Below are 57671 nucleotides of genomic sequence, written 5' to 3' on the forward strand. Positions count from 1 at the left end.
CCAATCGTGAGGCCGTCGCCGGCCGCGCGCGCCGCGTAATTAACACATTCACTACCCCTCGGCCAATTCGATTCATTCAATAATTATTTGACGGATCGATAACAATATCCCGGCCATCCCGATTCCTCCGCGAATTCCCCGAAATTATCGCGAGATATGCAAGCCGCAATGGCCAAATCGCGAAATGCCAATTGATTGATACGCAATTTCCAACAATTCAAATCCCTCGATCGCGGCAATCGGAGGACATCCCTGTCTGCGTCAGGCCACAAAAGAGAATTTCATTTTTGCCGTTTTAATCGGGCTCGGTAGTCTCCTGCCATTCCGGATCACGCACACAAGCCAATGCGCAAGGAGATGACAATGAAACGCACGACCCTCTCGCTGATTTCCGTCGCGTCATTCGCGGCGATACCCGTCGCGCACGCGCAGTCGAGCGTCACGCTGTATGGCGTGATCGACACGTCGATCACCTACGTGAACCATGCGCAGGGCAAGGACAACGCGTGGATGCTCGGCAACAGCAGCGCGGGCAACCTGGCCGGCAGCCGCTGGGGCGTGAAAGGCACCGAGGATCTCGGCGGCGGGCTGAAAGCGCTGTTCCAGCTCGAGAACGGTTTCGACCCGAGCAACGGCCGGATGGGCCAGGGCGGCCGCCTGTTCGGCCGGCAGGCGTTCGTCGGCCTGACGAGCGACCGCTACGGCACACTCACGTTCGGCCGCCAGTACGATCCGCTCGTCGATCTCGTGCAGGGCATCACCGCCGACAACTATCTGGGCAGCGTGTTCGCGACGGCGGGCGACGTCGACAACTACGACAACAGCTTCCGCGTCGACAACGCGGTGAAGTACACGTCGGCCGTCTATTCGGGCCTGCAGTTCTCGGCGATGTACTCGTTCGGCGGCATCGCCGGCAGCACCGGCGCCGCGAATTCGTATTCGGCCGCCGTGTCGTACAACAACGGGCCGTTCAGCGTCGCGGGCGGCTACTTCCACACGACCAACAGCCCCGCGTCGAACACGCAGCGCACCGGCTGGACCAGCTCGTCGGACGGCACGTTCGACGGCCCGGTCAACAGCGGCTATGCGAGCGCGCATTCGATCGGCATCGCGCGCATCGCGGGCCAGTACGTCGCCGGCCCGTTCACGGTCGGCCTCGGCTACAGCAACGCGCAGTACCGCCGCGATGGCAGCTCGGTGTTCGGCTCGAACGAGCACTACAACACGGGGCAAGGCTTCGTGAACTACCAGGCAACCAACGCGCTGCTGGTCGGCGTCGGCTACAGCTATACGCGCTCGGGCGGCGACACGTCGGCCACCTATCACCAGGTATCGGCCGGCGCGGACTACACCCTCTCGAAGCGCACCGACGTCTACCTGACCGCCGCGTACCAGCACGCCAGCGGCCAGACCGGCGACGGCCAGGGCGGCTCGATGGCCGCACAGGCGTCGATCGGTTCGTACGGCTATGCGGGCACGAGCTCGCAGACGATGGTCAACCTCGGCCTGCGTCACCGCTTCTGATGCGAGACGGCCGGCTGCGCGCCGCGCGGCCGGTCGAATCCGCTTTCATCGATACGGCGGCTCCGGCCGCCGTTGTTTTTGAGTCGCCCTTCCATCGCCCTTTTCAACCCGGATAGCGACTGCCGCGCGATTTCCATCCGGTTCGATTCAGCACCGATTTTCGCGAGTCAATGACGCGACGCGTCAGTATTCCGGCAGCGCCACTACGCTGGCATTCGCGCGGAAATTCGGCCATTTTTACCGACAATGCTTCGCCGAAGCGCGTGATTGGACACGATAAACATGCGTGGCGAACGCATGGGCAAATGCAAAGGAAAGTTCGACGTGAGCCATTTGCGTGCGCGCTATGGCACACTTCGCGTCTGCGTAATTTCCTTGCACCGGGCGGCCGGATTCCGCCCCATCCTGCCATGCCGCGTCAGACAACCCGTTCGATCAGCCGAGAAACGCCGAAAATCGCCGCGACGATTGCGCTGTCGTGCGCGCTCGCCGGCGTCGCGCGGGCCGATTGCCTCGACGACGCGGCCGCGTTCCAGCACGTGAGCGTCAGCCTGATGCGCGGCATCGCGCAGGTCGAGTCGGGCATGAATCCGAGCGCCGTCAACACCAACACGAACGGCACGGTCGACATCGGCCTGATGCAGATCAACAGCACCTGGCTGCCGACGCTCGCGCGCGAAGGCATCACGCGGGAGAGCCTGTTCGATGCCTGCACGAACGCGTATGTCGGCGCGTGGATCCTGTCGCAGAACATTCGCCAGCTCGGCGCCAACTGGAACGCGATCGGCGCGTACAACTCCGCCTCGCCCGACAAGCGCCTCGCGTATGCGCGCAAGGTCTATGATGCAATCCGGACCATGCCGGATTCGCCGGATACTCCCATGCCCATCCTTCCCCCATCCTTTACGCCGCCGCAACAGGCCCAGGCGTACAACCCGTTCGCGAGCCTGAGCGTGTCCGCCCCGCAGCAGGTCACGCGTCCGCGCACGATTTCGTCGGCTCCGCCGCCTCCGCCGCCGCAAGGCGGCCCCGCCGGCCCGGCCGGCTCGTACAACTTCGGATGGACGGTCACGGGGGCGGACCAGGCGAAGCCGACCCAGGTCTTCGACGACGGCGCGCGGATCTACGTGCAGTTCAGCGACATGAAGCACGTGCCGGCGATCTTCACCGAGACGTCGTCCGGGCGCGTGCTGATGTCGTGGGAGCTGCAGTTTCCGTATGCCGTCCTGACGCGTCCCGCGCAAACGTTAATCTTCCAGCTCGGGCCGTTCGAGGCGCGCGCGCAGCGTAGCGCGGGCAATGGCGCCGGGATGACGGCGCAGGCCGGGACGGGGGGCGCGGCTGCGGCCGCCGGATCGAAAAAGTCGGCGAATACAGCGACGAGTACGGCAGCCAATCCGGCCGCAGCGACCGCGACCGCGGCAAAACGCACGGCGTCGGCCGATGCGCTGTGGTACGTGAATACGCCTTCGACGTCGGGAACCGCGGCGGCCTCGCCATCGACCGCGAACATGCCGGCCACGCTGCCGACCGCGATCACGTCGAACACGCCGCCGCCCGCGCCGGCCCAGGTGCCGGCTGCAGCCGCTCAGCCGTCGCGCGCCAGCGCGGATGCGCTGTGGTACATCTCGAAGTAGCGCACCGCCGATCGCGCGCGTCGCGCGGCGATCATTACGCCACGGTCGGCGGCAGCTTGGGCGCGTTCATGTCGTCCACCCGGTTCGGATAGCGCGACGTCGACGGCGCGCGCTCGTGTACCCGCACGCACGCCGCCACCGGCCCCCCCCTCACCCGCGCCGCACCCAGATCACCTTGCCGTCGCGAATGCCGAGATTGCGGCGTTCCTGCCGGTAATCCATCGTGCCCGGCAATGACGTGCCGTCACGCTCGAGCACGCGCCACAGGCAGCCGTCCAGTTGCGCCGCCGCATCGGCCTCGGTCTTGCCGACCAGCGCGTCGTCCGGCCCCGCGTCCGCCTTGCAGGCCTGCGACGTGCGTGCCGGCTCGCCATTCATCACCATGCCGCCCGCGGTCGCATTCTTCGTTTTCATGTCCGTGCATCCCGCAAACGTTGCGCCCGCAACCAGCGCCATCATCACCGCGATCGTCTTCTTCATCGGATACTCCCTGTTGCGCCCGGTGGAACCTGTGCGGGGTTCCCGCCGACCGGGCGTTGCATGCATGTTCGGTCCGCGCGCCCGGGCCACGCCGATTTCGCATGTCCGAGCCGCGGGTTCGGCCTGCCGCCGAAGCCGCCTGCATGTTACCGCACGCCGTGCGGCGTGACGGCACGTGCAGGCCGGCTGCGCCACACGATGCGTGCCGCGACGATTCGCTCAGAACTTGTAGGTCGCGCCCGCGATGGCGTAGTAGTTGCTGCGCGACTGGACGATCGGGCTGTCGCCGTAGCGGCCGAGCAGCCGCGTCACACCGCCGGTCGCGAGCACCGACCAGTGCTGCGACAGCGTCCAGTTCCACGCGAGCGCCATCGACGCGCTGTCGATCCCGCCGCGCGTCGAATACGGGCGGAACCGGCTCGTCATCGACTGCGCATCGGTCACGCCGTAGAACGTCTGCGTGTAGCGCCCCGAGCCCGCGTGCACGGTGCCCGTCACGATGATCTCGTGCTGCGCGGTCTTGAACACCGGCACCGCGAGATCCATGTGCCCCGACACGCCGCGCGACGTGTGCGTCACGGGTGTGTCGATCGTGACGCTCAGTTCCGCCGCGTTGAACAGCGTCACGCCCGCGCGCACGCCGACCAGCACCGAGCCCGGAACCCGGCCCATGCCCTTCAGGTAGTCGGAGCCCGGCATGTCGAGGCGGTTCTCGTCGGCTCGACCCACGTCGTAGCTCACCGCCGCCGACACGAACGCGCCGTGCGGCAAGTCCAGCCGGTAACCGGCGCCCTGGGTGCTGTCGATGAAGAAGCCATTGCCGAACTTCGCGGCAAACCCCGGCGCGACGACGCCGCGAGACTGGTTGCTGCCCGGGTAGCGCGGCGCGATACCGCCACCCAGCGACAGCGAATACTGGTTTTCCGCGTGGGCGGCGGCGGCAAGGGTCAGGCCGGCGAGCGGCAAGCAATAGCGGTAGCGGCGGAGCATTGGGCGCACAATATTGAGATATGAGTGACGGAGCCCGCAGTCTAGGTGTCGCCCCGCGCCGAGACTGTCCTGAATATTCGGGGAATCTGTGCTCAATTGTGTTCGATTGTTCGAGATTGTCGCCCCGCTCCCCCGGCCTTCGATGCGCCGGATAGAATTCGCGTGCCGCGCCGCGCACCGGCCTGCCCGGGTGTGAAACGGCGCGTGCACATTGACGAGACCATGAACGAAGATCCGCTCAAATACCGCGTACTGCTGATCGAGGACGACGACCGCCTGGCGCAGCTCGTCCGCGAATACCTCGACGGTTATGAATTCACGGTGACGGTCGTCCGGCGCGGCGACCTCGCCGTCGCCGCGGTGCGCGAGCACCAGCCGGCCCTCGTGATACTCGACCTGATGCTGCCGAACCTCGACGGCATGGAAGTCTGCCGGCGCATCCGCGCGTTCACCAACGTCCCCGTGCTGATCCTGACCGCGCGCCTGGATGTCTACGACCAGGTCGCGGGCCTCGAGACGGGCGCCGACGACTACGTGACGAAGCCGATCGAACCGCGCGTGCTGGTCGCCCGCGCCCGCGCGCTGCTGCGCCGCGCGCAGCCGGCCGTCGCGGAAGCGCCGGTGGCCGCGCCCGAGGCGCTCGTGTTCGGCGAACTGGCGATCTCGCCGCCGAACCGCACCGTCACGTGGCGCGGCGAGCCGGTCGACCTGAAGACCGCCGAATTCAACCTGCTGCTGATCCTCGCGCGCGCGGCCGGCACCGTGCTGAGCCGCGACGACATCCTGAAGCAGCTGCGCGGAATCGAGTTCGACGGACTCGACCGCTCGGTCGATTCCGGCATCTCGAAGCTGCGCCGCCGCTTCGAGGATGCGTCGTCGGAGCCGCACAAGATCAAGACGATCTGGGGCCGCGGCTACCTGTTCAGCCCTTCCGCGTGGGACGAATAAATGCTCCGCCCATTGATTCGGCTGTACCTCGTCGTGATCCTGTTCGTCGCGGCGTCGATCATCTTCATCCAGCTGTCGTTCGACCGGATCTTCTACGATCGCAGCGCGCAGGCGGAGCGCGACGCGTTGACGACCTACGCGTTCGTGCTGAACGACTACCTCGAACGCCATCCGGGCGAGCAGCGCAAGGTGGCGCTGCGCGAGCTCGCGAAGCACGGCAACGAACGGTTCGACTTCATGCCGATGGCCACCGCCCGCGCGCAATTGAGCGGCGAGCCGCTGCGCGATCTCGACGCCGGCCTGATCGCGATCAGCTACGACGCGAAGGATTACTACATGCCGCTCGCGGATGGTTCGGTGCTGCATGCGCGGCCGATCGAAGCATTCAGCCTCGACATCAGGATCTATGCGTACATGCTGCTGGCGCTCAGCACGCTGTTCGCGGTGGTGCTGTGGATTCACTATCACTGGCGCGACCTGCGCAGGCTGCAGGAAGCCGCCCGCGCATTCGGCGCCGGTACGCTGTCGACGCGCGTGAAACTGTCCGGCAAGTCGAACATCTACGAGCTGTCGCAGCAGTTCAACGACATGGCCGAGCGCATCGAGGCGTCGATCAAGCAGCAGCGGGAAATGATGCACGGCATCTCGCACGAACTGAAGACGCCGCTCGCGCGGCTCGAATTCGGGCTCGCGCTGCTCGCCGAGCCTGACGAAACGGCCCGGATGCGCGAACGCCGCGACGCGCTGCGGCGCGACGTGCGCGAACTCGACGAGCTCGTCACGGAGCTGCTGACGATCGGCCGGCTCGAACAGGGTGCCAGCCAGCTCGCGCCGATGGAAGTCGTCGTCGACGCGCTGCTCGACAGCGTCGCCGGCAACGTCGCGAACGACATCGTCGATCGCGGCATCACGCTCGACGTGTCGGCCCTCGACGCGCCCGCGACCCACGTATGCGACCCGAAGCTGGTCGCCCGCGCGTTGCTGAACCTGATCCGCAACGGCGCGCGTTATGCGTCGCGCACGGTGCTGCTCGCCGCCGAGCGCAACGCGTCCGGCGCGCTCGTGTTGAGCGTCGACGACGATGGCCCCGGCATTCCGGCCGCCGAACGCGCCCGCGTGTTCGAACCGTTCCAGCGGCTCGACTCCAGCCGCGACCGGCAGACCGGCGGCTTCGGGCTCGGGCTCGCGATCGTGCGGCGCGTCGCGCAGGTGCACGGCGGTGACGTGCGGCTCGAGGATTCACCGCTCGGCGGCGCACGCTTCGTGATCACGCTGCCCGCGCTGTCGCTGCCGGACAACCTGTTCGACTTGCCGGAGCCCCTCGCGCATGCCGACGCGTTCGGCGGCAGCACCGGCATGGCCCTCCCCCGGCAATGACGCGCGCGGCGGGCGGCGCCCCGGCGGCCCTCGCCTGACCTGCGCGCCGCTCAGCGGCGGCGCAGCAGCGCGACGAAGAACAGGCTGCCGAACATCGCGGTCACGATCCCGATCGGCAGATCCTCCGGCGCCGCGAGCGTGCGGGCGGCCACATCGGCCCAGACGAGCAGAATCGCGCCCGTCAGCGCGGCTACCGGCAGCAGCCTGCCATGCTCGGCGCCGACGACGCGACGGCACAGATGCGGCGTCACGAGCCCGACGAAGCCGATCGCTCCGCTCACCGCCACCATCGCGCCCGTCGCGAACGACGCGACGACGAACACCTCGCGCCGCATCCGCCCGCTCGGCACGCCGAGCGCAGCCGCGGCCACATCGCCCGACATCAGCGCATTCAGTTCGCGCCGGCGCGCGTACAACGCGCCGCCGGCGAGCGCCGCGCATACGGCCGGCACCGGCAGCAGATCCCAGCGCGCCAGCCCGACGCCGCCCAGCATCCAGAACAGCACGGAGGACGCCGCGCGCTGGTCGCCGAGATACAGCAGCAAGTTGCCGAACGCGGCCATCATGAACGACACCGAGACGCCCGCGAGCAGCAGCCGGTCCGATTCGAGCCGGCCGCGCCGGTAAGCGAGCGCGACGACGCAGGCGGTCGCCGCGAGCGCGCCCGCGAACGCGGCAGCCGACAGCGTGAACGGGCCGAACGCCGCACCGGCCATCACGGTGACCGCGACGGCGCCGAGCATCGCCCCCGCGCTCACGCCGAGCAGGTGCGGATCGGCCAGGCGGTTCGCGGTCGCGGCCTGCAGCGCCACGCCGACCGCCGCCAGCGTCGCGCCGACGAGCGCGGCCAGCAGCGCGCGCGGCATCCGGATCAGCCAGACGATGCTGTCGTCGCCCGCCCCCGCCGCAGCCACGCCGGCCTCGCCGAACGCCGACACGATATGCGTGGCGACGATCCGCACCGCCGCCGGCATCGCGATCGGCGCCGGCCCGAACGCGGCCGACGCGACGATCGACACGATCAGCAGCAGCGCCAGCGCCGGCAGCACCGCGCGCATGGCAGGCCGCGCTGCACGCACGTGCATGCTCATCGCGCCGGCCCGGCGAACGCGGCCGGATACAGCGCGCGCGCCAGCGTCTCGACGGCCGCGACGTTCTCGGGGCCCGGCGTGGCCGCATCGTACGGAATCACGATGAAGCGCCGGTCGCGGATCGCGGCCACGCGCGCGAGCGACGGCTGGCTCAGCAGGAATTGCTGCTTCTGCGCGGCCGTCACGGCCGAATAGTCGACGATCACGATCACCTGCGGATCGCGCGCGACCACGCTTTCCCAGCTCACCTGCGTCCAGCTGCGCGGCAGGTCGGCCATCACGTTGCGCGCGCCGGCCGCCGCCAGCAGCGCGGTCGGCATCGCGAGCCCGCCGGCCGTCATCGGCTTGTCGGTGCCGCTGTCGTAGACGAACACGCGCAGCGGCTCCGGATGCCCGATCGTGCGCGACACCGCCGCGAGACGCGTGCGCATCGACGCGACGATCTGCGCGGCGCGCGCGTCGACGCCGAAGATCCGGCCGAGATTGTTCAGGTCGCGGAACACGTCGTCGAACGACGCGGCCGCCTGCTTCATCACGTGCGAACACGATTCGGTCAGCTCGTACGCACGGATGCCGAACGGCGCGAGCGTCGCGGGCGTCACCGGGCCGCCGACATGCATCCCGTAGTTCCAGCCCGCAAGATAGAAGTCGGCGCGCGCGGCCGCCAGCACCTCGAGCGACGGATACTGGCTCGCCAGTTCGGGCACGCCGCGCAGCGCATCGCGCACGCGTGCGGTGCCCGTCTTCCAGCCGCCGATCCCGGTGTAGCCGACGAGCCGGTCCTTCAGGCCGAGCACGAGCATCATCTCGGTCAGGTTCACGTCGTTGCTCACCACGCGCGTCGGCGCGCGCTCGAACGTCACGTCGCGATCGCAGCTGCGCACGGTGACGGGATAGGCGCCCGCCTGAGCGGCCGCGCAGCCAAGCACGGTCGCGGCAACCAGCCGGCGGGATAGAGATGACAACGTGGGGGACAAGACAGGAAACGGCATGGCAGTCATTCCGGATGAAGCGGCGTGATGCGCGGCCGGCCCGTGACGGGATGGCGATCGACGAGCGCGGCGACGCCGAACACGTCGCGCAGCAACGCTTCGGTCAGCACGTCGGCCGGCACGCCCGATGCGACGACCCGGCCGTGCGCGAGCACGTGGAGCCGGTCGCAATACGCGGCCGCGAGATTGAGGTCGTGAATCGTGGCGAGCGTCGCGATGCCGAGGCGCCGCACGCGCGCGAGCAATTCGAGCTGATGGCGCAGGTCGAGATGGTTGGTCGGTTCGTCGAGCAGCAACAGTTCGGGCTGCTGAGCGAGTGCGCGGGCCAGCAGCGCGCGCTGCTTCTCGCCGCCCGACAGCGACGCGAAGCGTTGCGCACGGCGCTCGACGAGACCGACGTCGTGCAGCGCGGAGTCGACGATCCGGCGATCGTCCGCCGTCTCCGCATCGAGCGGCCGCTGGTGCGGCGTGCGCCCCATGCCGACCAGTTCGTCGACCGTCAGCCCGAAATCGTCCGGCGCCTCCTGCTGCAGCACCGCGATGCGCTGCGCGACCGCGCGCGGCCGCATGCGCCACACGTCCTGCGCATCGAGCGCGACACGGCCGGTGTCGGGCCGCGCGTAACGGAACACGCAGCGCAGCAGGCTCGTCTTGCCGCTGCCGTTCGGGCCGACCAGCCCGACGAACTCGCCTTCGGCCACGCTCAGCGTGACGGAATCGAGCACGGTAATCGCGCCGCCGGGAGACCAGCTCACGCGTTCGATGTCGAGCATGTGCATCACGGGACGCGCGCCGTGCCGCATCAGAAGCGCATCGTCGCGACGAACTCCGCCGAGCGCGACGGGCCGAGCAGCCATTGCTCGCCGCCGTTCGACGTCGTCACCGCATACGTGCGGTTCGCGAGGTTGCGCAGGACCAGCGCCAGCTCGGTGCGCGACGTCGGCTGCCAGCGCAGCGACGCGTCGAACACCGTGTATGACGGCACCTGCACGCGGTTCGCGTCGTCGCCGTAGGTCGCGCCGACGTAGCGCACGCCCGCGTTCGCCTGCCAGCGCTCGGCAAACGCCCAGCCGAGCCACAGGTTCGCCGTCTGCTGCGGCACGTTGGCCGGCGCATTGCCGGCGCGCGACACCGTCGTGCTGCCGACCTTCTGGTTGAACGCGTCATAGCGTGCGCGCAGCAGCGCGACGTTCGCATCGACCGTCCAGCCGTGCGGCAGCCGCGCGCCGCCCGTCAGCTCGATGCCGCGCGACGATTGACGACCGACCTGCTGGCGCAGCGCGGGATTGAACGGGTCGGTGGTGAGCAGGTTGCGCTTCGTGATGTCGTACACGGCGACCGTCCAGTATGCGCGGCCGTCGAGCAGCGTCTGCTTGACGCCGGCTTCCCACTGTTCGCCGGTCGCGAGCCGGTAGCTCGCCTGCGACGCGGACAGCGTCACGAGCGAGCCGAGGCCCTCCGCGCCCGTCGTGTACTGCGCATATGCGCTGAGCGTCGGCGCGACCTCGAACACGAAGCCGGTGCGCCAGCCGACGTTCGCGAAACGCTTGTCGAAGCCCGCGCCGGTCGCTGCCTGCTCGCGGTTGAACGCGATGTGGTCGTAGCGCAGCCCGCTCACCCACGCGAGCCGCGGCAGCACCTCGAGCCGGTTCTCGGCGAACACCGCGGCCTGCCGTGCGCGCGTGCTGAACTGCGGCACCGTCGGGTCGGGGCTCGTGAACACGCCGGGGTCGAAGCCGTGCGCGGGCACCGTCGACTCGCCGCCGTACGGCGAATTGTTGGTGCCGCTGAACGTGATCTGGCTGAATTCCGTGCCGACGACGAAGCGGTTCGCGCGGCCGAACAGCGTGCCGTCGAAGCGTGCGCTCAGCCGATCGCCGATCTGCCGCTGGTGGTGGCCGATGTCGAGATAGTCGCTGCGCGTGACGCGCCCCGTCGCGGCATCGAGCACATACGATTCGGCGTTGCGCCAGTGGCGATTCGACGTCAGGTAATAGAGCTGGTTGTCGATCGTCACGCCGGCCATCGGCCGGTAGGTCGCCGACAGGCGCGTCCACTGGTCGTAATAGGAAATCGACGCGTCGGCGACGTTGTAGTTGCGCTTGCGCAGCGACGGATCGAGCACGCCGTTCGGCGCCGGCACGCCATAGTAGGTCGCCGGCATCTGGCGGCCGTAGTCGAAGTCGAGCGTCAGCGTGAGCGTCGGGCTCACATCGAACTTCAGCGCGCCGCCGACGGCCGTCGTATGCGTATCGGCCCGCTCCGCGAGACCGTTCGCGCGCGCATCGCTTGCATGGAAGCGATACGACAGCCGCGGGCCGAGCGCCCCCGTCGTACCGAACGCGGCGTGCTTCCCACCATCCAGGCCGACACCGACCTGCAGCGTCGTCTCGCGCGTGCGCTGCGGTCGCTTCGACACCACGTTCACCACGCCGCCGATCGCCCCTTCGCCGTACAGCACCGACGCCGGGCCGCGCAGCACCTCGATGCGCTCGACCGACCACGTATCGAACGGGAACGTGATCGTGCCGGCAGCCGGCATCAGCCGCACGCCGTCGAGCAGCGTCATCACCGATTCCTGCCCGCTGAAACCGCGCACGCTCAACGCGGTGCCGCCGGTGCCGGGCGCCATCGCGCTCGAGAAACCCGCGGTGCGTGTCACCGCGTCGAGCACCGTGCGATCGCCGCGTGCGTCGATCGTGCCGGCCGTGACCGTCTCGACGCTCGCGGGCGTGTCGAGGCTCGCGAGCCCGAGCCGCGAGCCGGTTTCGAGCGGTTGCGTCAGCGGGTCGGCCGGTGCGGATGGCGCGCTGACGTTGATCGCCGGCAGTGCATGCCGTTCGTCCGGTGCGGGTGCGGCCGCTTCGGCGGCCCACGCACCGGAGCTCGCCATCGCGCAGCCCAGCAGGGTCGTGCAGCCGCGGGCCGCGCGAACGCGCCAGGCGTCGGCGTTCCGGCGCGACGCGGCGTGGTGCCGCTCCCCGCGCGCCGGGGTGTGTCTGGTTTTCGTCACGTCGTATCGATCTTCGGAGGGTGGCGTCGCACGCGGCCGTGCCAGGCAGCCCGGCCCGTCGGTGGCGCAAACCTCGGATGATACAATATATCATCTCGATTCGTCAGGATTTCGTCAGGTTGTCCCGGCCGGGTGCGCGGCCGGGCCGTACGCCGCGCCTACAACGGAAAACTGAACTGCACCCACAGCTTGTCGCCCTGCGGCCGGTTGCGCACCGCGAACTCGTGCTGGTACTTCACGACCACGCCCGACGCCGGCCCCCACATGACACGCAGTTGCGGGCCGATCGCGACCGATTGCCCGCGAAAGCCGTCCGACGCGACCTTGACGCCGTCCTGCGTATCGTCGGTGAACTGCTTCAGGACCGTGCCCTGCACGCCGAGCTGCACGCGCCGGTCGATCGCATAGCCGATCAGGTAGTCGAGCACGGCGACCGCCCCCGAATGGTAGCGCGTCGCATGGTTCGGCGAATTCAGCTCCAGCAGCGTGGTCGTCGAGATCTCCCAGTCGCGGCCCGGAAGCCAGGTCGTGCTGACGTACGGCAGGAACGCAACCGTGTTCAGCCCGGTGTTCGCGATCCGGTTCGCCGCATACGCACCGGTCGGCACCGCGAACGACGGCGAGAAGAACGCGAAGAAGGTCTTCGATGCGTTCGCGTAGTTGATCATGAACGGCTCGAGGATCGCGTCGCCGAGCGACGTGCGGTTTCCCGTCCCGCCCGGCGTCGACAGATGCAAATGCACGATCGGCACGATCGCGCTGCTCGACAGCGAGAACGGCCCGAGCGTCGCGCCCCAGGTGTGAACGACGCGCGGCGTTTCCGCGACGACGCTCAGGTGGAACCCCGGCACCGCATTGCCGCCATCCGGCCCGTCGAACCGGTTCGACGCGTAGTAAAGCGAATAGTTGAAGTACTGCGTGTTGCCGGGCGGCGGAAGCAGCCCGTTCAGCACCGTGTTGACGCCGAACGGATAGCTGATCTGCCCGTTCTCCGTGGCCGACGCCGGAACCTGAATGGCTCCGGCGATCAGGAGTGCCAACGGCACTCGTCGCAAGGTGAATCTCATGTCGTCTCCAGACCGGATTGTTATCGTGTCATCGCGAGCCGGGCATCGCAGGCCCGGGGAGACGCAATGTAAAGCGCACGACAGCGGCGAAAAAGACGACGTTCGGGAGAACAGTTCTCCGTCACACGGAGAAATACGCGACGGTGCAGCGCCGGCCTGCGATCAGCGGCCGACTGCCTTCCATTTGCGCGCGAGCCCGAGGCGTTCGAAGCGCTCGATCAGGAACTCGGTGAACACGCGGATCTTCGCCGGCTGATGGCGGCGGCTCTGGTACGCGATGTTGACGGTGAGCGCCGGCAGTTGCCAGTCGGTGAGCACCGGCACCAGCTTCCCCGCGACGATATCGTCGTGAATGATGTAGAGCGGCTGGATCAGGATGCCGAGCCCGGCAAGTGCCGCGGCGCGGATCACCTGCCCTTCGTTCGCATCGAGCACGCTCTTGATCGTGACTGACTGCTTCTTCGCGCCGTGGCGGAAATGCAGCACGTACGGATCGTTCGCAAGGTTGTAGACCAGCAGCCGGTGGTCGCACAGCGCATCGGGCGTCGCCGGCGCGCCGTGCTTCGCCAGATACCCGGGCGACGCGGCCAGCACGCGCCGCGTCTCGGCGAGCTTGCGCACGGTGATGCCCGAATCCGCTTCATGCTCGCGCGTGCGGATCGCCACGTCGATGCCGGCCTCGATGAAATCCGGATAGCGGTTCGCCGCGACGATCTGCACGTTCAGGTTCGGGTAGCGCCGATGGAACTCGGGCAACGCGGGCGCGATATAGATCGACGCGAACGATACCGATGCGGTCACGCGCAGCGTGCCGGCCGGATTGACGCTCGCTTCGTTGACCGCCGCATCGGCCTCCGACAGTTCCATCAGGATCGCGACACAACGCCGGTGGTATTCATGCCCGGCGTCGGTCAGCCACAGGCGGCGCGTGGTGCGCTCGACGAGCCGCGCCCCCAGCCGCTCCTCCAGCGCGTTCAGGCAGCGGCTCGCCGCCGCGCTCGACATCCCGAGCCGCTCGGCGGCCTTCGACAGGCTGCCCAGCTCGGCGACCTGCACGAAAAATTCGATCTGCGTCCACTTGTCCATGCGTTCGATTCTTCCACCTGGCGGAGAACAAAACTCCTCCAAACCCTCTTTTTTACGATCCGGGGAGGAATTAATGTTACGTCAACGCGCTATCCAACGACATCAGGAGACACCCCCTATGCGCAATCTCAACGAAGACACCATCACACAGGCCGTGATCGCGTCGCTGGGCGGCTGTCGCGACGAGCGGTTGCGCACGGTGATGACCAGCCTCGTCCAGCATCTGCACTCGTTTGCCCGGGAGACGAAGCTCACCGAGGCCGAATGGCAAGCCGCGATCGGCTTCCTGACGGCCGTGGGCCACATCACCGACGACAAGCGCCAGGAGTTCATCCTGCTGTCCGACGTGCTCGGGCTGTCGACCCTCGTCACCGCGCAGAATCACGCGAAGCCGGCCGGCTGCACGGAGGCGACCGTATTCGGTCCGTTCTACGTCGAAGGCAGCCGCGACTTCGGGATGTTCGACGACATCGCGAACGGCGCCTGCGGCGAGCCGTGCTTCGTGTCGGGCCACGTGCGCGGCATCGACGGCCTGCCGATCGCGCACGCCTCGCTGGAAGTCTGGCAAGCCGACGAGGACGGCCACTACGACGTGCAGCTTCCGGCCGACGACGGCTCGGTCACGCACCGCGCGCGCGGCCGGCTGCGCACCGATGCCGACGGTCGCTACGCATTCCGCTCGATCCTCGCCGAGCCGTATCCGATTCCGCACGACGGCCCCGTCGGCGCGATGCTCGACGCGCTCGGCCGTCATCCGTGGCGGCCCGCGCACCTGCACTTCATGATCGAGGCGCGCTGCTACGAAACGCTGATCACGCACGTGTTCCGCGACGGCGACCGCTATCTCGACTCCGATGCGGTGTTCGGCGTACGGTCGACGCTCGTCGCCGACTGGGTCCGGCACGCGCCCGGCATCGCGCCGGACGGCTCGCGCATGGACACGCCGTTCTACACGCTCGAGTACGACTTCGTGCTCAATCCCGCGGAGCGCGCCGCATGATCCGCCACGTCGTGATGTGGAACGTCGCCGGCGCGACCGAACCCGAGCGCGCGGCGGCACGCACCACCGTCAAGACCGCCTTCGAAAGCCTGCGCGGCCGGATTCCGGGCATGACGCACCTCGAAGTCGGCGCGGATTTCAGCGCGGCCGACCACGCGTGCGACCTGATTCTCGTCGCCGATTTCGAATCGCGCGCAGCACTCGACGCATACGCGACGCATCCTGAACACACACGTGTACGCGACGCACTGACGGGCCTGCGCATCGCGCGCCATCAGGTCGACTACGCAACGGAGTAACAACGACATGAACTTCATCTACCAGGCCCGCCCCGCCCGCGTGATCTTCGGCGCAGGCAGCCTCGAGCATCTCGAACGCGAAGTGCTGGAACTGGGCGCGCAACGCGCGATCGTGCTCTGCACGCCGGAGCAGCGCGACCTCGCGCAACGCCTCGTCGAGCGGCTCGGTGTGCGCGCGGCCGGGCTGTACGATCGCGCGACGATGCACGTGCCGATCGAGATCGCCCGCGATGCGCAGGCGTTCGCCAGGTCGTGCGATGCGGATTGCGCGATCGCGATCGGCGGCGGTTCGACGATCGGCCTCGGCAAGGCGATCGCGCTCGAAAGCAGCCTGCCGATCCTCGCGATTCCGACGACGTACGCCGGCAGCGAGATGACGCCGATCTACGGCCTGACCGAAGGCGGCCTCAAGCGCACGGGCTCCGACGCTCGCGTGTTGCCGAAAACGGTGATCTACGATCCCGCGCTCACCGTCACGCTGCCCGTCGAGCTGTCCGTGACGAGCGGCCTCAACGCGATCGCGCACGCGGCGGAAGGCCTCTACGCGAACAACGCGAATCCGGTGATGAGTCTCATGGCCGAAGAAGGCATTCGCGCGCTCGCGCGCGGCCTGCCCGGCGTGCGGCGCGACCCTGCCGATCTCGCCGCGCGCAGCGACGCGCTCTACGGCGCGTGGCTGTGCGGCATGGTGCTCGGCAACGTCGGCATGGCGCTGCACCACAAGCTCTGTCACACGCTCGGCGGCAGCTTCAACCTGCCGCACGCGCCGACCCACACGGTCGTGCTGCCGCATGCGCTCGCGTACAACGCCGCGCACGCGCCGGACGCGATGCGGCGGATCGCCCGCGCGATCGGCACCAACGACGCCGCACGCGGCCTCTACGCGCTGGCGCTCGACAACGGCGCGCCGGTCGCGCTGAAGGCGATCGGCATGCAGGAAGCCGACCTCGATCGCGCCGCCGATCTCGCGGCCGCCAATCCGTACTGGAACCCGCGCCCGATCGAACGTGACGGCCTGCGCGCGCTGCTGCAGGACGCGTTCGACGGCAACCTGCCCGGCTCGACCGCGCGCTGAGCCGGCTACACGACAAACCAACAAAAGACACCGTCATGGAGACACCCCGCATGAACACCGAATCAAGCGCGCACGGCGACAGCACCGTCGAACACTGCGACGTCGCCATCGTCGGCTACGGCCCGACCGGCCTCGTCGCCGCCTCGATGCTGGGCCGCGCCGGCCATCGCGTGATCGTCGTCGAACGCTGGCCGACGCCCTACGGCCTGCCGCGCCTCACGCACATCGACGGCGAAACCGCGCGCATCGTGCAGGCGAGTGCCGATGTCGATCACGCGCTGCGCAACGCGAAGGCCGTCGACACCTACCATTACCGCGATGCGAACGGCGACCTGCTGCTCGAACTGAACTGGGCCGGCCGCGCGTGCGGCTACCCCGCGCACATCTCGATCTACCAGCCCGACATCGAGGACGCGATCGATGCGCGCGCCAGCACGTTCAGGAACGTGACGATCCTGCGCGGCTGGGAAGTCGACACGCTGCTGCAGGACGACGACGGCGTGACGCTGACCGCGCATCCGTCGCGCGGCAGCCAGGACGCGCAATGGACCGGCAAGCCGCGCGCGATTCGCGCCCGCTACGTGATCGGTGCCGACGGCGCGAACAGCTTCGTGCGCCGCACGCTCGGCATCGACCGGTCGGATTTCGGCTACAACGAGCGCTGGCTCAATCTCGATTCGGAGAACCAGCGCGATCTCGGCGACGGCTGTGCGCGCACGACGATCTACTGCGATCCGGCACGCGCGTACATGCACATGCCGATCGGCACGAAGCGCACGCGGTTCGAGCTGCGCGTGCTGCCGGACGAATCGACCGCCGAATGGGAAACGGAAGAAGCCGGCTGGAAGTGGCTCAACGACCACTACGGCTACGGCCCGGACGACCTGAAGCTGCTGCGCCATGTCGTCTACACGTTCGAGACGCGCATGGCCGAACGCTGGCGCGCCGGCCGCGTGCTGCTCGCGGGCGATGCCGCGCACACGATGATGCCGTACATGGGACAAGGCGCGTGCTCTGGCATGCGCGACGGCATCAACCTCGCGTGGAAGCTCGACCTGGTGCTGACCGGGCGCGCGTCCGACGACCTGCTCGACACGTTCGAAGCCGAGCGTCGCCCGCACGTGACCGCGATCACGCAGATGTCGCTGTTCCTCGGGCAGGTGGTCAACGAGGACGACCCGCGCAAGGTCGCCGAGCGCGACGCGGCCTTCCGCTCCGGCAACATGCCGCCGATGCCGCCGTTCCCGAAGCTCGAGCACGGCATCGTGCACGACGAAGCCGACGGCACGCGCGTGCCGACGACCGGCGCGCCCGCACCGCAGGGGCGCGTGCGCCGCGGCGCGGCCGAGGGCCGCTTCGACGACGTGGTCGGCCGCGGATTCCAGCTCGTCGCGCGTGAACACCCTTCCCGCTACCTCGACGACGCGCAGCGTGCGTTCCTTGCGCGGCTCGGCTGTCGCGTGGCCGTGCTGTCCGACGACGTGAGCGCACCGGATGCCGTGGTCGACCTCGACGGCGAACAGCACGCGTTCATGCACGCGCACGGGATCGGCGCGTATCTCGCGCGGCCGGATTTCATCGTATTCGGCTCGGTGGCCGACCTGCGCGACCTCGGCACGCTCGTCGATGCGCTCCGCGACAAGCTGTACTGGTCCGCCGCGTCGGCCGAGCCGTCCGCCGCTTCGGCGGCTTCGGCGGCCGTCACCCACGCATCGTGAAGGAGGGTTGCGCATGACGACCGAACTGTCACCGTTCGCGCTGTCCCTGCAACGCGCGATGCCCGTCACGCGCCTGCTCGACTGCGGGATGGACCATGCGGACGCAATGGCACTGCACGCGCGCACGTCCGCGGGCGAACCGTGGGACATCGCGGCCGAAGCGCTGGCCGACGCGCAGCTCGCGCGCGCCGCGCAAGCGGCGGAAGCCGGCCACCGGGTCACGGCCGCCGACGCGCAGGCGATGGCCATCGCGAACCTGCTGTTTGCGCAGATGGCGTTCAACCACGACGTGCCGCGCAAACGCGCGCTCTATGCGCGGCTGGTCGACGCGTCGCACGGTCTCGCGCGCTGGTCCGACAAGCGCATCGAGCGCGTGGAAGTGCCGTTCGGCGATGCGCACCTGATCGGCTGGCTGGTCCGGCCGCCGACCGACCGCGTACGCGGCGCCGTCATCCTGTTCGGCGGCCAGAGCGGCTGGGGCTTCGCTTACTGGCCGATCGCGCGCGCGCTCGCGGCGCGCGGCGTCGCCACGCTGCTTGCCGAAGGGCCCGGCCAGGGCGAGACGCGGCTCGAACAGCGGATCTTCGTCGACGTCGACATGCGCGCCGCGTACCGGCGCTTCGTCGATGCGGTCGCCGACCGCGTGCCCGGGCCGATCGGTATCTGGGGAAACAGCATCGGCGGGTTGTGGGCGGCCGCGACCGCCGCGAGCGACCAACGGATCGCCGCCTGCTGCGTGAACGGTGCACTCGCGGCGCCGACGCTGCTGCCGTTCCGCACGTTCGTCGAACAGGCTGCGGCCATGCTCGGCAACGACGATCCCGATGCGGTCACGGCAAACTTCGCGCGGATGCGCTTCTCGTCCGAACGCGACCGCATCACGTGCCCGCTGCTGGTGCTGCACGGCGGCGACGACCCGCTGATCCGGCTCGACGATCAGCAGCCGTTTCTCGATGCGGCGACGTCCGGCGATGCGACGCTCAGGGTCTGGCCGGACGGCGAGCACACGATCTACAACCATGCGTCCGAGCGAACCGCGTTCGTCTGCGACTGGTTCGTCGAGCGGTTCGCGCGGGCGTGACGACGCCAGGCAGTGGGTCGGGAACCGGGCGGCCCGGCGGCCCGACTCAACCGCCGAGCTTGAACGACGGCAACTGCTGCGCGAGCCGCGCGCCCATTTCCGCGCCGAGTGCCTGCAGCGCATTGAACGGCCGGATCATGACTTCGAACTCGACGATCCGCCCTTCTTCGTCGAAGCGGATCATGTCGATCCCCTTCAGCGCCTTGTCGCCGATGGCCGCACTGAACTCCAGCACCACGCTGTTGCCGTCGTCGGTGACGAACTGGCGGTGATAGGTGAAATCCTCGAGGATCGTGATCACCGTGCGCAGCGCCAGCAACAGCGCGGGCGCCGGCCCGTACGGCTTGAACGCCATCGGCGAACGGAACACGGCGTCCGGATGGACGATCGACTCCAGTGCGCCAAAATCCTTGCGTTCGACCATCGCGTGCCACGTGTCGAGCGATTGCGCGACAGCGGGTTGAAGGTGCAGCGGTGCGTTCGTCATCGAAGGCTCCTGTATCGTCGGGCGGAAAAGAAACGAATCGGTCTGAAATCTCAAAGGGTCGCGCCCAGCGTCGTGCCCTGGTGAATCGCGCGCTTCGCGTCGAGCTCGGCCGCTTCGTACGCGCCGCCGATCACGTGCACCTTGCGCCCGGCGGCCTCCAGTTGCTCCGCCAGTTCGCGCAACGGCTCCTGCCCCGCGCAGATCACGACGTGGTCCACCGGCAGCGTCTGCTCGACGCCGTCGATCGTCACGTGCAATCCTGCGTCGTCGATACGCCGGTACGTCACCGCCGACGACATCCCGACACCACGCGCCTTCAGCGCCGTGCGGTGGATCCATCCGGTGGTCTTGCCGAGCCCGTCGCCGACCTTCGATGCCTTGCGCTGCAGCAGATGGATTTGCCGTGCCGCCGGCTCGGGGTGCGCATGACGCAAGCCGCCTGCGTTCGCGTACGACGGGTCGACACCCCACTCGGCGAAGAAGCGGTCCGCATCGACGTGCCCGGCGCCCGCACGATGCACGAGATATTCCGCGACGTCGAAGCCGATCCCGCCGGCACCGACGATCGCAACATTGCGGCCCACCGCCTTGCCGTCGCGCAGCACGTCGAGATAGCCGAGCGCCTTGGCGTGCCCGACACCATCGATCGGCGGTGTGCGCGGCACGATGCCCGTCGCGATCACCACTTCGTCGAATTCGCGTTGCAGCAGCAGCTCGGCGGTCGCGCGCGTATTGAGGTGGAGCGTCACGCCGCGCAATTCGAGCTGCCGGCGGAAATAGCGCAGCGTCTCGTTGAACTCTTCCTTGCCGGGCACCTTCTTCGCGATGTTGAACTGGCCGCCGATCTCGGCGCCGGCTTCGTACAGCGTCACCGCATGCCCGCGCTCGGCCGCGGTGACCGCGAAGCCGAGGCCCGCCGGCCCGGCGCCGACCACGGCGATCCGCTTGCGCTGCTGCGCGGGGCGAATCACGAGCTCGGTTTCATGGCACGCGCGCGGATTCACGAGGCACGACGTGATCCGGCCGCTGAACGTATGGTCGAGGCAGGCCTGGTTGCAGCCGATGCACGTGTTGATTTCGTCCGCGCGCCCTTCCCGTGCCTTGCGGACGAACTCGGCATCGGCGAGAAACGGCCGCGCCATCGACACCATGTCGCAATAGCCGTCGGCCAGCAGTTGCTCCACGACGTCCGGCGTGTTGATCCGGTTGGTCGCGACGAGCGGGATGCCGACCTTGCCCATCAACTGCCGCGTGACCCAGGCGTACGCGGCGCGCGGCACCTTCGTCGCGATGGTCGGAATGCGCGCCTCGTGCCAGCCGATGCCCGTGTTGATGATCGTCGCACCGGCCGCTTCGATCGCCTGCGCGAGCCGGATCACTTCGTCGAGCGTCGAGCCGCCTTCGACGAGATCGAGCATCGACAACCGGTAGATGATGATGAAGTTCGTGCCGACCCGCTCGCGCACGCGCCGCACGATCTCGACCGGGAACCGGATGCGGTTCTCGTACGCGCCGCCCCATGCGTCGTCGCGATGGTTCGTGCGCGACGCGATGAATTCGTTGATCAGGTAGCCTTCGGATCCCATGATCTCGACGCCGTCGTAACCCGCATGCTGCGCGAGCGCCGCACATCGGACGAAATCGGCGATCGTCTCGTCGACTTCATCGCTCGTCAACGCATGCGGCGTGAACGGGTTGATCGGCGCCTTCAGCGCGCTCGGCGCGGCAAGCGCCGGGTGATACGCGTAGCGCCCGAAATGCAGGATCTGCAGCGCGATCTTGCCGCCCTCCGCATGCACCGCGCGCGTCACGACACGATGACGCTCGGCTTCCGCTTCGGTCGTCAGCATCGCGCCGCCGGGCGCCGGACGGCCCCGCTCGTTCGGCGCGAAACCGCCCGTGACGATCAGGCCGGCCTCGCCGCGCGCCCGCTCCGCATAGAACGCCGCCATCCGCTCGAAGCCGTTCGGCGCTTCCTCGAGGCCCACGTGCATCGACCCCATCAGCACGCGGTTCCTGAGTGACGTGAAGCCGAGCTCGAGCGGGGTCGTCAAATGCGGATAACGCGATGTCATGGGGTGTCTCCAATTTTTATGCAACAAGTTGCACAGATAGTAGTCGACCGCTTTCGTTTATGCAACCCGTTGCATAAACGCATCCGTCATCTTGTACTGTGGCCCCGATATGGCAAGATGCGGTTCATTCCGCGGCCTCCTTCGATCCGACATGTCCCTGCCCCACGCCCTCCTCACCGCGCTCGCCGAACGCCCCGGTTCAGGCTCCGAACTCGCGGACCGTTTCGATCGCTCGATCGGCTATTTCTGGCAGGCGACGCATCAACAGATCTATCGCGAGCTGGGACGTCTCGAGGAAACGGGCTGGATCGAATCGCTGCCGGCCGAATCGGGGCGCGGCCGCAAGCGCGCGTACCGGATCCTGCCGGCCGGCAAGAAGGAGTTGCGCCGCTGGATCGCCGAACCGGAAGACCCGACGCCGCTGCGTGAAGCGTTGATGGTGCGCCTGCGCGCGGAAGCGGTGCTCGGCCCGGCCGGCCTCGAGGACGAAATCAGGCGGCGCATCGCGTTGCACCAGGAGAAGCTCGACCTGTATCTGCAGATCGAGGCACGCGATTTTTCGGAAAGCGCCGATTCGCGCACGAAGCGCCTTCAGCACCTGGTCCTGCAGGCCGGCATCGCGAACGAGCGGTTCTGGGTCGAATTCTCGCAGCACGCGCTCGACGTGCTGCGCTTGCCGAAAGACTGAACGACTGACGGAGGAAGGGACGATGACGCAGAAAACCGTGCTCTGCTACGGCGATTCGAACACGCATGGCACCCGCCCGATGACGCGTGCCGGCGTACTGGAGCGGTTCGCACGCGAAGAACGCTGGACCGGCGTGCTGGCGCACACGCTCGGCACGAGCTGGCGGGTCATCGAAGAAGGGTTGCCCGCGCGGACGACCGTGCATGACGATCCGATCGAAGGCCGGCACAAGAACGGATTGTCGTATCTGCGCGCGTGCGTCGAAAGTCACTTGCCCGTCGATGTCGTCGTGCTGATGCTCGGGACCAACGATCTGAAGACACGCTTCTCGGTCACGCCCGCCGACATCGCGACGTCGGTCGGCGTGCTGCTTGCCGAGATCGCCGCGTGCGGTGCGGGCCCGTCCGGTGCGTCACCGACGCTCGTGCTGATGGCGCCTGCGCCGATCGTCGAGGTCGGCTTCCTCGGCGAGATCTTCGCGGGCGGCGCAGCGAAGTCGCGGCAGCTCGCGAAGCGGTACGAACAGGTGGCAAGCGACGCCGGTGCGCACTTTCTCGATGCCGGCGCGATCATCGAGGTGAGCCCGGTGGATGGCGTTCACTTCGCGGCCGATCAGCATCGTGCGCTCGGGCAGCGGGTCGCCGCCCTTCTGCAGCAGATCGCGTAACGCGCACGAGCGCCGAACCGCAGCCGCGCGGCGTGTGCCGGAACACGGCACGCCGCGCGCGGAAAGCCGGTCACGCGTCCGGCAGGATCACCACCTTGCCCTTCACCTGCCGGTTGGCCATCCGCGCGATCGCATCGGCCGCATCGGCCAGCGACACACGCTCGGTGATCGCGGGTCGTACCTTGCCGGCCGCGAACCATTCGGCCAGCAGGCGCATGTTCGCGACATGCTGCTTCGGATCGCGGCGCACCGCATCGCCCCAGAACACGCCCAGAATGTCGCGCTCCTTGAGCAGCGCCAGGTTCAGCGCGAGCTTCGGAATCTCGCCGGCCGCGAAGCCGACCACGAGGAACCGGCCGCGCCACGCGGTCGCGCGCAACGCCGCTTCGCTGTAGGCACCGCCCACCGGATCGTAGACGACGTCCGCACCGCGCCCGCCGGTCAACTCGTCCACGCGGCGGCGCAGGTCTTCGGTCGCATAGTCGATCGTCTCGTCGGCGCCCGCTTCACGGCACAGCGCCAGCTTGTCCGCGCTCGACGCCGCCGCGATCACGCGCGCGCCGAGCGCCTTCGCGATCTCGATCGCGGCGAGGCCAACGCCGCCCGCCGCGCCCAGGACGAGCAACGTCTCGCCTGCTTGCAGCCGCGCGCGCTGCTGCAACGCGTGCAGCGACGTGCCGTACGCAAGCACGAGCGCCGCGCCCTGCTCGAATGTCATGCCCGGCGGCAGCGCGGCGATCTGGTGCACGTCGGCCACGCACTGCTGCGCAAAGCCGCCGTGCCCGGTGAACGCGACCACCGCATCCCCCGGCTGCCACGCGGTCACGCCGTCGCCCACCGCGTCGATCACGCCGGCAAATTCCGCGCCCGGCGAAAACGGCAGCGCCGGCTTCACCTGGTACAACCCCTGGACGATCAGCGCGTCGGGGAAATTGAGCGACGCGGCCTTCACCCGAACCCGGACCTGCCCCGCGGCCGGCTCGGGAATCGCCACGTCCTCGATGCGCAAGCTGTCGATCGGGCCGAATGCGGTACACAACAGGGCTTTCATGTTCGTCTCTCTCCTTGTGCGGCGTGGCCGCGCATCGAGTCATCCCGCGGGGCGCGCCCGCATGGCCGGTTCACGACGAATCCGCAACGGCCGACGTAATCGGCATCCGCGACATCGTCTGCATCCCGGAATGTCGGTGAAGCAATGATCAGAACCACGCGTCGCGCATGTCGAGCGTCGTCGTGTCGACGCTCGCGAGCAGATCGAGCTGCGCATCCACTTTCGGCAATTCCCAGTTGAAGAAATAGCGGGCCGCCGCACGCTTGCCGTCGTGGAAATCGTCGGCGAGCCCGTGCGCGGCGAGCGTCACGTCGAGCCACAGCCACGCGACGACGAGATGGCCGAACGCTTCCAGGTAGACGCTCGCATTCGCGAGCCGCGCCTGCGGATCGCCGATCGCACCGAGTTGCCGCGTGACGTCGACCAGCCGCGCCCAGCGCCGCGCCAGCGCATCGGCCCGCTCGCGCAGGTCGGCATCGAGCGTCCGCGCGCGTTCGACGGTCGCGCCGATCCGCGCATCGAGCGCGTGCAGCGACGCGCCATCGTCCTGTGCGACCTTGCGGCCCAGCAGGTCGAGCGCCTGGATCCCGTGCGTACCTTCGTGGATCGGGTTGAGACGATTGTCGCGATAGAGCCGCTCGACCGCGTAATCGCGCGTGTAGCCATAGCCGCCGTGCACCTGGATCGCGAGGTCGTTCGCCGCGAGACACCACTGCGACGGCCAGCTTTTCGCGATCGGCGTCAGGATGTCGAGCAGGCGCGTGGCATCGGCGCGCACGTCCGCATCGTCGTGCGCGCGTGCTTCGTCGACCCGCTTCGCGCAATACAGGATCAGCGCGAGACCGCCTTCGACATACGCCTTCTGCGCGAGCAGCATGCGCCGCACGTCCGGATGGTCGACGATCGGCGCCTGCGGCGCGGCGGCATCCTTGCCTGCCGGCCCGAGCGGGCGCCCTTGCGGCCGGTTGCGCGCATAGTCGAGCGCGTGCAGATAACCCGTGTAGCCGAGTGCCACCGCGCCCGCGCCGACACCGATGCGCGCTTCGTTCATCATGTGGAACATGTAGGCGAGGCCGTGATTCGGCTGGCCGACCAGATAGCCGATCGCGCCTGCGCGCCCTTGCGGGCGGTAGCGCGTGCCTTCGCCGAAATTCAGCAGGCAGTTGGTGGTGCCGCGGTAACCCATCTTGTGGTTCAGTCCGGCGAGCACCACGTCGTTGTGCTCGCCCTGCGTCACGCCGTCGGCGCCCGGCAGGTACTTGGGCACGATGAACAGCGAGATGCCGCGCGTGCCGGGCAGCAGCCGGCCGTGTTCGTCGGGAATCTTCGCGAGCACGAGGTGGACGATGTTCTCCGTCAGCTCGTGTTCGCCACCCGAGATCCACATCTTGTTGCCGGTCAGCCGGTAGCGCGGGCCGAGCGGCGAGTCGCCTTCGAAATCCGCGCGCGTCGCGATGTCGGACAGCGACGAACCGGCCTGCGGCTCGGACAGGCACATGGTGCCGAGATAGCGCCCTTCCAGCTCCGGGCGCGCAAATGCGTCGATCTGCGCGGGGCTGCCGTGCGCGACGAGCAGGTTCGCGTTGGCGGCGGTCAGGAACGGATAGGCGGACGTGGCGATGTTCGCGGCCTGGAAGAACAGGAACGATGCGGCTTCGACCAGCTTCGGCAAGCGCATGCCGCCGAGCGCTTCGTCGTGGCCCGCGGCGATCAGCCCGGCGTCCGCGAACGCGCGCACGGCCGGTTCGACGTCGGGGATCAGCGTCACGCGCTCGCCGTCGAACTGCGGCTCCTCGCGATCGCCACGCGCCGCGTGCGGCGCGAACAGGTCTTCGGCAATCCGCACGCTGGTGTCGAGCACCGCGTCGAACGTCTCGCGACTGTGCTCGGCGTAGCGCGGCAACGCGACGAGCGCTTCCGCGTCGAGCCAGTCATACAGCAGGAACGCGAGATCGCGTCGCGACATCAACAAGCTCATCGTGCTGCCTCCCGGGGCCGGCTTCGTCAGCCGAATGAAGGATTCCGTGACGGAAAGTGCTGGCAGGAATTTAGCACGGTCGTTCTAAAACGACAACGATGGATGCGCTAGTCCGCGTAACCGGGATTGCGCCGATCGAGCCGGCGCAGCAAGCCGGGCCAGACGAGCGCCCCGGCGCCCATCCCGCGCGTCACCGCGGCGATCTGCTGCTTGATGCCGTCGAGAATCGGCTGGCCGATCGGCAACAACGCCGAACCGCCCGCCTGCGCGCGGACCTGGATCATGCAGGCCGCTTCGAAGAAGTACATCGCGACGAACGCGTCTGCCGGCGTCGCGCCGACGGTCAGCAGGCCGTGGTTGCGCAGCATCAGGTTCGTGTTGGCGCCGAGGTCGTGCACGAGGCGCGCCTTCTCGCCTTCGTTGAGCGCAATGCCCTCGTAGTCGTGATACCCGAGCGACGCCAGCACGCCGAGCGACTGCTGCGACAGCGGCAGCAAGCCCCCTTCCTGCGCCGACACGGCGACGCCGTTGATCGAATGCGTATGCATCACGCACAGTGCGTCGTCGCGGGCCGCATGCACCGCGCTGTGAATGGTGAAGCCGGCCGGGTTGATCTCGTCAGGTGATTCGGACACCTTGCGTCCGTCGAGATCGACCTTCACCAGCGACGATGCCGTGATCTCGTCGAACATCATCCCGTACGGGTTGATCAGGAAGTGGTGCTCCGGGCCGGGCACGCGCGCGGAAATATGGGTGAATACGAGATCGTCCCAGCCGAACAGCGCGGTGAGGCGATAGGCCGCCGCGAGGTTGACTCGCGCGTCCCATTCGGCGGGGGAAACCGACTGCTTCACACTGACTTCGGAAGAGGCCACGTCACGCTCCTTGCTCAGGGGTCGATGTGCACCGGGCCGCACGATGCGTGCCCGGCGTGGGGAATATCGTGCGTCAGCCCGCGTGCGGCTTCGCGAGCTGATCGGCAACCGGCAGGCTGCGGATGCGCGTGCCGGTCGCCGCGAAGATCGCATTGGTCAGCGCCGGCGCGACGGGCGGCAGCCCCGGTTCGCCCACGCCGCCGAGCGGCGTCGCGAAATCGTCCGGCGCGACGAGATGCACGCGGATTTCGCGCGGCGCCTCGTTCATGCGCAGCACCTGGAAGCCGTTGAAGTTGCTCTGCTCCGGATGGCCGTCCTTGAACGTGATCTCGCCGTGCAGCGCGATGCCGAGCCCCATCACCACCGCGCCCTCGAGTTGCGAGCGTACCCGCTCCGGATTGACCTGCGGCCCGCAGTCGATCGCGATGTCGACTCGCGGCACCGTGATCTTGCCGTCGGCATCGACCTGCACCTCGCACACCGCCGCCGTGTACGACACGAAGCTGCGATGCGCGGCGATCCCGAGCCCATGCCCCTTCGGCAGCTTGCGCCCCCAGCCGGCGCCGCGCGCGACCGTCTCGACCACGCGCCGCAGCCGGCCGGTATCGATCGGATACAGCGCCGGATCCTCGCCGTAGTTCGCGTTTTTCACCGTGATGTGCGGCTCGAAACGCCGCGCGGGCCCGATCAGTTCGAGCAGGAAATCCTTCGGGTCGCGACCGGCCGCATGCGCCAGCTCCGACACGAAGCTCTGGATGCCGAACGCATGCGGGATGTTGTAGACCGAGCGGAACCAGCCGATCCGCGTGTGCGCTTCCGCGGCCGGATTCTCGATCCGTACGTTCGGAATCGCGAACGGCAGGTCCGCGATCCCTTGTGCGAGTTCCCCCGGCTGCTCATGCACGACACCGGCCCTGAACGTCGACTGGATCGACGGCGCGACCGTGCGATGCTGCCACGCGACCACTTTCCCCGACGCATCGATCCCGCCGTCGAACGCCTCGAGCGACACCGCATGGAAATAGTCGTGCGCGATGTCGTCCTCGCGCGTGAACGTCAGCTTGACGGGCGCGCCGACCGCCTTCGACAGCAACGCCGCCTCCACCACGTAGTCGGGCTTCGACTTGCGGCCGAAACCGCCGCCGAGCAGCGTTACGTTGACCGTCACGCGCTCCGTCGGCAACCCGAGCGCCTTCGCGACCTCGTCGCGCGTGGTCTGCGGCGCCTGCGTGCAGGTCCACACGTCGCAGCGGCCGTCGGCCACGCGCGCGACGGCCGCGGGCGGCTCCATCGTCGCGTGCGCGAGATGCGGGATGTAGTACGTCGCCCGCACGCGCTTCGCGGCGCCTGCCAGCGCCGCCGCCGCGTCGCCGTCGTTGCGGATCACGTCGCCCGGCTGCGCGGCGGCCGCTTCGAGCGTCTTGCGATACACGGCCGAATCGTAGTTCGCGTTGGGCCCGTGTTTCCAGTCGATCTTCAGTTGCGCGCGCGCCTGGATCGCCGTCCACGTATCGCGCGCGACGACGGCTACGCCGCCGAGCGGCTGGAAACCGGACGGCAGCGGTGTCGGCGCAAGCTGCACCACCTTGACGACACCCGGCAGCTTCTCCGCCGCCGATGCGTCGAACGACGCCACCGTATCACCGTAGGCCGGCGGTCGCGCGACGACCGCATACAGCATCCCGTCGAGCCGCGTGTCGATCCCGTAGTGCGCGCGGCCGCCGACGATGTCGCGCCCGTCGATCAGCGCCGTTTCGCCCTTGCCGATATAGCGGAATTCGGCCGGCGCCTTCAGCGCCACCGTGGCAGGATCGGGCGCCGACAGCGCGGCCGCCTTCGCCGCCAGTTCGCCGAAGCCGAGCTTGCGCCCGCTCTGCGTGTCGACGACCTCATGCACCGTCGCCTTGACCTGACGCGCATCGACGCCCCACGCCGCGGCTGCCGCCTGTTCGAGCATCGTGCGCGCGGCCGCACCCGCGCGGCGCAGCGCGGCGAAGCTTTGGCGCAGGCTGCGTGATCCGTCGGTGTTCTGGTTGCCGTAGCGCGGCTCGTCGCCCACGGCCTGCGCGACCTTCACGCGCGCCCAGTCGGCGCCCAGCTCGTCCGCCACCACGAGCGCGACGCTCGTGCGCACGCCCTGCCCCATCTCGGAGCGGATGCAGGTCACGGTGACCGTGCCGTCCGGCGCGATCGCGACGAACAGGTGCGGATCGTCGCGCAACCCGTGCGGCATCCCGGCGCCGCCATACTGCGGATTCGCGCTGACGGGCGGCTGCACCGGTGTCGCCGCGTGGACGAGCGACGGCACGCCGAACGCGAGCAGCAGCCCGCCGGATGCGAAGCCGAGCAGCCACGCGCGACGGCTTTCGTTATGGACGGAGAGTTCAGGCGCGCTCATGCGGCACCTCCGCGGCGTACGGCCAGGCGGATCGCCGCACGAATGCGCGTGTAGGTGCCGCAGCGGCAGATGTTGCCGGACATCGCATCGTCGATGTCGGCGTCGGTCGGATGGGGATTCGTCTTCAGCAGCGACGCGGCCTGCATGATCTGCCCGGACTGACAGTAGCCGCACTGCGCGACGTTCAGTTCCTGCCAGGCCTGCTGGAGCGGATGATCGACGTCCGTCGACAGTCCCTCGATGGTCGTCACGCGCTTGCCGGACGCGGCGGCGACCGGGGTGATGCACGAGCGGATCGCGACGCCGTCGAGGTGCACGGTGCATGCGCCGCACAGCGCCATGCCGCAGCCGAACTTGGTGCCGGTATCGCCGAGGACATCGCGCAGATACCAGAGCAACGGCATGTCGGGATTGCCGTCGAAGTGCTGCTCGCTACCGTTGACGGTCAGCGTGATCATCGTTCACCTCCTGGTCGAGGCGCCCGCGTCGCACCACGGGTGCCGGGTGGGGATTCGAACGGTGCCGAGCCGGCACCGCCTGGTGGACTGCTTCGCCGGAAGAACCGGCGCTCGATGTGTTTCCCGGTGCTGCGGGCTGCCGAGGGCTGCCGCGCGTACGATTCCGCTCGAGGGCGGGTGCCCGCGGGTCCCGATTCTGCCCCACGCAAACCGTCACGCCGGCAACGCGAACCTGTCGAGGCTGCCAGAAACGGCGCGCCGGATCGCCGTTACCCGCGCGCGACGTTCGGCCCGGACGGGCGGATTCGTATGGGGATTGAGCCGAGCTCCGACTTTAACCGATGTGCGACGGTTTTGCGCCGGCACGCCGGATGCAGCGCCTCGCGCGCGTCGATCGCTTCCGCTATCCGACAAGCACCACCGGCTTGCGCAGGAACTGCCGCGTTTTGAACCCGGCGGGAAAATGCGTTCCGGGTCGCACACATGCAAGGATCCGGCGGGCCTGGCGGCCGGACCGGATCCTTGTGCGACGGCAGCGAACGATACGGAAGACGCTATCGCGTGCTCCCGCTCACGGCGACCGCAACGCCTGCAACCCCAGCGTGAGCGCATTGAACGGCATTTCCGCGGCCCCCAGCGAAAAGCTCGTCGTCTTCGTCGTCACGCCCGGCGTGCGCATCAGCGCGTGAACGATCCGCTCGCTCGCGTGACCGTCGCCATACGGATTGCTCGCGCGCGACATTTCCTCGTAGGCGCTCTCGCTGTCGAACAAGCGCGATGCCTCCCAGATGATCCGCTCCTGGTCGGTGCCGACGAGTCGTGCGGTGCCCGCCTGGATCGCTTCGGGCCGCTCGGTCGTCTCGCGCGTGACGAGCACCGGCTTGCCGAGCGCCGGCCCTTCTTCCTGAATGCCCCCCGAATCGGTGATGATGAAGTGCGCGCGGGACATCAGGAATACGAACGACAGGTATTCCTGCGGCTCGATCAGGTAGATGTTCGGCACACCGCCGAGCCGCGCACGCGCCGGTTCACGCACGTTCGGGTTCATGTGCAGCGGATAGACGAACTGCGCGTCGCGATAGCGGCCCGCGAGCGTACAGAGCGCTTCGCAGAATTGCTTGAACGGCTCGCCGAAACTCTCGCGGCGATGGCCGGTGATCAGCACGACACGCCGCGACGGCTCGAGAAACGGAAAATACGCGGCGACCTTGTCCGACAGCGTGGACGTTCGGTCCAGCATGCGTTTGACCTCGTGCAACGCATCGATCACGGTATTGCCGGTCAGCGAGACGCCGCTACCCGGCACGCCCTCGCTGAGCAGGTTGTCACGCGCCTGCCCGGTCGGCGCGAAATGCCACGACGACACTGCGTCGGTCACGCGGCGATTCAGCTCCTCCGGCCACGGCGACCAGATGTCGCCGCTGCGCAGCCCGGCCTCCACGTGCCCGACCGGCAGATAGCGGTAAAACGCCGCGAGGCTGACCGCGAGCGTGGTCGTCGTATCGCCGTGCACCAGCACGACGTCCGGACGCAGATCGTCGAAGACCATGCCGATCGATTGAAGAATGCCGGTCGTCACGTCGGTCAGCGTCTGGCTTTGCCGCATCAGATTGAGATCGTAGTCGGGCTTGATGTCGAACAGCGTCAGCACCTGGTCGAGCATTTCACGATGCTGCGCGGTCACGCACACCCGGGCGTCGACATCCGCTTGCGCCTTCAGCGCGCGCACCAGCGGTGCCATCTTGATGGCCTCCGGCCGAGTCCCGAACACAAGCAAAATCTTCTTCATCGTTATCCTCGTTTAGCCACTTCGCGCGGACGACCCTGCACGTGGCGCGAAGCATGTATCCGGACGGCGCTTCCCGTACTCGCACGCGGTCAGCACGCGGCGGTGCCGAGGGGCGAGCGCGCCGTCTTGTCCGTGCGGTCCCGGCCGCGCGAATCGTCGTTCTACCGGCGTCTCGTTGCACTGATCAGTCACGTCATGAGTCGTTCCTCGCTGTGTCGAGCACCACGCCTGTCCGTCACGTCGCTTCCACACCAGCAATATTCAAACCAGCCGCACTACAGCCGGGCCCGGTTCGCGCGACGCGCGCCGCACATACGCGTTGCGCAACGGAATGTTTCACAACTGCTACGGGACGTCTCATCTCCGGGTAGGCGCGACAACGATAAACAGCCGGCCGACCGCACGATCCGTCTGACGACGTCGTCCGATGAATCACGACTGCATGTCCGATACCCGTCATGTATCGATCCGCCTGGATCTTTCGAAACGCTTTACGTCGTCTCGATTCGGCACTTTTGTCTGTGCAGCGCCCGGCGTGCACGCGACCGCCGGCCAAGGTCGCGTGCGCACGATTAATCGGGCATGCAGTGTCGCTTGCGTCGCACGAATGGACGTGCGGGAAACGTTGCGAATGTGTAACGCGGATCCGGAGCAGTCGGATACATCGGAGTTCGGTCCATTCCGCACGGACGACGGCGATCGCCGTTTCGATCTTCGGGGCAACGCGTGCGCGGCGAACGATGCACGCCAGTGCCTCTCGCGAAGCTGCATCGAGCAAGGAGGATGCGACTCGTCACACAAACCGCCGGCCGTGCGACGTACGCGGGACAGGCCGCAGACTGCCTGCGGCCGAACGGCATGCGCCTACGCTGATTCGTCAGTGAATCAAAACACGTCGCCGCGACCGCGACTGCGCGCGCACCTCGCGCCCGGCCCCTTGCGGCACGGGGCATCGCGACCCATGGCTCACGCCTTGCTTAATGTCGGACAGGTGCGTCCCGAAGCACTCGCACGGCAGCAGCAGACAGACGGGGACGCCAATGCAACGAAGCCGGGAGGCGACGCGACGCGTCCGCCGGGGCGAACGACATCCGCCCTCGCGCGACGAACAGGCGGCCGCGTCCCATTGACAACCGCGCGATCCCCGGGCGCCTTCAGCTCTCATCGGTCGTCGTCGCGGACATCGGGGACCAGGACATGAAGAAAACGCGGATGGCGTCGCTCTGCGAGCAAGGCATTCTGCTGCTGATCGTGCTTGCCTTCTCGCTGGCCGTGCGCGACACCGCATCGCAGGCGATCGCCGAACCGGCGCGGATCATCGTGCCTGCCGCAAACGCCGCAGTCGCCGTCGAGCGCACGGCCCTCGACAGCGTGCCGTTCGCCGTCGCCGTACCGGCATCGCACGATGCGGACGTGTCGCTCGAGCCGCCGCCCGCCGGTACGCCAGGTTTCACGTTCGACCCCGACCTGCTGCTGATGCCCTGCGTCGCGTACCTGTGGCTCTTCATGCTGTTGACGTGCGTCTACGCCGGACGGCATTACGTGTTCAGCATCGACCGCCTGTTCAAGCCGCAATGCGCGCCCTACCGAACGATTACCCATGGCGAATGGCCGCGGCTCACGGTGTTCGTCGCCGCCCACAACGAAGAAGCCGTCGTCGTCGATTGCCTGATGGCGCTGCTGGCGACGACCTACCCGCGCGACAGGCTGACGATCATTCCGGTCAACGACCGGTCGACCGACAACACCCGCGCGCTGATCGACGAGGTCCAGGCACTTGCGCCCGACCTCATCCAGCCCTTTCACCGTGAGTCGGGCAAGCCGGGCAAGGCGGCCGCGCTGAAGGATGCGCTGCACTTCATCCGCGGCGACATCATGGTGGTATTCGACGCCGACTACCTGCCGCGCCCGGGGCTGCTGAAGGAACTCGTCGCGCCGTTCTTCGATCCGGAAGTCGGCGCGGTGATGGGCCGCGTCGTGCCGCAGAACGCCGACAGCAACCTGCTCGCGCGGCTGCTCGACCTCGAGCGCGCGGGCGGCTACCAGGTCAACCAGCAAGCCCGCAACAACCTCAGCCTGGTGCCGCAGTATGGCGGCACGGTCGGCGGCATCCGCAAGGGCGCGCTCGACGCGGTAGGCGGGTGGCGCGACGACACGCTCGCCGAGGACACCGACATGACCTATCGCCTGCTGCTGAGCGACTGGCGCACGGTCTACCTGAACCACGCCGAATGCTATGAGGAAGTGCCGGAGCACTGGGCCGTGCGGGCCCGGCAATTGACGCGCTGGGCGAAAGGCCACAACCAGACGTTGCTGCGCTATCTGGTCCCGGTGCTGCGCAATCCGCTGATCTCGCGGCGCTGCCGTCTCGACGGCGCGCTGCTGCTCGGCGTGTTCGTGATGCCCGCGCTCCTCGCCGTCGCATGGAGCGCGGCGCTCGCGCTCTACCTGTTCAACGGCGTCAACTCGACCGCGCTCGGCCTGATCGTGTCGCTGTTCGCGCTGTTTTCGTTCAGCACCTTCGGCAACTTCGGCGTGTTCTTCGAGATCGTCGTCGCGGCCCGGCTCGACGGCCGCGCGACGCGGTTGCGCCTCGTGCCGATCAACGTCGTCGGCTTCTGCGTGACGATCGCGGCCGTCGTCTCCGCGCTATGGGGGCTCACGCTCGACGCCGCATTCCGCCGCGAACTGAAATGGGACAAGACCGAGCGTTTCCGCCGGCAACTGAAACCGGAGCGATGAGCGATGGCGACCTTCAATGTGATGGTGCCGGTGGCCGGTGTGCTCAGCCTGCCGTTCCTGCCGATGCTGCATGAACTGATCCGGCGCAGCGACGTCGCGGCGCTGCCGATCGGCGACGGTCCGTTCGTCGATCAGGCATTGCTCGCCACGCGATGGCACGATGCGCTGCGGGCGGACGCGGCCGGCGAACCGCCGGCCGATCCGTCCGCCGCACCACCCTGGCAAACACTCGGGCTGACCGTACAGCACGCCGACATGATTCACGTCGCACACGACGAGCATCGCGACGACGTGCTCCATGCCGATCGCGCGATCACGCTCGACGACGGCGCCCGAGCGGCGTATGCGTTCGCCGGTGAACGCATCGACGTTCATGCCGGCGCGACGATCGGTGCGCTTGCGCACGCGCCGCGGATCGACATCGACATCGACGGCGCGGTGCTGCGTGGCGTAGTGGTCGGCGGCACCGTGCACCTGCATGGCGCCGGCGGCTTCGCATGCCTGTACGGCGAACCGATCGTCTTCGGTGCCGCGTCGGGCACACGCGCTGCCGACATGCCTGTCGCACCACGCCGCGCGATCTCGCTCACGCGCCACTTCGCGACGCTGCCGCATCGCTTCCTGCACGGCCGCTACCTGCTGCATTGCGATGTTCGCCTGCCCGCGCACACGGTCGTGCAAGGCAACCTCGTCGTCGACGGCACGCTCGTGCTCGGGGAAGGCTGCGTGCTGCGCGGCAGCGTCAAGGCGCATCGCGTCGAACTCGAACGTCATGCGTTGCTGCACGGCGCCGTGTTCGCGCGCGACGACGTGCTGCTCGCCGATGCGAGCTGCATCGACGGCGTCGTGTCGGCCGGCGGCCTGCTCCGGCTGACCGGTGCGCGCATCGGGGTCGCCGGCCATCCTGTCAGCGCGTGTGCGCGCGATGTCTCGGTCGCCGGTCATGCATGCGTGCATGGCGACCTCGTCGCGTGGCGCAGCGGCTGGTTCCACGCATCCCGTTAAGGAGCGCCTTCATGTCCGATCGCCCCTGCCATCGCGGCCCGCGCGCGCCGGTTGCCACCCTCGCGGTGCTGTGCGGCGTCGCCTTCGGTGCGCCACCGGTAATGGCTGCCCTGCCGGATGACGCCGCCGCGCCGCCCGTGCAGGCGCCCGACGTTCCGACCGTCATCACGCCGCGGCCGCGCGACGAATCCACGTTCGTGCGCGTCAGCGCCGACGGCCTGCCGGACGGCGTGCCGCTCGCCGAGTTTACGCCCGACGATACGAACCGCCCGCCGCTGCCCGACGCAATCGTCACGCATGCCCAGGCGCCGAAAGAATCGCATACCGAACTGTCGCTCGGCTATTCGAGCGCGCACTTGACGCACGGTTACGGCGACTGGTACGGCGTGCATCTGCGTGGCGTCTATCAGGACGGCGGGCGCACCGTGCTCGGCGAACTCGCTCAGCTTCATCGCTTCGGCGAGAACACGCAACTCGGCGCCCTGACCTACGTGCAGGATATCGGCCCCGACTGGTTCGGCGGTGTCGGCTTCGCCGGCACCACGTCAGGGACGATCCTGCCGAGCGCACGCGTCGACCTGTCGATCAATCGCAAGTTATTGTCGGATCGTTCGCTGGTCGTGTCGCTGGGCGCCGGTTACGCATGGAACCGCAGTGGCCATCGCGATCAGCTTTATCACGCCGGCGTGATCTGGTACGCGCTGCCGAAATGGATCTTCGAGGCCGGCACGAACTACACGGTCGATTCGCCCGGATCGGTGAAGGCGCCCGCCTATTACGGCGCCGTCACCTACGGCGAAGTCGGCAAGAGCGTGATCGTGCTGCGCGGCGGGTTCGGCCGCGAGGCCTATCAGGTCACCGGTTCCGGCTCGCAGATCGCCGATTTCCGCAGCCACGAGATCGACGCGAAATGGCGCTACTGGTTCACGCGCAAGTGGGGAACGCAGCTCGAGTTCGACTACTACCACAACCCGTACTACTCGCGGATCGGCGGCGAGCTGAGCGTGTTCTATCGCTGGTAACCGGGCGCGCGACATGCAGACGCGTCCCGTCCGTCCTCCCGCCGACCGTTCGCTGCGAATCCACGCGTATCCGCAGCGCTGGCTGCTGTCGATCGTACTGCTGACGCCCGCGCTGTATGCGTTGCTGTGGGTCGGCCTGCCGCTCGCCTGGCGCTACTGGCGCGCGGTGATGGCCTGGGGCGCGCAGCAGATCGATCCTGCGCTCCACGTGATCGTGATCGGTTATCCGCCCGACGCGCCGCGCGTGCCGCTGCTGTCGATCAACGTCGCCGCGCGCATGCCGGGCGACGTGCTGCTGGCCGCCACCGCGGCACTCTGCGCGATCGGCTTCGCCACCTCCTTCATGCGACACAAGCACTGGCTGCCTGTTGCATATCTGTTACGTATCGCGAGCTTCACCCAGTTGCTGATTTGCGCGTACTTCTGGCTCGCGCCCGGCACGTTTCCCTATGTCCCGTTGCTGCATCTGCGCGACATGTTCGTGCTGCACGGCGCGGCGATCGCGATGATCCCGCTGGTGATGGCGGCGTTGTACTACCCGCTCGATTTCTCGCTGCTGCAGAAGGCTTGTGCGTCGGTGCTGGTACTCGGCTACTTCATCGTCGCGCTGCCGTTCGTGATGCTGCTGCACGCGATGATCATCCATCACGGCACGTTGCTGTTCCTGCCGTTCTGCTATTTCCTGCTCGGCGGACCGCTGCTGATCGGCCTGCTGGTCACGCTCTACACCTACTGCGCGAGCTGGCCCGGCGCGCTGACGAACGGCGCCGATTCTGTCTGCTGATTTCGCGCGCAAACGCGCCGTATCAGCGATGAAACGAATCCATCGCGTTTGCCGCCGTGCCGCGCGACTCGCGTTACATGAAGCCAACAGGACCGGGCCTCCGCAGCGAATGGCACGTTGTTCGCTTCACTCAATGTGTCGCATCGGGTCCTTTCGTCAATGACGACAGCGCGGCGCATCGACGTGCCCCGTTGTTCCAGCTGCCATCGACAGGTACCACTCGATGTTCGACGCACCGGACAGCCGCACACACCTATGGGGCAGGACTGGTCGACCTGGCGGCACGCGCATCACGGCTGCCGCGCGCCCCATTCCTTGAGCGAGGAGTACACCATGTTGGCAAAGTCAGGCAAGTTCTTGCGGATCCTGTTCGCGTTGTTCGCGCTCGCGTTCGCATTCAGTCCGGGCGGCGTTCAGGCGGCCACCAACCAGCTCATCCTGCTGGTGCCGAATACGCTGACGTTGCCCGATCCGCGCGTGTCCGCATGGCTCGACACCGCGCAAGAGGAAGGGCTGCAGATCACGGTGATGACCGACAGCCAGTTCATGACGGCCGGTGCATCGTTGTCGCAGTATCCCGGCCTGATCCTGCCCGATCAGGTGCATACGACAGCCGACGACACGCTCGTCACGGCGATCCAGAACTATGCGCTGAACGGCGGCAAGGTGATGCTCGTCTACGATTTCGGCGTGCTGAATTCCGCCGGCTTCTACGTGAGCCCGAAATCCCGCTTCAGCAACATGGTCGGAGTGGACTACGTACTGTATGACCAATTGGGCGGCAACATGATCGGCCTCGGCAACGTGACCGGCATGAGCAGCTGGCTGCGCACGCTCCAGGTGCCTCCCGGCAAGTCGATGGCATGGACCACGACGGCTTCTACCACGACGACCGCCAGCGTCATGGCGGCGGCGACCACCAGCGGCTCGAAGACGAACAACTCGTCGAAGCCGGCTACCGGTACCGCGCTCTACCTGTCCGGTAGCCCGTCGAACCCGGGCGGCCTCGCCAACTACAACCACGGCGCATGGTTCCAGTACGACACGCCGCCGGCAGGCAGCGGCCTGTTGAACCAGACGGCGCCGAAGCTGACCGGCGTCGCGAACGGCAAGCAGGTGAAGTCCGGTACGTATAGCGCCAACTCGCTCGTCAGCACGACGACCGGCAAGGCAGCCACCATGCTCGCGTCGACCACGGCGACGACCACCGACACGCTCGAAGGCATCTCCGGCTATGTGTACGGCTTCCTCACCTATCCGAGCTTCGTCACGCAGGGGACGTACACCGGCACGACGATCCTGACCTCGCCGACGTTCGGGCTGGTGTCCGGCTACAACACGTACGGCAACGGCGGCGTGCTGTTTGTCAACCTGCCGCTCGCCTACCTCGACGGCCAGACCGATGGCATGCTGATCCACGGCTACCTGCATTATTTCGGCACGCAGATGCTGAACCTGCCGTCGCTGTCGCCGCTGCCGAAGGCAATGGCCGGGCTGGTGTTCAACTGGCACTTCTGCGCAGGCGACCAGATCCAGCCCGCGCTCCAGCTGAAGAACCTCGGCGTGTGGAACAACGGGCCGTTCTCGCTCGTGATCACGGCCGGCCCCGATGAAGCGACGTTCGGCGACGGAAACGGCATCAACCTTGCCAACAACCCCACCGCGCTGAATCTCGTGAAGTATTTCCTGAGCAAGGGCCATCACGTCGGCAGCCACGGTGGCTGGATTCACGACTACTGGGGGGCGAACGCGAGCGAAACGAACGCGAGCACGTTCACGCAGTACCTGGTGATGAACCATCAGGCCGTTCAGGCAGCCACGGGCCAACCCGATGTCGAGTACGCAGCGCCGGAAGGCAACACGCCGACCTGGTCGGTCAACTGGCTCGAAAGCAACGGCTTCAACGGCTACTACTTCACCGGCCACACCGGCTCGGCACCGACCCGCGCATACCGCAACGGCGCGCTGCTGAACCCGGGCCTGTGGGCTTACCCCGTGATGCCGTTCGGCAAGTACGCGACGTTCGAGGAGTTCCAGCAGTATGCGGTGCCGACGAGCGACGTGAACAACTGGTATGCAGCCCTGATGAACTTCGTCGTCGCGAACCGTACGAGCCGACTGATCTATGCGCACCCGCTCGGCGCGTCGTCCTATACGTCGACGTTGAACGCGATCTTCTCGCAAGCGAATACGCTGAAGCTGCTCGGCCAGTTCAAGTGGTACACGATGAGCGACATCACGATCTTCGATCGGGCACGCCTGAACGTTACGTGGTCAGCCACCGACACGGGCAGCGGCTGGTCATTTGCCGCCAGCCACCCAACGAGTCTGGCGAACATGACGTGGCTGCTGCCGAAGAAGGCCTACGCACTGCCGTTGATCACGCAAGGCAGCGGCAGCATCGTCATCACCGATGCGACGTACTGGCTCGTCACCGCGAACGGCGGCACCAGCCTCAAGTTCACCAGCGCCAAGGTGAACTGACCCGCAACGTCGACACACTCGCCGGCGCGCGACGCGGCCAACGCCGCGCCCGGCGAGCATTGCGCACGAACACCGCGCAGGAGCCCCCGATCATGAACCGGCCCGCGCTTTCCCCGGCCGCACGCGCCCGCGTGGCGGCCACCGCCCGGCTATGCCGCCTGTGGTGCGTTGCCTGCTGTGTCGCGGCATTCGGCTTCGCGCTGCACGCGGGCGCCGCCGAGCTCCAGCTCAACGGACTCTACCAGCGCCCCGACGGCGCGATTACCGTGCGCCTGAACGGCGCCGGCGTCGATCCGTATTTCGCGGCGAAGGCGCTGCTCGCCGCCACCGATGCCGGGCTCGACACCCACCAGGCCGCACTCGCGTGGATCGCGTGGCTGTTGCCGCGTCAGCGCCCCGACGGCGGCTTCGATCGCTACTGCCTGAAGAGCGGCCAGTACAGTGCTTGCGCGGAAGCCGACGCCGACGACGCGATGATGGCCACCTGGATCGAGCTGCTCTCCCGCTTCGCGCCGCCCGACGGCATGCCCGCCGCATGGGAACTCAGCCTGAACCGCGCGGGCGCGCATCTGGACACGCTGCTCAGCAAGCCCACCGGCGTCTATCAGATCTCGTCGACACTGCACGTCGCGCTGCTGATGGATAACGTCGAGGTCCACAGCGCATTCCAGGCGCTCGCCGCGTACTACGTCCGGCATGCCGACACCGCGCACGCGAGCCCGTGGCGCCAGCGCGCCGACCGGCTCTCGTCCGCGATCCTGAAGGTGTTCTGGCGCGGCACGCAATCCGGCTTTCGCGCGAGCACGCAGCGCATCAGCGACGCGACCTTCTATCCGGCGAAGGTCGCGCAGATCTTCCCGCTCCTGTCGGGGATTCAGGTTCCCGATCAATCGAACGAGGCCATCTATGCGCAGTGGATGCAGAAATACGGCAAGACGTGGCTGCAACTGGCCGGCAGCGATTATCCATGGGGCTTGATTGCGCTGGTCGCATTCAAGATGAACGACTGGAACACGGTCGCCTGCTGGCATGCGCGATCGGGCCCGTACCGGCATGGTGCGCACTGGAACGTACTGGAGGAATCGCTTTATCTCGCATTCGAAAGCAGGATGGCCGACCCCGTCGCGCCCGCTCAATGCGGCTTCACGACGGCGGAGGCAACGGAGACTGCGTCGCGCTGACACGGCGTGCATCCGATCCGGCAAAAATGTCAGGGAAGGAGGCGTGTCATGTGTGGCATCGTCGGCGCGGTCGCGCAACGGGACATCGTCCCGATTCTGATTGAAGGTTTGCGCCGCCTTGAATATCGCGGCTACGATTCATGCGGGGTCGCGACGGTCGTCAACGGCCAGCCGCGCCGGGAGCGCAGCATGTCGCGCGTCGCCGATCTCGACGCCCACGTGCGCAGCGCCGGCCTGACCGGCAGCACCGGTATCGCGCACACGCGCTGGGCGACCCATGGCGCGCCGGCAACCTGCAACGCGCATCCGATCTTCTCGCGCGACGAAATCGCGCTCGTGCATAACGGCATCATCGAAAACCACGAAACGTTGCGCAAGCAACTTTCCGACGCGCACTACGAATTCGACGGCCAGACCGACACCGAGGTCGTCGCGCACCTGATCCACAGCCAGTACCGCGGCGATCTGCTCGCCGCCGTCCGTGCAGCGACTTCACAGCTTCATGGCGCGTACGCGATCGCCGTGTTCAGCAAGCACGAGACGCAGCGGCTGATCGGCGCGAAAGTCGGCTCACCGCTCGTCGTCGGCGTGAAGGACGGCGAATGCTTTCTCGCCTCCGACGCACTCGCGCTCGCCGGCATCACCGACCGCTTCATCTTTCTCGAGGAAGGCGACATCGTCGAACTGACGCCGGGCGGCGTGCGCGTACTCGATCGTGGCGGCGCACCGGTCGAGCGCGCGGTACAAACCATTTCCTCCGCGCAGGCCGCGGTCGAACTCGGGCCGTACCGGCATTTCATGCAGAAGGAGATTTTCGAGCAACCGGAGGCCGTGGCCGCGACCATCCCGGACGCGGGGCTGTTCGATCCGGCCGTATTCGGCCCCGACGCCGCGCGGGCGTTCGAGCAGATCGACAACGTGCTGATTCTCGCGTGCGGCACGAGCCACTATTCCGGCCTGACCGCGCGCCGCTGGCTCGAAACGATCGCGCGTGTGCCCGCGCAGGTCGAGATCGCGAGCGAATACCGTTACAGCGACGCACTCGCGATGCCGAACACGCTGGTGGTGAGCGTGTCGCAATCCGGCGAGACCGCCGACACGCTCGCCGCGCTCAAGTACGCACAGGCGTTGGGCCATATCGACACATTGGCGATCTGCAACGTGCCGACCAGCGCGATGATGCGGCAGACCGGCCTGCGCTTCCTGACGCGGGCAGGCCCGGAAATCGGCGTCGCGTCGACCAAGGCGTTCACGACGCAGCTCGTCGCGCTGTTCATTCTCGCCGTCACGCTCGGACGGCTGCGCGGCTACGTCGACGATGCGCAGCTCGCGCGCTACACGATGCAATTACGGCGGCTGCCGGGTGCGCTCCAGGATGTGCTCGGGCTCGAACCGCAGATCGCGCGCTGGGCGGCGGAATTCTCGCAGCACGAAAACGCGCTGTTTCTCGGGCGCGGGCTGCACTACCCGATCGCGCTCGAAGGCGCGCTGAAGCTGAAGGAGATTTCGTATATCCACGCGGAGGCGTATCCCGCGGGCGAGTTGAAGCATGGGCCGCTCGCGCTCGTGACGCATACGATGCCCGTTGCCACGATCGCGCCGAACGACGCGTTGCTCGAGAAGCTGAAGTCGAACATGCAGGAAGTGCGGGCGCGCGGCGGGCAGCTTTACGTGTTCGCCGATGCCGATACGCGGATCGACAACAGCGAAGGCGTGTCGGTACTGCGGATGCCGGATTACTACGGGCTGTTGTCGCCGATCCTGCATGTGGTGCCGTTACAGCTGCTTGCGTATCACGCGGCGTGTTTGCGTGGCGCGGATATCGACAAGCCGAGGAATCTAGCGAAATCGGTGACGGTGGAGTGAGGGGGTTGGGTAACCTGGGGCGGACTGGTGAGGGTCTTCTAGGGATCAAACTGGCCCGCCCTACACGATTCGAACGTGTGACCTACGGCTTAGAAGGCCGTTGCTCTATCCAACTGAGCTAAGGGCGGTCGGGGAGAAAAGACACGGCCGGCGCGGGCTGCGTTTGACACAAAGCTTCAAGCGGCAGCAAAACCACCAACCTCGAAGCCCCGAAGCAAAACGGGCCCGGCATGAAGCCGAGCCCGAAATTATACCCGATCATCGCGCCACATCACGCGAGATCGGCCTTCGCAGCATCAAACCGGCTGCGGATGCAGCATGAACCAGCCAAGGCAGAACACACCGGCGATCACGCAATACACGCCGAACGAAGCCAGCCGGCCACGCCCTTCGAAGTAACGCATCAGGAACCGCACGCTCAGATACGCGGCGATCGCCGTCAGCACGCCGCCGAGCAGCGCATCGGCGAGCTGGTCGCGCGCATGGAACAGCTTCGGCAGCTCGAGCACCCCCGCCGCGAAAATGATCGGCGTACCGAGCAGGAACGAGAATTCCGCGGCCTTCTCCGCCGTCAGCCCCGCGGCGTTGCCGGCGATCATCGTCAGCCCGCTGCGCGAGAAGCCCGGAATCAGCGCGCCGATCTGCGCGAGGCCCACGAAGAACGCCTGCTTGAACGTCATCTTCTCCGGAGCCTGATGCGCGCGGCTGCGCTGGATGCGATCGCCGAGCCACAGCAGCACGCCGTTCACGATCAGCGCGACCGCGACGATCCGCAGGTCGTGGAACACGCGTTCGATGCGCTTCTCGAGGAGCAGCCCGACGATGCCGGTCGGGATCGTACCGATGATGAGCGCCCACATCAGGTGCCCGTCGTCGTTCTTGCGGCCGCCGAGCTGCGCGAAGAAGCCGCGGATCAACGCGATCCAGCGCGCGCGGAAATACCACAGCAGCGCCAGCGCGGTGCCGAGGTGCAGCGCGACGAGGAACGGCAGCAGTTGCGGTGCGTGCTTGTCGATGTGCATGCCGAACAGCGCCGGCACGAGCAGCGTATGGCCAAGGCTGCTGACGGGGAAGAGTTCGGTGACGCCCTGCAGGACGCTCAGGAATACCAGAAACCAGAGACTCACGCGTCGGTCCTTTTAGTGAAAATCAAGCGGAAAGAGAAGTGGACGACGCGATGCGCGTCCGTAAAAACGCGCCCCGATTATGCCGAGCCCGGATTACTGCGCCAAGGCATTTGGCTGGATATTGCGGCAATGCACACAAACGCTTGCAATTTGTAAGCACCCAGAAAGCAAAAAGCCCGCCATTTGCATGGCGGGCCTTTCGACTTCGGCAGGAATTGCCGTCAGCGGCCGAGCTGATAGAAAAATAATACCGTGCTGCCGGTGAACATGCCGAACAGTGCGATACCCATTGCCATTGCCAGATCCATGGCCCCCTCCACGAAGTGTCATGACCCGGCAACATCACCGGTTTAGAGCCATTATCCCGACCGATGGCAGTCTTAAAAACTCGCGATTTCCCGAGAAGGGTTTTCCCCGAGCCGCCACGGCCCGATAATGGAGCGCGCCACTCCCGTCCACCCGCCTAACCCGATTCGCCATGCCGACCTTCCAGCAACACGACATTCACGAACTTCACGCCGGCCCGTCGCTCGTCCGGGTCGCTCCGCAATTCGGCGGCCGCCTGCTGTCATGGGATGTCGACGGCGAACCGGTGATCTTCTGGCCGGACACGGCCGACTGGAGCAACCTCGCACGCGTGCGCGGCGGCAACCCGCTGCTGTTCCCGTTCCTCGGCCGACACCGCGTCGACGGCGAACTCGGCCGCTGGCGCGATGCCGCCGGCGTGGTGCGCGACCTGCCGATGCACGGGTTCGCGCGCGACCTGCCGTTCGCCGCGCAACCGTCGGCCGATGGCGCCGCGCTGTCGATGACGCTCGACGCGACCGACGCGCTGCGCGCCAGTTACCCGTTCGACTTCCGGTTCGAAACGACCTACCGGCTGGCCGACTCGCACACGCTCGAAGTCGCGCTGACGACGACCAATCGCGGCGACACGCCGCTGCCCTACTACGCCGGCCACCATTTCTATTTCGCGCTGCCGCACGGCGAACGCGCCGACACCACGCTCGAGCTCCCGCCCACGCATCGTTGCGCGCAGCGGGCCGACGGTTCGATCAGCACGCCCGAACCGGGCGAAGCCCGTTATCACCTCGACAACCCGGACATCCTCGACCGCTTCCACTGCCTCGACAGCGTGCCGGCCACGCCGGTGCGCATCGTGATGCCGGGCCGCCGCCGCACGATCGAGATCGCGCTCGACGTGCCGGGCTCGATCCCGTGGTACGCGGTGACGACCTGGACCGAGAAGCCGGATTCGGACTTCTATTGCGTCGAACCGTGGCTCGGCCTGCCGGATGCGATCCACAACGGCCTCGGGCTGCGCCTGCTCGCGCCGGGCGCGACCGAAACGGCCACGCTGCGGATTCGCGCCCTTCCGCTCGCCGGCTGATACGCAGGCTTGATACGCAGGCTGAAACGCCATCAGGCAACGCGTGGAACCGGTGCGCCGCAGTCCCGATAACGGCCCAAACTGCGGTGCGCGGGTCGAACCCGTTAAAATCGGACGTTTTGTGTTGCCTGCCGCGTCACGCGCGGCAGGGTTTTGCGAGGTTCAATGTTCGGAACAACAACGAAGCGACTCTTCGCAGCCGCCTGCGCCGCCCTGCTCGTCGCATGCGGCTCCGCGCCCGTCGGCCCCGGGTTCTATCGCGTCGAGCGCGGCGATACGCTCTACAAGATCGCGCGCGACAACCGCACGTCGGTATCGAACATCGTGCGCTGGAACCAGATGACGAACCCCGATGCGATCGAAGTCGGCCAGGTGCTGCGCGTCGTGCCGCCGCCCGGCACGACCACCGCCTCGACGCCGTCGACCACCGGCACCGGCAGTGCCGGCCGGGCCCGCCCCGCGCCGTCCGCTCCGGTCGAATCGGCCGTCAAGCCGGCCACGAGTATCGCGCTGATCTGGCCGGCCGCCGGCAATGTGGTCCGCACGTTCGACGGCTCGAAATCGAAGGGCATCGACATCGCGAACTCGCCGGGCACGCCGGTGGTCGCGGCTGCGCCGGGTGTGGTGGTCTATGCGGGTAACGGGCTGCGCGGCTACGGCAACCTGATCATCCTCAAGCACAACGCCGATTACCTGACCGCCTACGCGCACAACCGCGCGCTGCTGGTGAAGGAAGGCCAGTCGGTCACGCAAGGGCAATCGATCGCCGAGATGGGCAACAGCGACAGCGATCGGGTCGCGCTGCATTTCGAGTTGCGCTACGGCGGCCGATCGATCGACCCGTCACGCTACCTGCCGGCGCGCTGAGCACCCGATGGACGACACGCGATGCCGGCACGCATCGCGTGTCGTCGCGGTGAAAACCGGGAAAGGTGATGTCAGCGCTTGCGCAGACGTCCGGTGAACCGGCCGGACAACGGATCGACGTGACGGGCAAACGCTACCAGTACGCCGATTCCGATCAGGCTGAACCCCGCAGCTATCAGAAGCAAATCCATGGTCACACACTGATTTTTTCGTGATCTTATGCGTCATTGTGGAATCGTGCACTGAGCCGAGGCTATTGGACGAGTACGAAGATTCCCTACCCTCGGACGCCATTGTGGATTCGTTTGCGTGAAATCCTGATGTAAGCCGCTCGCGTGAAGCCACGTTCGTCCCCAGGAGACACCTCGATGCTGCCCGCCGCCGACCACTACGACGACCTGCTCTCCCGCTTCGCGTGGGACGTTCCGGCGCGTTACAACATCGGCGTGGACGTCTGCGACAAGTGGGCGGACGGCAGCGGACGCCTCGCGCTGATCCATGAAACCGCACGAGGCGACGTTTTCCGCATCACGTTCGACGACCTGAGGAATGCCTCTAACCGGCTCGCGAACAGCTTTGCGCGCGCCGGCCTTCGGCGCGGCGACCGGATCGGCATCTTTCTCGCGCAGGGCCCCGAAACGGCCGTCGCGCACCTCGCCGCGTACAAGCTCGGCGCCATTGCGGTGCCGCTCTTCACGCTGTTCGGCGTCGATGCGCTCGAATACCGGCTCGCGAACAGCGAGGCGGCTGCGCTCGTCACCGATGCGGCCGGCTACGCGAAAATCGCGCCGCTGCGCGCCCGGCTGCCCGCACTGCATACCGTCTACTGCATCGGCGACGATGCGCCCGATCAGCCCGATCAGCCGGGCGTGCTGCGCTACGACGCGGCGCTCGCCGCCGAAACACCCGACTTCGTGCCGGCCGATACGGCCGCCGACGATCCGGCGGTCATCATCTATACGTCCGGCACGACGGGCAAACCGAAAGGCGCGCTGCACGCGCATCGCGTGCTGCTGGGCCACCTGCCGGGCGTCGAGATGTCGCAGCAGTGTTTCCCGCGCGACGCGGGCCTGTTCTGGACGCCCGCTGACTGGGCATGGATCGGCGGCCTGCTCGACGTGCTGCTGCCGTCATGGCATCACGGCGTGCCCGTGCTTGCGCGCCGCTTCGAGAAATTCGACGGCGACGCGGCGTTCGCGCTGATGGCGCGGCACGGTGTCACCCACGCATTCCTGCCGCCCACCGCGCTGAAGCTGATGCGCACCGTCGCGGCACCGCGCGAACGCTACGCGCTGTCGCTGAAATCCGTCGCGAGCGGCGGGGAATCGCTCGGCACCGAGCTGACGGCCTGGGGGCGCGACGCGCTCGGCGTGACGATCAACGAGTTCTACGGGCAGACCGAGTGCAACATGGTGCTGTCGTCGTGCGCCGCGCTGTTCGATGCGCAGCCCGGCGCGATCGGCAAGGCGGTGCCCGGCCATGCGGTCGCGATCGTCGACGCGGACGGCACGCCGCTGCCGCCCGGCGTCGAAGGGCGCATCGCGGTGCGCCGCCCCGACCCGGTGATGTTCCTCGAATACTGGCGCAACGCCGACGCGACGCGCGACAAATTCGCCGGCGACTACCTGCTCACCGGCGACACCGGCATGATCGACGCCGACGGCTTCGTGCGCTTCGTCGGCCGCGACGACGACGTGATCACGAGCGCCGGCTACCGGATCGGCCCGGGCCCGATCGAGGACTGCCTGCTCACGCATCCGGCGGTGCGGATGGCGGCCGTCGTCGGCGTGCCCGACGCGACGCGCACCGAGATCGTCAAGGCGTTCGTGGTGCTGAATCCCGGCCACGCCGGCGACGAGGCGCTCGTGCAGACGCTGCAGGCACATGTGCGCACGCGCCTTGCCGCGCACGAGTATCCGCGCGCGATCGCGTTCGTCGACAGCCTGCCGATGACCGCGACCGGCAAGATCGTGCGCCGCGCGCTGCGCGACGCGTAGGCCGGCCGCCCTCCGGGCCGCCGGCCCGGCCGGATGGTTTATAGTGGCGCCACTACGCAGTCTTTCCTAGAAAACGATGTCCTCTGATCACCACTCCGGCGCGGGCGCGTCGCACAGCCCGCTCTACGCCAAACTCCTCGGCGAAACCGCCAAGATCGACTGGTGCGATCTCGAACGCTTCTTTGCGCAGGGCAAGCTGCTGTCCGTCGCACGCGACCTCGATCTCGTCAGCGTCGCGGAAGCCGTTGCCGACGACGATGCCGAGCAGGTCACGCGCTGGCTGTCGTCGGGCCTCGTCGCGCGCATGCCGGCCGAAACCGCTGCCGATTACGCGGCGCGCAACCCGGAGCTGTGGGCGGTCGTCGTCTCGCCTTGGGTCTGCGTGCAGGAACGCGCCTGACGCGTCCGCCATGTCCGAAGCCGCGTTACCGCACGGGGCCGGCACGGCCGCCGTCACGCACCGGCGTGTCCTCGCGCTCGCGTTCCCGATCGTCCTCGCGAACCTGACCCAGCCGATCCTCGGTGCCGTCGACACGGCCGTCGCGGGCCACCTCGACGGCACGCCGTACCTGGGCGGCGTCGCACTCGGCGGGCTGTTCTTCAATTTCGTGTTCTGGGGGTTCGGTTTCCTGCGGATGGGGACGACGGGCCTCGTCGCGCAGGCGCATGGCGCCGGCGACGCCGCCGGGATCCGCCTGAACCTGCTGCGCGCGTTGATCGTCGCGTTCGCACTCGGCGCCGCGGTACTGGCGCTGCAGGTGCCGCTGCTGTCATGTGCGCTGTCCGCGCTCGGCGGCAGCGATGCCGTCCGCACCACGGCGCTTGCCTACAGCCACGCGCGAATCTGGAGCGCCCCGTTCGCGCTCGCGAACTACGTCGTGCTCGGCTACCTGCTCGGCATGCAGCGCGTGCGGCTCGCGCTCGTCGCGCAGGTGTTCATCAATGCGGTGAACATCGGCGCCGTGCTGCTCTACGTGTATGGCTTCGGCTGGGGTATCGCCGGCATCGGCGCCGCGACGGCCACCGCGGACGCATGCGGTTTCGCGCTCGGCGCATGGATGCTGTGGCGGCTGCGGCCGCGCGGCCTTGCGCCGATCGCGGTACGTGCACTCGCCGACCGCGTCGCGCTCAAGCGGCTGATCGTGCTCAATCGCGACATCTTCCTGCGCACGCTGTGCCTGCTCGGCGCATTCGGCTGGTTCGCGCACCTCGGTGCAAAACAGGGCGATGCGACGCTCGCGGCAAACGCGCTGCTGCTGAATTTCCAGACGTTCATGGCGTACGGCCTCGACGGCTTCGCGCATGCGGCCGAAGCGCTCGTCGGGGCTGCGGCCGGCGCACGCGACCGCCGCGCTTTCCGGCAGGCCGTACGCGTCACGCTGTTCTGGTCGGCGCTCGGCGCGCTGCTGTTCGCACTCGTGTACTGGGCCGCCGGCGGCTGGATCGTCGCGCGCCTGACCGACCAGGCCGAGATCCGCGAAATGGCGCTGCGCTACCTGCCGTGGGCCGCGCTTTCTCCGATCGTGTCGGTCTGGGGGTTCCTGCTCGACGGCGTGTTCATCGGCGCCACGCAGACGCAATCGCTGATGCGTGCGATGGTCGCGTCGTTCTCGATCTTCGTCGTGGCCACGCTCGCCGCCGTCGGCACGTTCGGCAATCACGGCCTCTGGTTCGCGCTGCTGCTGTTCATGGCCGCACGCGGCGCGACGCTGGCGCGCTACCTGCCGGCGCTGTTGCGGCACATCGGCGCCGACGCGCCCGCGGCCCGCGCCTGACGGCGGGCCGACCCGGCCGTTATTGCGTGGGTTTCGGCGGCGGCGCGTCGAGCATCGACGGCGGCGTCATGTCGGTGGGCACGCCGTGATAGTCGGCCGGATCTTCCGGCGGATGGCCGCGACGGGCCTGATGCGGATCGCTGGTGCAGCCGGCGAGCAAAGATGCGGCCAGCACGGCCAGCATGAAACGGTTCATCGGGTAGGGCTCCGGAAAGCGGCGCGCCCATCGCACGCCGGGACCGCGCCGAGTCTAGCGGAAATCTCGGTTCGGAGTCGCGCCGCGCATGTCCTACTATGTACGCATGGCGCTGTGCCGTGGAAAGGAGGCTGCCATGTCGTCTGAAGAAATCGCCGGCCTGATCGGGCTGTTCGTCGGTCTGATGGTGCTCGTCGCCCTGTCGTTCTTCGAGTCGCGCGAATACAAGCGCAGCCATGAAGGCGAAGGGATGATCCACCACTGGATGGCCGAACACCACCTGCTCGACTGGCGGCGCAAGCATTAAGCGCGCCGCTGGCGTCCGGCTCATACCCGGGCCGTTCACGAACGTGCCGCGCCCCGGCACGCGGTTGAGTGCATATCGCCGGAATTAACAGGGTCCGGTTCACACACGTTGATCAGATGGACAAACGCCGTCGCGCGGCGCGTGCCACGCGACGGCGTTCGCTTGCGCGCGCCCGGGCGAGCGGGCGCGACGCGATTCCGACGGCTCAGCCCAGGAAGTGGCGGGCGTAGCGCGCGTTGATGTCGGACAGGCGGAACAGCGTCAGGAAATCCGCGCAGTTGAAGTCGGGATCCCAGGCCGGCGCACCGCAGATCTTCGCGCCGAGACGCAGGTAACCCTTGATCAGCGGCGGCGGCGCCACGACGGTGCCCGTCTGCAGTTCGTCGACCGGCAGGGCCGTGTGCGGGAACGCGCGATATTCCGGCGCCGTCAGCGAGCCTGCCGACAGCGACTGGTACAGATTCGCCGCGTAGTGGCCGCCGTCGGCCATCGACACGCTCGCGCAGCCGAGCATCGTCTCGTAGCCGTTCTGCATCATGTACGCGCCAAGGCCGCCCCACAGCGCCATGATGACGGCGCCGCTGCGGTAGTCGCTGTGCACGCACGAGCGGCCGACCTCGACCATCTTGCCGCGCAGATGCGTGAGGCGCGACAGGTCGAATTCGCCTTCGGCGTACAGGCGGCCGACACGCGCCGCCTGGTGCGGCGGCAGCACGCGATACGTACCGACGACCTTCAGGGTGTCGAGATCGCGAACCAGCAGGTGGTCGCAGTACGCATCGAACGGATCGACGTCGAGACCGGAGGGGCCGCTGACCTGCGCGCCCATCTCTTCGGCGAACACGCTATAACGCAGGCGCTGGGCTTCGCGCAATTCGTCTTCGGTACGCGCCCACGCGGCGCGCAGGCGATACTCCGATGTGACGGTTTCAGCAGCGCGCGGCAGGTGGCGCCGCGACGTGTCGAGGGGCAGCGAGGCAAAAGGGAGCGTAGGCGTCGGCAGTTCTCGCATTAGGCTTTCCTGGTCGTAAGGAATAGGGCGACATGCCCGCCAATGTAGTAATCGGCCGTGACCGTTATGTGGCACGACCGTGTCCTTTCAATGACGTGTCGCCGAATTGACTTTAGCAGAAAGCTTGCGAAACCGTATGATCAATCCCTTCAAAGCTCTTCAGGCGGGCCTCACAGCAGGTCGGGCGTCAATACCGCACGCAATACGGCCTGCCGGCTGCCGTCACGCGTGCGGCTCGCCAGCCACACGATTCCGCCCTTCTTGACGCTCCAGCTGTCGTCGCCGCCGGCGATCAGCTGCGCGGCAACGCTGCCGAGCGTCGGCTGGTGCCCGACGATCACGACCGTCGGCGCGATGCCTTCCGGCCAGCCGGCCGCCGCCAGCACGTCGTCGACGCCGCCGCCCGGCGCGAGCGTGTCGACCGTCCGGTACTGGTCGGTCAGCGCCTCGACCGTCTGCACGGTGCGGGCCGCCGGGCTCGCGAGGATCACGGCGTTCGTCTCGAGCCGGCCACGCAGCCATTTGGCCATCGCCTGCGCGTCCTTGCGGCCCCGGACGGTCAACTGACGCGCGAGATCGCTCGTCGCGTAGTCTTCGGCTTCGGCGTGGCGCCAAAGGATCAGGTTCATCATGATGTTCTCCTTGCTTCGGCGAGCGGGCCGCCGATGATCGGGCGAATTGTCGCAAATTGCGGGCGTTTGCCGCCGCGGCATTTGCCCGCATATAGGGATTGACCGGATCGGATATTCAACGATACAATCTTTGGCTCGTCGGAGCGTAGCGCAGCCTGGTAGCGCATCTGATTTGGGATCAGAGGGTCGTAGGTTCGAATCCTATCGCTCCGACCAAGGAATCAAGGGGTTACGGTTAATACCGTAGCCCCTTTTCCGTTTCTGGGCCCTTCAAGCGTCAACCGGGATTCCCGGTTCGCAGCGCCTCGATTCATTGTAGGGATCAATTGGGGCATCGACGCTACAACGATCCACGCTGCCCCCGGCAGCCGTATTTCGAAGGCCGGCACAAAGCAAATGGCTGACGACCTTGCGCTTTCAATGCAGGAAAGGATCGAGCGTCAGCCTGTCCGGCCCGTCGAATCACCGACGGCATACGGGCCAACGCGCCATCCGCAGCCCGCATACGGCACTTGCCGGAACACGCGATAATGCGCGTGGACAACCCCGCCTTCGCGCATGAAAAACAACATTCTGAAGACCGCCCTCTGCGCATCGCTGCTCGCGCTCGCGACTGCCGGCACCGCGTCGGCCAAGGCACTCGACGACGCACTCGACTGCCACTCGACCGGCCACAAATTCGTCGCGCCGCTGCTCGCCGCCGGCGACATCCAGTCGGAGCCGATGCATGTCGAATCGAACTCGGTCAATGCATTCCGCACGAGCCACGCGCTGACGGCGTACGGCTTCGGCGTCTACGTCGTGCTCGGATACCAGGCGAACGATCCGATCTTCCGCCCGGGCGACGGCACGCCGATCGGCGACTGGGCCTATGGCGTCGTGGTGCGGGGCACGAAAAGCGCGGTGGAAGAAGCCGTGCGCAAGGCCGGCAGTGACGCGACCGTCAAGCAGGCGTTTCCGTTCCTGACTGCGATCGTCTGCTCGTCGGACTGAGCGGCCGCCACGACGATCACGCGGCAAGCCTGAAGGGCGCCAAGCCTGCCTGCTGCCCGGCCCCTCCCAGCCCCGCTGTCGACCTCGCTGCGGCCAGTTACGCGCCGGTATACACCACGCGATACGGGATACCGACCTTCTCCCACTCGGCCGCCTCCTGGCTGAGGCTGTAGTCGGTCAACGGGTTCTGCTCGACCCACGCGCTCGGCAGGCGCACTTCATACCCGCCCTTCTTCATCTGCGAAACGGAAATGTCCGGCAGCCCGGCATCGGTCCGGCGCCGGCACAGCAGCGCCGCGAGCCGCAGGCAGAACAGCAGCGGCCACTCGACCTCGCGCGCCTGCGACAGCTTGCCGAGCTTGCCCGCGTGACCGAGCACGAGCGCGGCGAGGCGCGCCTGGTCGGTGCGCGAAAAACCCGGCATGTCCGCGTTGCTCGCGATATACGCCGAGTGCTTGTGATACGCGCTGTGCGAGATCGACAAACCGATCTCGTGCAACGCGGCCGCCCAGCCGAGGAACATCCGCCCTTCCTCGCGCGCTTCTTCGTCGGCTTCCTCGAGTTCGTCGTAGAAGCGCCCCGCCAGCGCGCCGATCCGCTCGGCCTGCGCACGATCGACACCGTAGCGGCGCGTGAAGCCCTCGACGGTCACCGCACGCATGTCCTCGTGCTGCGTCCGGCCGAGCAGGTCGTACAGCACACCGAGGCGCAATGCGCCATCGGTCGTATCGACGTAGTCGACACCGAGTTCCTCGAACACTGCGAGCATGATCGCGAGGCCGCCCGCGAGCACCGGCACGCGATCGGGCTTCAGCGCGATCAGCTTCAGCCGGTTGACGTTCTCCGACTTGATCAGCGCACGCTTGAGCCGCTCGAGGCCGCCGCGCGAAATGCCGTGCGTGATGCCCGGATCGTTGAAGCCGTTCGCCTCGACGAGTTCCGCGAGCGCACGCGCGGTGCCCGACGAGCCGATCGCCTGGTCCCAGCCGGCCTTCTTGTACTCGCTCGATATGATCTGGATCTCGCGCTTGGCCGCGAGCTCGGCCTGCCGCATCGTGTATTCGTCGACGTTGCCGGCCGGGAAGAAGGTGCGGCTGTGGCTCACGCAGCCGATGTAGAGGCTCTCCATCACGATCGGCGTGTAGTGCGAGCCGATGATGAATTCGGTGGAGCCGCCGCCGATATCGACGACGAGCCGCTTGCCCGCGCTCGCCGGCACCGAGTGCGCGGCGCCCGCGTAGATCAGCCGCGCTTCTTCGCGGCCCGCGATCACTTCGATCGGGAAACCCAGTGCCGCTTCGGCTTCGCCGAGAAATTCGGCCGCGTTCTTCGCGACACGCAGCGTGTTGGTCGCCACCGCGCGCACGTGATCGGGATGGAAATCGCGCAGGCGCTCGCCGAACCGCTTGAGCGCTTCCCAGCCACGCTCCTGCGACGCGCGATCGAGCATCTTGTCGCTCGACAGGCCCGCGGCCAGCCGGACGGGCTCGCGCAGCGCGTCGACGGGATAGATCTGGCTGCCCGCCGGCGTTTCCTCGACACGACCGACGATCAGCCGGAAGCTGTTCGAGCCGAGATCCACGGCAGCCAGCAAGTGGGGGGTTGTAACCATCAGAAGGGGCTCCGTGCGCGTTCGCCCGCGGCGGCCGGTGCGGCAACCGCGGACGATCAATCAAAGGCGACATTTTAAGCGTGGAACGCTTGCCATTGCCACGCTTCACGGGCATGCATCCTGCTCGATTGCATATAGCCGAAACATTTATGAGACGAAACGGTTACAGCGTAGAATTTCCCGATATAAATACATCATTGTCATTCGCACGTCATCGTACCGTGAGAGTTTCCGAGCGTCCTTTCGAATCATCGCCTGAATCACCCCCTACTCTGCCGATGTCCGTCCGTTACCCGCTTCTCAATCGTGAACTCGGCATCCTCGGTTTCAACGAGCGCGTGCTGGCCCAGGCAGCTGATCCGCAAGTCCCGTTGCTCGAGCGCCTCCGCTTCATCTGCATCACCAGCAGCAACCTCGACGAATTCTTCGAAGTCCGGATGGCCGGCCTGCAGGAGCAGATCCGCGACAACCCCGGCGCACTGACGCCCGACGGCATGTCGTTACAACATGCTTACGATCTCGTCGTCGAACGCGCGCAGCGGCTCGTCCATCGACAGTACACGATGCTGCACGAAACCGTGCTGCCCGCGCTCGAACAGGAAGGCATCTACTTCCACGCAAGCGACACGTGGAACGACGAGCAGCTCGAATGGGCGCGGCACTACTTCCTCGACGAGCTGTTGCCGGTGCTGACGCCGATCGGCCTCGATCCCGCGCATCCGTTCCCGCGCGTGCTGAACAAGAGCCTGAATTTCGTCGTCGAGCTCGAAGGCCGCGACGCGTTCGGACGCCAGGCCGTGATGGGCATCGTGCAGGCGCCGCGCGCGCTGCCGCGCGTCGTGCGCATGCCGCACGCGCTGTCGGGCTTCGAGCACGGCTTCGTGCTGCTGAGCTCGTTCATGCAGCGCTTCGTCGGCGAGCTCTTCCCGCAACTGACGGTGAAGAGCTGCAACCAGTTCCGCATCACGCGCAACAGCGAGCTGTTCGTCGACGAAGACGAAATCACGAACCTGCGCGTCGCGCTGCAGGGTGAACTGCCCGCGCGCCACCTCGGCAATGCAGTGCGCCTCGAAGTGTCGGCCGACTCGCCGCCGCACATCGTGCGCCGCCTGCTCGTGGAAAGCGAACTCGGCGAGAAGGACTGCTATCGCGTGGCCGGTTCGGTGAACCTCGTGCGGCTGATGCAGATTCCCGATCTCGTCGACCGTCCCGACCTGAAGTTCACGCCGTTCACCGCGTCGACCCCGTCCGCGATCACGAACGCGCCGACGATGTTCGACGCGATCGACAACGGCGACATCCTGCTGCACCACCCGTACGAAAGCTTCCAGCCGGTGCTCGAACTGCTGCAGCAGGCCGCGAGGGATCCGAGCGTCGTCGCGATCAAGCAGACGATCTACCGCACCGGCACCGATTCGCCGCTGATGGACGCGCTGATGGAAGCCGCGCGCAACGGCAAGGAAGTGACCGTCGTCGTCGAACTGCTCGCGCGCTTCGACGAGGAAACCAACATCAACTGGGCGTCGCAGCTCGAAGCCGTCGGCGCGCATGTCGTGTACGGCGTGGTCGGCCACAAGTGCCACGCGAAGATGATGCTGATCGTGCGGCGCGTCGTGCAGGCCGGCAAGGCGTCGCTGCGCCGCTACGTGCACCTCGGCACCGGCAACTACCATCCGCGCACGGCACGCCTCTACACCGATTTCGGGCTGATGACGGCCGACCAGAAGATCTGCGAGGACGTCCATCACGTGTTCCAGCAACTGACCGGCATCGGCGGCGAACTCACGCTGCACGAGCTGTGGCAGTCGCCGTTCACGCTGCATCCGCGCATCATCGATTCGATCCGCGCGGAGATCGACAATGCACGCGCCGGCAAGCGCGCACGCGTCGTCGCGAAGATGAACGCGCTGCTGGAGCCGACGGTGATCGCCGCGCTGTACGAAGCGTCGCAGGCCGGCGTCAAGGTCGACCTGATCGTGCGCGGTGTCTGCGCGCTGAAGCCCGGCGTGCCGGGGCTGTCGGAAAACATCACCGTGCGCTCGATCGTCGGCCGCTTCCTCGAGCACCACCGGATCTACTACTTCCACGCGAACGGCGCCGAGGAGGTCTATCTGTCGAGCGCCGACTGGATGGACCGCAACCTGTTCCGCCGCGTCGAAGTCGCGTTCCCGATCCGCGATCGCAAGCTCAAGCGGCGCGTGATCGCCGAGGGCCTGTCGGTGTGCCTCGGCGACAACCAGTCGGCGTGGCAGATGCATAGCGACGGTCACTACCGCCGCCGTCGCACCGGCAAGACGATCCGCAACGCGCAACTCGGGTTGCTCGCGAAGTTCTGCGCCTGAAGAATCGGCCGCGCGGCGCGAGTCGCGCGCCGCGTCGCTCCCAATAAAAAACGCAGCCGACTGGCTGCGTTTTTTATTGGGAGCCGGCATACCTCCGCTCACCGAACGAGCGACGGATGCCGTTACGCGATCATGCCTCGTAAGCGGCCGGCCGGATCGCGATGATGCGCGAGCCCGGGAAGCGCGCGGTGAACGTGCTGCCGCGCCCTTCCTCGCTCTGCACGTACAGGTGCGCGTCATGCCGTTGCAGCACGTGCTTGACGATCGCAAGGCCGAGCCCCGTGCCGCCGGTGTCGCGCGAACGGCTGCGGTCGACGCGGTAGAAGCGTTCGGTGAGCCGCGGCAGGTCGGCGGCCGGAATCCCGAAGCCGCTGTCCGTGACGGAAAACACACCCTGCGCGCCTTCGCGCCGCCACGTCACGACGATCTTGCCGCCTTCCGGCGTATAGCGGATCGCGTTCGTGACGAGATTCGCGAACGCGCTGAACAGCTC

Annotated in this window: 48 protein-coding genes and 2 tRNA genes (1 of these 50 only partly in view); 27 read left to right on the top strand and 23 right to left on the bottom strand. The window is 67.4% G+C overall.

Annotated elements, in window-relative coordinates; genetic code table 11:
• Window positions 1–363: 363 nt before the first annotated feature.
• Together LGM56_RS20070 and LGM56_RS20075 are read left to right on the top strand one after the other, a co-directional pair.
• Window positions 364–1524 (top strand): porin, encoded by a 1161-nt coding sequence (locus LGM56_RS20070; protein WP_226206587.1) that lies wholly within the window; start codon window positions 364–366, stop codon window positions 1522–1524.
• A gap of 410 nt (window positions 1525–1934) precedes the next feature.
• Window positions 1935–3161 (top strand): transglycosylase SLT domain-containing protein, encoded by a 1227-nt coding sequence (locus tag LGM56_RS20075; protein ID WP_226206588.1) that lies wholly within the window; start codon window positions 1935–1937, stop codon window positions 3159–3161.
• Window positions 3162–3311: 150 nt separating this feature from the next.
• Here LGM56_RS20075 and LGM56_RS20080 read toward each other — a convergent pair whose 3' ends face one another.
• On the bottom strand, window positions 3312–3641 hold the full coding sequence (locus LGM56_RS20080; protein WP_226206589.1) for a hypothetical protein: 330 nt from the start codon (window positions 3639–3641) through the stop codon (window positions 3312–3314).
• Window positions 3642–3860: 219 nt separating this feature from the next.
• Window positions 3861–4607 (bottom strand): MipA/OmpV family protein, encoded by a 747-nt coding sequence (locus LGM56_RS20085; RefSeq protein WP_226206693.1) that lies wholly within the window; start codon window positions 4605–4607, stop codon window positions 3861–3863.
• Between the two features lie 246 nt (window positions 4608–4853).
• Here LGM56_RS20085 and LGM56_RS20090 point away from each other — a divergent pair, with 246 nt between their 5' ends.
• Both LGM56_RS20090 and LGM56_RS20095 read left to right on the top strand, forming a co-directional pair.
• On the top strand, window positions 4854–5579 hold the full coding sequence (locus LGM56_RS20090) for a response regulator (RefSeq protein WP_089472565.1): 726 nt from the start codon (window positions 4854–4856) through the stop codon (window positions 5577–5579).
• Window positions 5580–6956, top strand: coding sequence for an ATP-binding protein (locus LGM56_RS20095; protein WP_226206590.1), 1377 nt, complete (start codon window positions 5580–5582; stop codon window positions 6954–6956).
• Between the two features lie 50 nt (window positions 6957–7006).
• On the opposite strand, the gene LGM56_RS20100 is transcribed toward LGM56_RS20095, so the two are convergent.
• The 6 genes from LGM56_RS20100 to LGM56_RS20125 all read right to left on the bottom strand — a co-directional run bounded on the left by LGM56_RS20100 (window position 7007) and on the right by LGM56_RS20125 (window position 14205).
• Entirely contained in the window at window positions 7007–8047 is a 1041-nt protein-coding gene (locus tag LGM56_RS20100; RefSeq protein ID WP_226206591.1) for a FecCD family ABC transporter permease, read from the bottom strand.
• Window positions 8044–9039 carry an ABC transporter substrate-binding protein gene (locus LGM56_RS20105; RefSeq protein WP_413226790.1) on the bottom strand — a complete coding sequence of 332 codons (996 nt, stop codon included), beginning with the start codon at window positions 9037–9039 and terminating at the stop codon, window positions 8044–8046. The genes LGM56_RS20100 and LGM56_RS20105 overlap by 4 nt, the downstream gene beginning before the upstream one ends.
• Window positions 9040–9044: 5 nt before the next feature.
• Entirely contained in the window at window positions 9045–9818 is a 774-nt protein-coding gene (locus tag LGM56_RS20110; protein WP_226206694.1) for an ABC transporter ATP-binding protein, read from the bottom strand.
• A 23-nt stretch (window positions 9819–9841) separates the two neighbouring features.
• Window positions 9842–11932, bottom strand: a complete 2091-nt coding sequence (locus tag LGM56_RS20115) for a TonB-dependent receptor (RefSeq protein ID WP_226206695.1) — start codon at window positions 11930–11932, stop codon at window positions 9842–9844.
• A gap of 278 nt (window positions 11933–12210) precedes the next feature.
• The gene (locus LGM56_RS20120) at window positions 12211–13119 is read right to left on the bottom strand and encodes a transporter (RefSeq protein ID WP_319000773.1); all 909 of its coding nucleotides are present in this window, start codon (window positions 13117–13119) and stop codon (window positions 12211–12213) included.
• Window positions 13120–13281: 162 nt separating this feature from the next.
• On the bottom strand, window positions 13282–14205 hold the full coding sequence (locus tag LGM56_RS20125) for a LysR family transcriptional regulator (RefSeq protein ID WP_089494604.1): 924 nt from the start codon (window positions 14203–14205) through the stop codon (window positions 13282–13284).
• 118 nt (window positions 14206–14323) lie between these two features.
• On the opposite strand from LGM56_RS20125, the gene LGM56_RS20130 reads away from it, so the two are divergent.
• Genes LGM56_RS20130 through LGM56_RS20150 form a run of 5 tightly spaced genes read left to right on the top strand, consistent with a single transcriptional unit; the run spans window position 14324 to window position 19378 of the window.
• Complete coding sequence (locus tag LGM56_RS20130) at window positions 14324–15205, top strand: intradiol ring-cleavage dioxygenase (RefSeq protein WP_226206593.1); 882 nt, start codon at window positions 14324–14326, stop codon at window positions 15203–15205.
• A complete protein-coding gene (locus LGM56_RS20135; protein WP_226206594.1) occupies window positions 15202–15504 on the top strand; it encodes a Dabb family protein in 303 nt (100 codons plus the stop codon). The genes LGM56_RS20130 and LGM56_RS20135 overlap by 4 nt, the downstream gene beginning before the upstream one ends.
• 7 nt (window positions 15505–15511) lie before the next feature.
• The gene (locus LGM56_RS20140; protein WP_226206595.1) at window positions 15512–16579 is read left to right on the top strand and encodes a maleylacetate reductase; all 1068 of its coding nucleotides are present in this window, start codon (window positions 15512–15514) and stop codon (window positions 16577–16579) included.
• Between the two features lie 50 nt (window positions 16580–16629).
• Entirely contained in the window at window positions 16630–18297 is a 1668-nt protein-coding gene (locus LGM56_RS20145; RefSeq protein ID WP_226206596.1) for a bifunctional 3-(3-hydroxy-phenyl)propionate/3-hydroxycinnamic acid hydroxylase, read from the top strand.
• A gap of 13 nt (window positions 18298–18310) precedes the next feature.
• Window positions 18311–19378, top strand: a complete 1068-nt coding sequence (locus tag LGM56_RS20150; protein ID WP_226206597.1) for an alpha/beta hydrolase — start codon at window positions 18311–18313, stop codon at window positions 19376–19378.
• A gap of 46 nt (window positions 19379–19424) precedes the next feature.
• Here the strand turns inward: LGM56_RS20150 and LGM56_RS20155 are convergent, their stop codons facing one another.
• Window positions 19425–19865, bottom strand: a complete 441-nt coding sequence (locus LGM56_RS20155; protein WP_226206598.1) for a nuclear transport factor 2 family protein — start codon at window positions 19863–19865, stop codon at window positions 19425–19427.
• A gap of 50 nt (window positions 19866–19915) precedes the next feature.
• Entirely contained in the window at window positions 19916–21940 is a 2025-nt protein-coding gene (locus LGM56_RS20160; RefSeq protein ID WP_226206599.1) for an FAD-dependent oxidoreductase, read from the bottom strand.
• Between the two features lie 151 nt (window positions 21941–22091).
• Here LGM56_RS20160 and LGM56_RS20165 point away from each other — a divergent pair, with 151 nt between their 5' ends.
• Window positions 22092–22628, top strand: coding sequence for a PadR family transcriptional regulator (locus tag LGM56_RS20165; protein ID WP_174975641.1), 537 nt, complete (start codon window positions 22092–22094; stop codon window positions 22626–22628).
• Between the two features lie 22 nt (window positions 22629–22650).
• Entirely contained in the window at window positions 22651–23295 is a 645-nt protein-coding gene (locus LGM56_RS20170) for an SGNH/GDSL hydrolase family protein (RefSeq protein ID WP_226206600.1), read from the top strand.
• 70 nt (window positions 23296–23365) lie between these two features.
• Here the strand turns inward: LGM56_RS20170 and LGM56_RS20175 are convergent, their stop codons facing one another.
• The 6 genes from LGM56_RS20175 to wecB form a co-directional block, all read right to left on the bottom strand.
• Window positions 23366–24346: an NADPH:quinone oxidoreductase family protein gene (locus tag LGM56_RS20175; RefSeq protein WP_226206601.1), complete on the bottom strand. Its 981-nt coding sequence runs from the start codon at window positions 24344–24346 to the stop codon at window positions 23366–23368.
• Between the two features lie 148 nt (window positions 24347–24494).
• A complete protein-coding gene (locus LGM56_RS20180; RefSeq protein ID WP_226206602.1) occupies window positions 24495–26324 on the bottom strand; it encodes an acyl-CoA dehydrogenase in 1830 nt (609 codons plus the stop codon).
• 107 nt (window positions 26325–26431) lie between these two features.
• Window positions 26432–27199: a class II aldolase/adducin family protein gene (locus tag LGM56_RS20185; protein ID WP_226206603.1), complete on the bottom strand. Its 768-nt coding sequence runs from the start codon at window positions 27197–27199 to the stop codon at window positions 26432–26434.
• 73 nt (window positions 27200–27272) lie between these two features.
• The gene (locus LGM56_RS20190; protein WP_226206604.1) at window positions 27273–29597 is read right to left on the bottom strand and encodes a xanthine dehydrogenase family protein molybdopterin-binding subunit; all 2325 of its coding nucleotides are present in this window, start codon (window positions 29595–29597) and stop codon (window positions 27273–27275) included.
• Window positions 29594–30055 carry a (2Fe-2S)-binding protein gene (locus tag LGM56_RS20195; protein ID WP_175237329.1) on the bottom strand — a complete coding sequence of 154 codons (462 nt, stop codon included), beginning with the start codon at window positions 30053–30055 and terminating at the stop codon, window positions 29594–29596. Before LGM56_RS20195 ends, LGM56_RS20190 begins: the two co-directional genes overlap by 4 nt.
• A gap of 571 nt (window positions 30056–30626) precedes the next feature.
• On the bottom strand, window positions 30627–31844 hold the full coding sequence (gene wecB, locus LGM56_RS20200; protein ID WP_089494591.1) for a non-hydrolyzing UDP-N-acetylglucosamine 2-epimerase: 1218 nt from the start codon (window positions 31842–31844) through the stop codon (window positions 30627–30629).
• A gap of 1197 nt (window positions 31845–33041) precedes the next feature.
• Here wecB and LGM56_RS20205 point away from each other — a divergent pair.
• The 7 genes from LGM56_RS20205 (at window position 33042) to glmS (ending at window position 42928) form a co-directional block, all read left to right on the top strand.
• Window positions 33042–34586 carry a glycosyltransferase family 2 protein gene (locus tag LGM56_RS20205; RefSeq protein ID WP_226206605.1) on the top strand — a complete coding sequence of 515 codons (1545 nt, stop codon included), beginning with the start codon at window positions 33042–33044 and terminating at the stop codon, window positions 34584–34586.
• 3 nt (window positions 34587–34589) lie between these two features.
• On the top strand, window positions 34590–35591 hold the full coding sequence (locus LGM56_RS20210; protein WP_226206606.1) for a polymer-forming cytoskeletal protein: 1002 nt from the start codon (window positions 34590–34592) through the stop codon (window positions 35589–35591).
• Window positions 35592–35602: 11 nt separating this feature from the next.
• A complete protein-coding gene (locus LGM56_RS20215) occupies window positions 35603–36613 on the top strand; it encodes a YaiO family outer membrane beta-barrel protein (RefSeq protein ID WP_226206607.1) in 1011 nt (336 codons plus the stop codon).
• 13 nt (window positions 36614–36626) lie between these two features.
• Complete coding sequence (locus LGM56_RS20220) at window positions 36627–37397, top strand: hypothetical protein (protein ID WP_226206608.1); 771 nt, start codon at window positions 36627–36629, stop codon at window positions 37395–37397.
• Window positions 37398–37730: 333 nt separating this feature from the next.
• Window positions 37731–39881 carry a polysaccharide deacetylase family protein gene (locus tag LGM56_RS20225; protein WP_089494586.1) on the top strand — a complete coding sequence of 717 codons (2151 nt, stop codon included), beginning with the start codon at window positions 37731–37733 and terminating at the stop codon, window positions 39879–39881.
• Between the two features lie 92 nt (window positions 39882–39973).
• Complete coding sequence (locus LGM56_RS20230) at window positions 39974–41062, top strand: hypothetical protein (RefSeq protein WP_226206609.1); 1089 nt, start codon at window positions 39974–39976, stop codon at window positions 41060–41062.
• Between the two features lie 48 nt (window positions 41063–41110).
• Window positions 41111–42928, top strand: coding sequence for a glutamine--fructose-6-phosphate transaminase (isomerizing) (glmS, locus tag LGM56_RS20235; RefSeq protein ID WP_226206610.1), 1818 nt, complete (start codon window positions 41111–41113; stop codon window positions 42926–42928).
• Between the two features lie 51 nt (window positions 42929–42979).
• On the opposite strand, the gene LGM56_RS20240 is transcribed toward glmS, so the two are convergent.
• Together LGM56_RS20240 and LGM56_RS20245 are read right to left on the bottom strand one after the other, a co-directional pair.
• Window positions 42980–43056, bottom strand: a tRNA-Arg gene (locus LGM56_RS20240).
• Between the two features lie 168 nt (window positions 43057–43224).
• Window positions 43225–44055, bottom strand: a complete 831-nt coding sequence (locus tag LGM56_RS20245) for an undecaprenyl-diphosphate phosphatase (RefSeq protein WP_226206611.1) — start codon at window positions 44053–44055, stop codon at window positions 43225–43227.
• A gap of 478 nt (window positions 44056–44533) precedes the next feature.
• Between LGM56_RS20245 and LGM56_RS20250 the strand changes: the two genes are divergently transcribed.
• The 5 genes from LGM56_RS20250 to LGM56_RS20270 all read left to right on the top strand — a co-directional run bounded on the left by LGM56_RS20250 (window position 44534) and on the right by LGM56_RS20270 (window position 50084).
• Complete coding sequence (locus LGM56_RS20250; RefSeq protein WP_226206612.1) at window positions 44534–45445, top strand: aldose epimerase; 912 nt, start codon at window positions 44534–44536, stop codon at window positions 45443–45445.
• A 165-nt stretch (window positions 45446–45610) separates the two neighbouring features.
• On the top strand, window positions 45611–46312 hold the full coding sequence (locus tag LGM56_RS20255) for a peptidoglycan DD-metalloendopeptidase family protein (RefSeq protein WP_089494582.1): 702 nt from the start codon (window positions 45611–45613) through the stop codon (window positions 46310–46312).
• A 368-nt stretch (window positions 46313–46680) separates the two neighbouring features.
• Complete coding sequence (locus LGM56_RS20260; RefSeq protein ID WP_226206613.1) at window positions 46681–48309, top strand: acyl-CoA synthetase; 1629 nt, start codon at window positions 46681–46683, stop codon at window positions 48307–48309.
• A 76-nt stretch (window positions 48310–48385) separates the two neighbouring features.
• A complete protein-coding gene (locus tag LGM56_RS20265; protein ID WP_089439763.1) occupies window positions 48386–48709 on the top strand; it encodes a DUF2288 domain-containing protein in 324 nt (107 codons plus the stop codon).
• 10 nt (window positions 48710–48719) lie between these two features.
• Window positions 48720–50084, top strand: a complete 1365-nt coding sequence (locus LGM56_RS20270; protein ID WP_226206614.1) for an MATE family efflux transporter — start codon at window positions 48720–48722, stop codon at window positions 50082–50084.
• Window positions 50085–50103: 19 nt separating this feature from the next.
• Here the strand turns inward: LGM56_RS20270 and LGM56_RS20275 are convergent, their stop codons facing one another.
• The gene (locus LGM56_RS20275) at window positions 50104–50280 is read right to left on the bottom strand and encodes a hypothetical protein (protein ID WP_089439761.1); all 177 of its coding nucleotides are present in this window, start codon (window positions 50278–50280) and stop codon (window positions 50104–50106) included.
• Between the two features lie 136 nt (window positions 50281–50416).
• Between LGM56_RS20275 and LGM56_RS20280 the strand changes: the two genes are divergently transcribed.
• Window positions 50417–50587: a hypothetical protein gene (locus LGM56_RS20280; RefSeq protein ID WP_011351621.1), complete on the top strand. Its 171-nt coding sequence runs from the start codon at window positions 50417–50419 to the stop codon at window positions 50585–50587.
• Window positions 50588–50792: 205 nt separating this feature from the next.
• On the opposite strand, the gene LGM56_RS20285 is transcribed toward LGM56_RS20280, so the two are convergent.
• Entirely contained in the window at window positions 50793–51599 is an 807-nt protein-coding gene (locus LGM56_RS20285; RefSeq protein ID WP_011351620.1) for a GNAT family N-acetyltransferase, read from the bottom strand.
• 170 nt (window positions 51600–51769) lie between these two features.
• The gene (sixA, locus tag LGM56_RS20290) at window positions 51770–52231 is read right to left on the bottom strand and encodes a phosphohistidine phosphatase SixA (RefSeq protein WP_089461378.1); all 462 of its coding nucleotides are present in this window, start codon (window positions 52229–52231) and stop codon (window positions 51770–51772) included.
• 139 nt (window positions 52232–52370) lie between these two features.
• Between sixA and LGM56_RS20295 the strand changes: the two genes are divergently transcribed.
• Together LGM56_RS20295 and LGM56_RS20300 are read left to right on the top strand one after the other, a co-directional pair.
• Window positions 52371–52447 (top strand) — tRNA-Pro (locus LGM56_RS20295).
• A 342-nt stretch (window positions 52448–52789) separates the two neighbouring features.
• On the top strand, window positions 52790–53224 hold the full coding sequence (locus LGM56_RS20300; protein ID WP_089425010.1) for a hypothetical protein: 435 nt from the start codon (window positions 52790–52792) through the stop codon (window positions 53222–53224).
• A gap of 97 nt (window positions 53225–53321) precedes the next feature.
• On the opposite strand, the gene ppx is transcribed toward LGM56_RS20300, so the two are convergent.
• Window positions 53322–54836: an exopolyphosphatase gene (gene ppx, locus LGM56_RS20305; RefSeq protein ID WP_089455972.1), complete on the bottom strand. Its 1515-nt coding sequence runs from the start codon at window positions 54834–54836 to the stop codon at window positions 53322–53324.
• A gap of 278 nt (window positions 54837–55114) precedes the next feature.
• Between ppx and ppk1 the strand changes: the two genes are divergently transcribed.
• On the top strand, window positions 55115–57178 hold the full coding sequence (ppk1, locus tag LGM56_RS20310; protein WP_226206615.1) for a polyphosphate kinase 1: 2064 nt from the start codon (window positions 55115–55117) through the stop codon (window positions 57176–57178).
• A gap of 130 nt (window positions 57179–57308) precedes the next feature.
• On the opposite strand, the gene phoR is transcribed toward ppk1, so the two are convergent.
• Window positions 57309–57671, bottom strand: the 3' portion of a protein-coding gene (gene phoR / locus LGM56_RS20315; protein ID WP_089425008.1) for a phosphate regulon sensor histidine kinase PhoR. It continues 957 nt past the right edge of the window; the window shows 363 of its 1320 coding nt (coding positions 958–1320); its start codon lies off the right edge, out of view — the gene reads right to left on this strand; the stop codon is at window positions 57309–57311.

Origin of the sequence: Burkholderia sp. AU38729 (genome assembly GCF_020419725.1) — a bacterium.
Classification (GTDB): domain Bacteria; phylum Pseudomonadota; class Gammaproteobacteria; order Burkholderiales; family Burkholderiaceae; genus Burkholderia.

What these genes read in the sequence shown, in the direction of transcription:
- LGM56_RS20070 (WP_226206587.1), top strand. Translation starts at nt 364, where the DNA reads ATGAAACGCACGACCCTCTCGCTGATTTCCGTCGCGTCATTCGCGGCG.
- LGM56_RS20075 (WP_226206588.1), top strand. Translation starts at nt 1,935, where the DNA reads ATGCCGCGTCAGACAACCCGTTCGATCAGCCGAGAAACGCCGAAAATC.
- LGM56_RS20080 (WP_226206589.1), bottom strand. Translation starts at nt 3,641, where the DNA reads ATGAAGAAGACGATCGCGGTGATGATGGCGCTGGTTGCGGGCGCAACG.
- LGM56_RS20090 (WP_089472565.1), top strand. Translation starts at nt 4,854, where the DNA reads ATGAACGAAGATCCGCTCAAATACCGCGTACTGCTGATCGAGGACGAC.
- LGM56_RS20095 (WP_226206590.1), top strand. Translation starts at nt 5,580, where the DNA reads ATGCTCCGCCCATTGATTCGGCTGTACCTCGTCGTGATCCTGTTCGTC.
- LGM56_RS20100 (WP_226206591.1), bottom strand. Translation starts at nt 8,047, where the DNA reads ATGAGCATGCACGTGCGTGCAGCGCGGCCTGCCATGCGCGCGGTGCTG.
- LGM56_RS20105 (WP_413226790.1), bottom strand. Translation starts at nt 9,039, where the DNA reads ATGCCGTTTCCTGTCTTGTCCCCCACGTTGTCATCTCTATCCCGCCGG.
- LGM56_RS20110 (WP_226206694.1), bottom strand. Translation starts at nt 9,818, where the DNA reads ATGCACATGCTCGACATCGAACGCGTGAGCTGGTCTCCCGGCGGCGCG.
- LGM56_RS20115 (WP_226206695.1), bottom strand. Translation starts at nt 11,932, where the DNA reads ATGGCGAGCTCCGGTGCGTGGGCCGCCGAAGCGGCCGCACCCGCACCG.
- LGM56_RS20120 (WP_319000773.1), bottom strand. Translation starts at nt 13,119, where the DNA reads ATGAGATTCACCTTGCGACGAGTGCCGTTGGCACTCCTGATCGCCGGA.
- LGM56_RS20125 (WP_089494604.1), bottom strand. Translation starts at nt 14,205, where the DNA reads ATGGACAAGTGGACGCAGATCGAATTTTTCGTGCAGGTCGCCGAGCTG.
- LGM56_RS20130 (WP_226206593.1), top strand. Translation starts at nt 14,324, where the DNA reads ATGCGCAATCTCAACGAAGACACCATCACACAGGCCGTGATCGCGTCG.
- LGM56_RS20135 (WP_226206594.1), top strand. Translation starts at nt 15,202, where the DNA reads ATGATCCGCCACGTCGTGATGTGGAACGTCGCCGGCGCGACCGAACCC.
- LGM56_RS20140 (WP_226206595.1), top strand. Translation starts at nt 15,512, where the DNA reads ATGAACTTCATCTACCAGGCCCGCCCCGCCCGCGTGATCTTCGGCGCA.
- LGM56_RS20145 (WP_226206596.1), top strand. Translation starts at nt 16,630, where the DNA reads ATGAACACCGAATCAAGCGCGCACGGCGACAGCACCGTCGAACACTGC.
- LGM56_RS20150 (WP_226206597.1), top strand. Translation starts at nt 18,311, where the DNA reads ATGACGACCGAACTGTCACCGTTCGCGCTGTCCCTGCAACGCGCGATG.
- LGM56_RS20155 (WP_226206598.1), bottom strand. Translation starts at nt 19,865, where the DNA reads ATGACGAACGCACCGCTGCACCTTCAACCCGCTGTCGCGCAATCGCTC.
- LGM56_RS20160 (WP_226206599.1), bottom strand. Translation starts at nt 21,940, where the DNA reads ATGACATCGCGTTATCCGCATTTGACGACCCCGCTCGAGCTCGGCTTC.
- LGM56_RS20165 (WP_174975641.1), top strand. Translation starts at nt 22,092, where the DNA reads ATGTCCCTGCCCCACGCCCTCCTCACCGCGCTCGCCGAACGCCCCGGT.
- LGM56_RS20170 (WP_226206600.1), top strand. Translation starts at nt 22,651, where the DNA reads ATGACGCAGAAAACCGTGCTCTGCTACGGCGATTCGAACACGCATGGC.
- LGM56_RS20175 (WP_226206601.1), bottom strand. Translation starts at nt 24,346, where the DNA reads ATGAAAGCCCTGTTGTGTACCGCATTCGGCCCGATCGACAGCTTGCGC.
- LGM56_RS20180 (WP_226206602.1), bottom strand. Translation starts at nt 26,324, where the DNA reads ATGAGCTTGTTGATGTCGCGACGCGATCTCGCGTTCCTGCTGTATGAC.
- LGM56_RS20190 (WP_226206604.1), bottom strand. Translation starts at nt 29,597, where the DNA reads ATGAGCGCGCCTGAACTCTCCGTCCATAACGAAAGCCGTCGCGCGTGG.
- LGM56_RS20195 (WP_175237329.1), bottom strand. Translation starts at nt 30,055, where the DNA reads ATGATCACGCTGACCGTCAACGGTAGCGAGCAGCACTTCGACGGCAAT.
- wecB (WP_089494591.1), bottom strand. Translation starts at nt 31,844, where the DNA reads ATGAAGAAGATTTTGCTTGTGTTCGGGACTCGGCCGGAGGCCATCAAG.
- LGM56_RS20205 (WP_226206605.1), top strand. Translation starts at nt 33,042, where the DNA reads ATGAAGAAAACGCGGATGGCGTCGCTCTGCGAGCAAGGCATTCTGCTG.
- LGM56_RS20210 (WP_226206606.1), top strand. Translation starts at nt 34,590, where the DNA reads ATGGCGACCTTCAATGTGATGGTGCCGGTGGCCGGTGTGCTCAGCCTG.
- LGM56_RS20215 (WP_226206607.1), top strand. Translation starts at nt 35,603, where the DNA reads ATGTCCGATCGCCCCTGCCATCGCGGCCCGCGCGCGCCGGTTGCCACC.
- LGM56_RS20220 (WP_226206608.1), top strand. Translation starts at nt 36,627, where the DNA reads ATGCAGACGCGTCCCGTCCGTCCTCCCGCCGACCGTTCGCTGCGAATC.
- LGM56_RS20225 (WP_089494586.1), top strand. Translation starts at nt 37,731, where the DNA reads ATGTTGGCAAAGTCAGGCAAGTTCTTGCGGATCCTGTTCGCGTTGTTC.
- LGM56_RS20230 (WP_226206609.1), top strand. Translation starts at nt 39,974, where the DNA reads ATGAACCGGCCCGCGCTTTCCCCGGCCGCACGCGCCCGCGTGGCGGCC.
- glmS (WP_226206610.1), top strand. Translation starts at nt 41,111, where the DNA reads ATGTGTGGCATCGTCGGCGCGGTCGCGCAACGGGACATCGTCCCGATT.
- LGM56_RS20250 (WP_226206612.1), top strand. Translation starts at nt 44,534, where the DNA reads ATGCCGACCTTCCAGCAACACGACATTCACGAACTTCACGCCGGCCCG.
- LGM56_RS20255 (WP_089494582.1), top strand. Translation starts at nt 45,611, where the DNA reads ATGTTCGGAACAACAACGAAGCGACTCTTCGCAGCCGCCTGCGCCGCC.
- LGM56_RS20260 (WP_226206613.1), top strand. Translation starts at nt 46,681, where the DNA reads ATGCTGCCCGCCGCCGACCACTACGACGACCTGCTCTCCCGCTTCGCG.
- LGM56_RS20265 (WP_089439763.1), top strand. Translation starts at nt 48,386, where the DNA reads ATGTCCTCTGATCACCACTCCGGCGCGGGCGCGTCGCACAGCCCGCTC.
- LGM56_RS20270 (WP_226206614.1), top strand. Translation starts at nt 48,720, where the DNA reads ATGTCCGAAGCCGCGTTACCGCACGGGGCCGGCACGGCCGCCGTCACG.
- LGM56_RS20275 (WP_089439761.1), bottom strand. Translation starts at nt 50,280, where the DNA reads ATGAACCGTTTCATGCTGGCCGTGCTGGCCGCATCTTTGCTCGCCGGC.
- LGM56_RS20280 (WP_011351621.1), top strand. Translation starts at nt 50,417, where the DNA reads ATGTCGTCTGAAGAAATCGCCGGCCTGATCGGGCTGTTCGTCGGTCTG.
- LGM56_RS20285 (WP_011351620.1), bottom strand. Translation starts at nt 51,599, where the DNA reads ATGCGAGAACTGCCGACGCCTACGCTCCCTTTTGCCTCGCTGCCCCTC.
- sixA (WP_089461378.1), bottom strand. Translation starts at nt 52,231, where the DNA reads ATGATGAACCTGATCCTTTGGCGCCACGCCGAAGCCGAAGACTACGCG.
- LGM56_RS20300 (WP_089425010.1), top strand. Translation starts at nt 52,790, where the DNA reads ATGAAAAACAACATTCTGAAGACCGCCCTCTGCGCATCGCTGCTCGCG.
- ppx (WP_089455972.1), bottom strand. Translation starts at nt 54,836, where the DNA reads ATGGTTACAACCCCCCACTTGCTGGCTGCCGTGGATCTCGGCTCGAAC.
- ppk1 (WP_226206615.1), top strand. Translation starts at nt 55,115, where the DNA reads ATGTCCGTCCGTTACCCGCTTCTCAATCGTGAACTCGGCATCCTCGGT.